The sequence below is a fragment of the Paenisporosarcina sp. P4_B8 genome (genome assembly GCF_056402175.1).
Genome location: NZ_JBFUHX010000001.1, coordinates 345,774 through 403,444, shown reverse-complemented (window position 1 = coordinate 403,444; position 57,671 = coordinate 345,774). Strand labels below are relative to the sequence as shown.

Here is a 57,671-nt window from a genome sequence, read left to right as displayed (position 1 = left end):
ATCTAACTCCATCGTTGTTCATAAAAAAATCCAGCCTATTTAAAACTAAGCTGGATTCAAATCGTATTCTATTAATTTGACAACCGATACATAAACACTGCCAATTGACCACGGGTTATCGGATTAGAAACGCCATATTTCGAAGGAGAGATACCATTTGTAATATCGTTTGCCACCAAAGCGCCAACTGCATCGCTGTATTTGGGAGATACATCAGAAAAAGGGTATTTACTTCCGTCAGGAGAAAGCTTGTACGCACGTTGAAGGATAATGGCCACTTCCCCACGAGTCAATGTATCGTAAGCTCCGAATCTTGTGGTCGTTTTACCACCAACGATTCCTGCTTCTTTGAGTGCATTGACTGCACCAATCGCCCGGTCTGGTACGTCCGTAAATCCAGATGCTTTTGCAGTTTCCGTATTCAAGCCAAGTTCTTTGGCCAACCAGATGGCTGAATCCGCACGTTTGATATTTTTCGATACGCCAAATTCAGTCGTAGATATGCCACGTGTAATTTGGTTTTGGACCAAATACGTAACTGCTGGTGAATAGAAAGATGTGACATCCTGGAACTTCGGAGCCGCTTGTGGATTTGCTTTTTGGAAATCAACCGGATCCAGGAAAGAAGCTGCCTGGATAAAACCGTAACCAAAATACGGATCTCTCCCTGTCGCGCCTAAATCCTTAGTATGTTCAATCAGAACGAGTCGAAGCTGCTCATTTGTCAAATCAGGATATGCTTGCTTTAACAACGCAAGTTGACCTGTCACATATGGCGTCGCCATTGACGTTCCGCTCATATAAGCGTATTGATTGTCTAAGTATGTACTCAAGATTTCCACACCTGGAGCTGCCACTTCGACTTCTGGACCAGTGGAGGAAAAGGATGCCCGTTCAAAAAAACTGTTAACAGCACCGACACCGATTACCGAAGCATAACGCGCTGGAAAATCGACCGTGTCACCCAAACCATCCGAGGCTCCATCATTCCCAGCGGCAGCTACAATCAATAACCCACTGTCATAGGCCTTGTTAACGACATTAAGGAATGAACGAGTACTTGTTTGTGTTCCTGAACTCAAATTGATGATGTCCATGCCGTTTGCAATCGACCAATCGATTCCCTCGATTAAATCCGATAAGTAAGCCTCGCCGTTACGGTCAAATGCCTTTACTGCATAAATTTCCGTCTCATAGGCGACTCCTCTCACCCCAAAACTATTATTGCGTGCACCTATGATTCCAGCCACATGCGTTCCATGTCCTTGATCATCTTTGTAGGAAGAGGTGTAACCAACCGTCGAAATACCTCCAGCGATGTCAAGGTCACTATGCGGAGAAATTCCTGAATCTATGACTGCGACTTTGATGCCTTTACCTGTAAATCCAGAATCCCAAGCTGATGGAACTCTAGTAGACTCAATCCCCCAATCTTCCAATTGGTTATTGAGCTTGAGGACGATATCTTCCTCGACAAGGTGCACAGAAGGGTCTTCTCGAAGATCGGCAGCTTCTGCTGAAGTCAAATCGACAGACGCCATATCCACCTCTGTATAGGCTTCTGTCATTTCACCGCCAGCTTCCAACACCGTCTCTTTCATTTCCTGCTCATTAAGTTCTTCATCAAATACAACGAGCATTCGTTTCTCTTCGTACTCTTCGGCAGAAACAGTGGCATTTCCATAAGAGCATAATAGCCAAGTCACAGATAAACCCATAACGAAACTTTTCAATGTGACTTCCCCTTTCAAGTAAACTTGGCATTGTAAAAACAAATTCAAGAAAAACATTCTATATGTATGAATAGCGCTATTATTCTCGACATCTCTTATCATTTTAATTACCTATAACGCAGACGACAACAAAATCTTTTTAGTAACTTCCCACTACTATTTTTAGTATCGGTTAAAAGCTTTCACTATGAACAAAAAAACGATCGTTTATTAAAGCTCGGATCCCAATTGCTACTCTATTTATTTATATAATTTCCAATATTTATATTTTCATAGTGCTTTTATTACGCACATATGGTATTAATTGTATTGTTAAAATATTGCAACGAGAGGAATTGTTATCATTGAAAAAGTTAACTATTTTGATGTTATCTGCTTTTTTATTTTTTACAGTCTCAACTACGCCCGTTTCTGCAGCGTCGAAAAACATGTGGGGCAAGATTGAGATTCAAACTGGGATGGTCGGTAAAATCCAGATTTTGAAGGATACTGATTTATATTCGGTTAGTAATGGTAAGTTGAAATTTGTGAAGAAGTTGAAAAAAGGAAACGAACATGGCATTTTTGGAGAGTCAAAAAGCTTTGGTGGTGTCTATAAGCTAACTGGGAGTAATGTTGTTAAGAAGTCTTCTTCCGTTAAGTATGTACCAGTTCCAAAAGCAACCAAAAAAGTTTATACAACAAAAGAAATTGTAAGCTTAAACGATGCCAAGATTGTGCTTATTGATACTGATCAAGGACAAGGCAGTGGAATCGTCGTTGGAAATGGCTTGATTTTAACAAACCACCATGTCATGGATGGTGTGACGAATGCGACTGTCACTTTCACTAACGGTCAAAAGTTGGATGTAAAAGGCATTGTGGAATCCGATGCCAAAAAAGATATTGCCTTAATCAAAACAACGAAAACGTTCAAAACAGCAACTGTTGCAATTCGTCCTTCCAGCAAAGGGCTGGCTAAAGGTGAAAAAGTAGTTGCAATCGGAAGCCCCATCGGCTTGCAAAATACAGTTTCGGAAGGCATTATTAGTTCGTTCCGTACAATTAATGGCGTTTCATTGATTCAAACTAATGCAGATATTGACCACGGCAGTTCTGGTGGTGGATTATTTGATACGAGTGGGCAACTAATCGGGATGACAAGCAGTGGTTTTGATAGTTTGAGTGCTAACCTGAATTTCGCGATTTCCACAGAAGTGTTTATGCCTTTAGTGAAGAAATATAGCAGTAAAACCCATGCGAGCATTAACGCTTCGTTCCCAATACAAGTACAAACTCCCACCCTTGATAAGATTTCACTTGGGATGACGATGGAACAAGTCAAGAGCCTCTCAGGTGGTGTTTTCTACAGTCAAGAAAATGAGTATTTGACCTACACGGATGTAACGGTTTACGGATTAATGGCGGACGTGGATTACGAATTCGAAAACAACAAACTCGTCTCCATATCGGTTTATCACTATGTGGCAGATAATGCGCCTGACTTAGAAACAATTGAGAACTATTTCGACTACATGTACGATCAGCTTCGTTTAACATACGGGGAAGCTGATGAACTTGAATCGGATTGGGTAGAGGTGGATGATGGTTATCGTTTAGCTGCTTACTGGGCAAACAATAAACATGACGCTTTTCTATTGGTTCAAGTATTCTTGAATGACGAAACGTTTGGTGGCGTTCAGTTCACCATTTTAGAACAATAATGAAAAGCAGCCCCAGAAATCGATATAGATTTCCAAGGCTGCTTCTTTTATATGCTTTATTATTTCCTACTCTGCCTTCAACTCACTAGTCGCCAGTATCTCAATCCCATTCAATGCCTGCGTCGCCAATCGGTCCGCTTCGGCATTCGATTTACGTGGAACCAATTGGTATTCGGGCTGGAGACCAAGTTCATTTAGCTTTTCGTCAATCCGGTCTGCCCACCGGGAGAGATTGGATTCGAGCGCTGGCCATTCCCCATTCAACTGATTGATGACCACTTGGGAATCCCCAACGATTTTGACCGGGAGATGATGGACATTCAAGAGCTCGAGCTCCTGCAGGCATAAGTAAAGTGCCGCATATTCCGCCTCATTATTTGAAATCAGTTCAGCAGAAGGCGCGTTCCGTCGCAATCTGTATGACTTCCCGCTCTGTTCATAATAGATGACGCAGCCTAAGCCTGAGCTGTTGGTCGCGACATCAAACCCACCATCGAAATGAACTGTGATGTTATGTGGTTCAGTTTCAAGCCCTTTCAAGTATTGCTTCATTTCTTTCACCGTCCACGTGCTATCGTGCTCATCCGTGAAGGTTACCTTTTTTGTACGCTTCGTCCGCTCTAAATCCTCCGCAATCAGCAAAGCATGCGCAATCGGCAATGCTTCGGATTGGAAGAAGGTTTCGGTTCCTTTCGGTGTTCGGTAATTCCATTCGATTCTGATCTTCATGGCCAGCCCTCCCTTTTCAACAAGACTATGTATGTATATTATTCCCTTTTTTCCCCGTCTAAACAATATGAGTTTTCCCAAGGCTGTTTATGTATATGCAAGTTCTGTTGGCAAACGAAAGAATTGAAAGCTTATTTACAAAAAGGGAGCAACCGAAGATGCAATTTCGGCCGCTCCTATGCTTTTGATTATGAATGAAAATTAAACCAACGCTCCCTGTTCCGTATCATCACTATCTTTTATGGGGCATCACTGATCTGTATGAACAGGATTTTAAACGGCGTCAAGCTCCCTTTAATCGGCATCAAACCTGTTTTAATCGGTTTCACCCAATTTTCCCACAAAAAAAAAGCGACATTACTTGAGGTAAATCACTTCTTTCTATTGAAAATCAAATATGTCTACAATTTTGTCCGCTCTAACGCGGTTATGACAAAGCTTGAACAACTGAGTCAAAAAATCCTCGATTTCCACAGTTGATGTTGGAAGTGGAATATTCATCGTCGTCGATCCAAAGATTTGCTTATAATACGACTTTCGAATGTCATTTTTGCCATCCCTTTTTAAAGGGTTGTATTTCCACGATAGAAAGTTGACACCATTTTCTTCGATTATTTTGTTCAGCTCGGCAATTGTTGTGGATTTATCATGTGCATATATCACCAAGTAATAGTTGTCATTTCGATGCCAATCGATGAGTAAGAAATAATAGCTTTCTTCCCCGGGTTTAGCTACATCATAGGCAGCAATCACTGGCTTGCCATTCGCCCATTGATGGAATTGACTCAAGGTGTTATTAAGTGTAGGCAATTTACTCACTTCATAAGTAGGCTCATTGTATTGTTCCAGATATTCGCTTAAATGATGAGCTAGTTTTTTCTCCATATTCCAGATCCCTTTATGTTGAATTTGAATTTACGTACCCTCTCTTACTTGTTTCGTAAAACTGAGATAAACCCATCCAAGATTTCATGACTAAAAGTAAAGCCTTTACGTTTATAGAATTCTAATGCGGCGTCGTTGCCATTTGAGACAAAGATAAAATAATCCTCCACATCTTCAAATTGATTCAACCACTCCATCGACAACTTAAAAAGCGTCGATCCAACTCCGTATTGTCTATATTCTTCTTTAATATAAAATTGCGATAAACAACCTACATTCATTCTATTAACACTAGATAGGTCAAAAAAAGTGGCAAATTCATTTGAATATGTTTCTTTAGGAGAGATATTCGAATAGACATACCCAACAATCTGCTCACCATCTTTAACGATAACCGTGTAATTATGTAATGCTTTTTTAACAGAAGGCATCAACCGTGTGTCAAAATTCATGTTGTCAAAGAGTTCTGGAGTTATGTATGCTTTTGACTTTTGAAAGGTCATAAGTTCATTGCAAGTATCTCGAAGGCATTCAATCTTTTCGTCAGGTAAAATTTCATAAGTTAAGTTCATTTTCCCATTCCTTTCTCAATAATAATTACCATTATTAAACTTTTTTAATTCTATAACAGATTTCAATACAATGATATGTAAACATCACTTCTATATTTCACATGTTTCCAACCCTCAATTGTGATTAAAATCTCTTCCAAAATGGGCCATTTGAGTAAATGCTACTTTTTAGCTTGATGCTTTTATGTCATGCAAGTTTCTCTAACGCTCTCACTCCTTATATCGGAAAAATACATAAACGAACAACTTTCATATGGTAGTTAATAGGAATTAAGAGCAAGCTTTTTTATGTGAAAATGATTTTTGTTAAAACTTTTATGACTATTTTTAATCTCCTTATTACTGTTTCGACTTTTAAATACAAAGAAAAATAGGTTATCGACAGAAGATTACAAAACCTCTTATGTACTAATAACTTTTTATGACTTAAATTAAGGTTGTAGGAAAAACGAATCAATGAAAAATGAATCGTTTTATTTTTTGTAAATAGAATAGATATTTATATCTAATTTATTAGTAATAAATGTAAGAGTTTTCGTTTTGGGTGTAAAGTGAAACTTCACTTTTACTATAAATTATTCTGGTCTATTGGCCCCAAGGGAGAGGTAGAATGAATCAACTTTTCAATTCAGCTTATTCGTAACAACATTTGCATCATCTATTTGCTCCAATTGTTGCTGACCGTTTTGAAAGAATCGTACAAGCAATTGGAAGGGAGAGGAATTATTGAAAAAGATTTTTGGAATTATTATTGCATCCTCTGTGCTACTTGGTGCAGGAACCATGTATGCAAAGACCGATTCTGCAGCCAACCTTTCTAATTGGTATGAGCATTCATTTCAAAATGAAAGCATGAAATTAGGGGAGGAAACAGGTGCTGGACTCTGGAAAACGTTTTCGAACGTTAAAATCTTTGTAAGCGAAGCCAAGCAATCTTTTGATAGCACGCTTGCAAGCTTCACGGCAAAACGTGTTAGTGAAGCAACAACTGAAATTGAACAATACCAAATCGATACAGAAAATCGCTTGGAACAAACAGTTTCAGAATTAAAAGATGAAAAGCTCAAAGTGAATTCGAATGAGGATATTGAGGAAGACATCGAACAAAGCGTAGAAGAAATTTTAGAAGAAGTATTAAATGAATAGCATTCAAATGGATCTAGCAAAATGCTTGATTTCATTCAAAAAACCAACCACAAAGGGGACATTCAAATGTTAAAAACAATCAAAGGTAAAGTAATCGCAGGAACAGTAACATTGGCACTAGTAGCAGGAGCAGGCTCAGCATTTGCATCTTCGAATGCAGGAGCAAAATTGCAAAATTGGTACGCTGGTCAATTTGGTTTAGCTACTTCAAACATTGTAAATGATGTGGAAGATAATGTAAGAGGGAAGTTTAATGGTTGGGCTAGTGAATATGAAGGCTTAAAAACAGGTGCTCAAAACAGTATTGAAACTGATGGAACTAATGCAACTACTACAGCAAGTGGTAATATCGATACGAAAACTCAAGAACACATCGATGCAATTAACGCGAAACAAACTGAAATTGAAGGATATATGAATGGTCAGTTTGCAGCACTTGCAAGTGCAGCTAACGAATTAATCAATCAAGCTGGACGTGGAGCTTTAGCAGCTGCAAATTCAGATTTAACTTCTTACACTGGAACTGAAGGAGATCTCGCACGTTCTAGCTTGACTTCAGCATTAGAAAAAGATACTGATGATGCAGTTGCTGAATTAGAACAAGCAATCGCTGAAGCAAAAAGTGAACTTCAAACTCAATTAGATTCAAAAGAAACTAGAACTACACAAGCGATTATCGATAAAATTGATGCTAAGATTGCTGAACTTCGTATTGCAATCACACAAAAGAGAGACGCTTTAGTTGTTGCTCAAAAAGCACTTATTGACGCAAAAGCACTTGAAATGGAAAATGCTGCAAAAGATGCATTACAAGCTGTTGTTAACGGCATTTAATTAGTAATTTAATACTCAATAAGGACCTCGTAGTTTGGGGTCCTTATTGTTGTAACTGGAGGTAACGAAATGCTAAGCAGACTTGAGAAATATAAAAAGATTCAAAAGAGAAAAAAGATAATTTTGTTGGTAGCCGCAGTAGTGCTAACTCTCGGGATTGGCAGTGGAGTGAAAACTACGTTCGCAGATGCAGATGTAAGCACGCTATTGATTAATTGGTTTAAAAATAAAGAATCTGAATCCCTTAATGAGATTGATAAAGCGATTACGGATGAAAAAACAATACTTCTAGCTCAATTGAAAGTAGAATTGAAAAACGAAATGGAATCTGCTAAACAAGAACTGGATGCATTTACGGAAAAACAAAAGTCTGATCGTATTGCTTCACTCCGTCAGTATGCAAATGAGTTAATTGAGGATTTGAATGTTGATACAACTGAACAACAAGTTAAAATTACTGCACAAATCAATTCCATCATGAACGAAGCAATCGCTCAAATGGACCAAGCGGTTATTAATGTTCCTGAAACGATTCCTGAAATTCCTCCTGTCTCAGAAGGAGAAAATTCATTGGAACCAAATGAAAATGAACAGGAACCAGTAACCGAACCTATACAAGTTCCGGCACCTTCACCACCTGTTCCTGAACCCGCTCCTATTACTGACCCTTTGACAAACCCGGAATCAGATTCCACTTCTGCTAATGGTGTTGATAACGTTCTAGCTAATCGTAATCCAAGTACTGAAGACGAATTAGAAAACTCTGTTGAAAATGACTAACGCTTTATAACATGAGACTCTCTTTGGAGAGTCTTTTCTTTTCGATTCATAATGGAGTCAACGGAAAATTGCCGTACGAATTTTTAATATGATGTCTCAATCAGTAGCAGGCTTTAGAGCAACAGTTTTGCGTCTTCAATTTGGTGACCAACTTCCCTTCGTGAATGAAGGATTTAATAACGGTGATACTACCAACCACTTTCCAATCTCGGTGTCCTTCCTACTCTTTGAATTGGAAAAGTTAAAAAAAGGAACTAAGTCATCGACTGACTAGTTCCCTTTTGATTTACATATCTAGTTTAATATAGTGACACCATCTAATGCACATCTTCTTTAATCAAGAAGGTTGCTATCTCTGGGAATATCGACAGTAGGACCATTAATAGTAGCATGATAATAGCATAAGGAATAACGCCTTTTACGATTTCGTCGATGGTATTTGTTCGATCGATTCCTTTCAGTACGAACAAGTTCAGTCCGACTGGAGGTGAGATCAAAGCCAGCTCCATGTTGATTACCATGATGATTGCGAACCAGATTGGGTCAAAGCCTAATGCCACGATGATAGGATATAGAATTGGCAATGTTATAACCAAAATCGAAATCGTTTCCAGGAACATCCCTAAGATCAATAGCACAATATTAATCAAAATAAAGATGACCCATGGGTTGATGTCCTGTTCAGTTGCATAGGTAGTAATAGTTTGTGGGATCTGCAAGATTGTCATGATATAGCCAAGCAGCATCGCACCGACAATGATGAACAATATCATCGCATTTGTTTTAACGGTAGAAATAATGATTTTCTTGAAGTTTTCCAAGTTCAAATTACGGTAGAAGAATGCAGCAATCGCAAAGCTCAACACGACACCTACTGCAGCCGCTTCTGTTGGAGTAAAAATACCTGTGTAAATCCCTCCAATAACGATTACAGGCAGCATCAATCCCCAGATGGAAGTTTTGGTCGCTTCCATTCTCTCTTTCCAAGTCGCAGGTGCATCTTTAAGGTGGCGTGCTTGGTAGGCAGCAAATACCATGAAAGAAAGCGTCAGTATGAGTCCAGGTATAATTCCAGCGATGAACAGTTTTCCGATGGATTCACCGGTCACAGATCCATAGATAATCATTGGTACACTTGGTGGAATCAAAATCCCTAATGTACCACCCGCAGCAAGCAGACCTAATACATGTCTTTTGTTATATCCACGCTTGACCATCTCTGGCAAAGCAACTGAACCAATAGTTATCGCAGTAGCTACACTCGATCCAGATATTGCAGCAAATATGGCACAGCAGAAAAGTGTGGCAATCGCGAGACCGCCTGGGAAATGGCGGAACCAGCGGCTAGCCATTTCGTATAGATCACGGCCAACTCCACTGACCAATAAAACCTGGCTCATCAAAACATACATCGGTAATGCTGTTAGAGAAAAGTCATCAAGTGCCTTATAGGAAATGATTGGAACTTGCATAAAAGAAAAGGTTCCGCCATTAAAGAAGAACATCCCCGCGACTGCGAGAGTAGCAAGAGCAAACGCAACCGGCAGTCCGAGTAACAAGAGAGTTCCCAAACCACCTACAAAGAAAATATTCATATGTGCTCCCCTCCCTTATGTATCCCGCCGTCTACGATTTGTAAAATGAACGCCAGGCACAATAGTACGCCACCGATAGGAAGGAACATTTCAGGCAGATACATCGGAACACGCAACAAAGATGCAGAAGTAACTTCTAGTTCTATGGTATTCATCACATGATGAATACCATAATAAGTAAAGATGATGCTGAATGCTAATCCCATGGCATTTGATAAATAAGCAAGCAATGTCTTTATGCGATCGTTAACATTGTTGATTAGTAAATCCACTGTTATATGAGAATAGGTTCGTACCGCATATGCACTTCCTAAATAACAACTGGCGATGATCGCATAAATAGACAGTTCAGTTGCCCAGATTGTCGGTTTGTTGAAAAGCCATCTAGAAACGACTTCAAAGAAAATCATGAAAGTTGTCACCATAATGAAAAATCCGGATGCATAAGCACCAAACCTAATGAGCAAATCGGAAAAATTATACAGCGATTTCATTAGTTTATTCCTCCTTACTGCTCATCAACCATTTCAAGCAGTTCTTTCCCTAAATCGCCAGAGTTCTGAGTGAATGCCTCCCAAGCCGGTTTTGCTGCTTCTTTCCACTGCGGTAAGTCCTCTTCAGGCACTACATAAACTTCCATTCCTTTTTCTTCCAACTGCTTAGCAGTCTTTTCATCTTCTGATTGGGCTTGTGCACGAATCCACTCTTCTGATTCCTTAGCAGTTTCAGTCAATAGTGTCTGTGTTTTTGCAGGAAGTTTATCCCAGAAGTCCTGATTAATTGCCAATAAAAACTCGAGGTACGCATAATTATTGATAGTTAAATATTTTGCTACTTCATCATACTTTCTTTGAACCATTGCCGTTGTTCCTGATGTGGCTCCGTCAACTGTATTTAGTTTAAGTGCCATATATACCTCTCCACCACCCATGAATACAGGGGAAGCTCCATATGCTTTGATCATTTCAGAAGGAATGTCACCGATACTGCGGATCTTCAATCCTTCGAAATCGGAAGGTGATTCCAAAGGACGTTTGTTGTTTGCGAATTGTGCATACCCATAGTCAGCAAACATGAGAACCTTGGCACCCTTTTCTTCCATAGCAGTACGTAATTTATTCCCGAATTCACCGTTTAAAGCCTCACCAGCTTTTTTATAGTCTGAGAATACGTATGGAACATCAAAAATACCCATTGCAGGGACTGTACTTGCCCAAAGCGTCGAAGAATTGACACCCATTTCAACTCCACCAGTAAGAATGGACTGGTTCATATCCTTATCATTTAATAATTGGCCTGCTGGATATACTTGCATTTTTATAGCACCATCAGATTTTTCAGTGACATCTTTCACGAATTTTTCAAGCCCTTTAGCGATGTGGTGATCTGCCGGCAAGTTATAAGCTAATCTGATAGTCGTTTCTTCGTACCCGTCCCCACTTGCATTGACTGCTTTTGTTTCAGGTTCTTTTGAGTTACATGCTGACAATAAGAACATAGAAATCATTAAGAACGTAATTGCCTTCATCCATTTTTTCATGCTAATATCCCCTTTGTTTGTTTTCTTTCTACATGTCTGATGCGACCCAATGGATTTTTCGAAGAAAGACTCGCTGCATAGTCAGCAGCATCAAGTAATTTTTCAAAATCCAACCCTGTGTCGATGTTCATTCGGTGAAATAAATACACTAAATCCTCTGTTGCTAAATTTCCTGCTGCACCCGGTGCAAATGGACAACCACCTATGCCAGATACCGCCGTTTCAAAAATCCGTACGCCTGCTTGATAAGCAGCATACGCATTTGCAGATCCGAGCCCCCTTGTATCATGCAAATGTATAGTAACAGGTGTTTCGCCTGCGACTTCAATAACCTTTTTCATCAATCGTTCCACTTGATCTGGAGTGGCAATTCCAATTGTATCGGCAATACCTATTCGATCAGCACCAGCATCTTTCACTCGTTTTACGAGATTCAGAACTTGCTCTTCCGACACTTCACCTTCATATGGACAGCCGAAGCTCACTGCAATTGAAAAGCAAGTTTTGATCCCATCCTTTTTGACTTGTACCACAAGCGTTTCAAACTGACTAAGGTTTTCATCGATTGATAAACCAATATTTTTCTGGTTAAAACTTTCAGTAGCTGAACTGACCCAGTTAACTTCAGAAAGTGAATGTTCTTTTGCTCGTTCATATCCTTTTAAATTTGGAATAAGGGCTATGGCTTGCAAGCTTGTCCATTTAGTTACCACTTTCAATACTTCTGAAGCATCTGCCATCTGCGGTACTTTCGCTGGGTGAACAAATGAAGTTACTTCCACAGTATTTAAACCGGCCTCTAGCAAATGTTTTACTAGATTCACTTTTTCCACGGTTGAAATCAGCTTGGGATCATTTTGCAGCCCATCGCGGGGACTGACATCGATAATTTTCACATCCGCCATTTATATGACTCCTTGTTCTTTCAGTTTTTTGAACTCATCAAAAGAAAAATTCATAAACTCCGTGTAAATTTCCTCGTTGTGTTGACCAAGACTTGGACCGCTCCATTTGATTTCTCCTGGCGTTTCCGAAAGCTTTGGCACAACCCCAGGAACAAGAACTTTAGTTCCGTCAGGTAAGACTATTTCCTGCAGCATTTCCCTTGCCTTGTATTGCTCATCTTCAACAATTTCCTTGATGCCATATATAGGTCCTACCGGTACAGATACTTCATCTAATATTCGCTGAGCCTCTTTTAATGGATGCTGTTTCGTCCATTCTTCAATGGTTGAATCAATGAAAATTACATTGTCCGCTCGCCCTTGGTTGGTTGAATAAGTCGGGTCATTCGCCAGGTCATCTCGGCCAATTGCTGTCATTAGACGTTTGAATATCTGATCCCCATTCCCACCAATAACCAAATGCTTTCCATCAGCACATTCATATGTGTTTGAAGGGGCGATTCCTGGTAGAGTACTACCTGTCCGTTCTCTTACCATCCCCGTTAAATCGTATTCGGGTAAAATGCCTTCTAGTAAACTAAAAACAGATTCATAGAGTGCGACATCAACGAGCTGGCCCTGTTTTTCTGGATCTTCTTCTCTTGCACGCAATGCCATCAACGTTCCAATGACTGCATAAAGTCCAGCAACCAAATCTCCTAATGCAATGCCGACCCGCACTGGAGGTAAGTCAGGGTAACCGGTCAAATACCTTAAGCCACCGATTGCCTCGGCCACACTTCCAAATCCAGGTTTTTCTCGATATGGACCCGTTTGACCATAACCTGAAACCCTGGTCATGATGATGGATGGATTGACCTTACGTAAATCTTCCAATCCAAGACCCCATCTTTCCAAAGTTCCAGGTTTGAAATTTTCAAGAACTACATCCACTTTCTTTGCAAGTTGACGAATAATTTGCTGACCCTCAGGATCACGCATATTCACAGTTATCGATTTCTTATTTCGAGATTGCACATACCACCAAACCGATGTGTCATTGTGCATCACACGCCAATTTCTCAGTGGGTCCCCTTTCGCTGGTTCTTCAACTTTGATAACCTCAGCACCAAACTCGGAAAGGATTTTCCCTGCAAATGGAGCAGCGACCAAGTTTCCTAATTCCAAAATCTTTACACCTTCAAGTGGCAGCTTTTTTGACATTTCTTACCCTCCTAAATCTTTCGAGCAAAATTCCATAAACAAATTGTAATCGCTTTCAATATGAGCTTTCATTAAACGCTTGGCTGCTTCCGCATCCTGATCCACAATTGCCTGGAAAATCTGTTGGTGCTCATGAATGGCATGTTCCATATGGAGCGGATTTTCTTCGAGTATCGATTTGCGGTAAAAACTATTAACCCCTCGAAATGCCGTCAGCATGGTAACGAGAAACTTGTTTCCGGTTGCCATAACAACGGCTTCATGGAAATTCACATTCGTATCATGGACTTTTTTCAGGTTATTCGTTTCTGAAATTTTACCCATCTGCAATAAAGAAGTACGAATGGTCTCAAGTTGTTCATGGGTCCTGCGTTCAGCTGCATAAAAAGCGGCTAGCGGCTCCATCTCAACCCGGCACTCATACAGATGTTGATAATCTTCGATTGACGGCTCAACAACCGTCACCCCGCCAGAACTATTTACGAAAAGCAGCCCATCTTTTTCAAGCATACGGATCGATTCACGAATCGGGCTTCGGCTGACCTGCAATTCTTCTGCAATCTTTTCCTCTATCAATCTTTCACCAGGCTTCAAACGACCCATAAGGATTTGTTCTTTCAAGTAGTTATACACTTGAGTTTTTAAAGTAGCCCTTTTTTTCACGATTGCTTCTATGATCCTCATCTCATTTCTTTTTCGTCGACTGTCGACTGTATACAATTTAGCTTTATGTTAGAATAATCAAAATAATTAAAACCGTCAATAAACTTTTTTATGATATTTTCAGTACTTAACCTTAATACCTACTCCTAACAAGGTTTTTGCACTCGAAAAAATATTTTCACATTAATTTTATTTACTTCAAATAGTCCCTCTCCTAACATTCGCATTGAAAAATCGGATGAAGGTAGTATATGAGTACACTACTTTTTAGGGATATCTTTTGGTATTGTTATATTTTACCAACTCAAAAACACAAAAAAATCCAGAACCAATTGGTTTCTGGATTTCTATATTAAGTTATAAAATAGTTGTTTGCTGCGGAACAATCATCTTTTTGATTCCCGATACCCAGCAGCCCGCGCTGCGGATTTAGTACAGAAAGTATCTTCAGCTTCTGTTATATCGTAGAAGTCTCCTGAAGGTACATGAAAAATCTTTTCACCTGAGCTGGAAATATTCCCTTTGATATTCATGCAGGAACGTTCTGCTTTTTCCTTGGCAGCTTGTTCAGCCTTTTCCTTCTCTTCCCTCTCTCTTGCAGCCTGTGCCGCTTTTTCACTCTCGGCTTGTTCTGCTCTTACTTTGGCGGCCTGTTCAGCCTTTTCTTTTTCATCCTGTTGCTTTTTCTTTTTATCTGCGTCATCACTCACTTTTACGGGTGCAATTAAACTTTTATCAGACTCAGTGTCAGTGTCCGATTCACTTACAGGTTGTTCATCCCATTCTTTGTAGTGTTCAATAATGCAAGGAATCAAAAACCATAGCAATAAAAGCAAAGCTAGTATAATCACAAGTCTCCATTGCCAAATGGATTGACCATTTTTCTTTCTAACCTTGCACCATTTAGCAACTAGCAAAATCAATAAGACGAGAAGAATATTCCACCAAGTTGAAAAGATGCACACGATGATAAAGTATCCAAATAATAGAACGTATAACAGGCATATCCCTACTAAGCTAAGTATGTCTAGCAAAAATGTTCCCTCCAAATTTATGTATTGAACCATTAGTTTTTGGAGACTACGATTCCACTTAAATCATTGTTCATCCTTTAGTCCAATAAAACCATGATAATATTATCATAGAAATACATAATTATTGAGAGAAGTAAAAATTATCACTATTTAAAGATGCCTGTTGCTCATTTCTAAATGAAGCAACAGGCATCTTTTCATTTTCTTATTAATAAACCAACTGCCCAACTTCATGTAGCATAGTCCCATTTTGTTTAAGGTTGGTATGCCAGGAGAAAGCTTTTTCGAGAACGTGTGGGGTCTGACCGCCACGTGTTAAGGCTTCTGCGTAATATTCCAATAATTGTGCACGATATGTTGGATGTGCACAGTTTTCAATAATTACTAGTACTCTTTCTCGTGGAGCTAAGCCTCGTAAATCAGCGTAGCCTTGTTCGGTGACCACGATGTCCACGTCGTGTTCGGTATGGTCAACATGTGACACAAACGGGACGATGCTAGAAATATTGCCGCCTTTTGCGGTGGATTTCGTAACGAAAATTGCAAGACGTGCGTTTCGGGCAAAGTCGCCGGAGCCTCCGATGCCGTTCATCATTTTCGTACCTGATACATGAGTCGAGTTGACATTTCCGTATATGTCGAACTCCAGCGCCGTATTGATTGAAATGAGTCCGAGACGTCGAATGATTTCCGGGTGATTCGAGATTTCCTGAGGACGCATAATGAGTTTATCGCGGTACTTCTCAAAGTTTCCGAACACTTTATCCATTTTGTCCTCTGATAACGTAATTGAACAGCAAGAAGCTGATTTCACTTTTCCTGCATCAATTAACTCGAAAACCGAATCCTGTAACACTTCAGAATAGACATCAAGATCGGTGAATTCCGAATCGATCATCCCGTGTAACACAGCATTCGCCACAGAGCCGATTCCCGATTGAAGTGGTGCGAGTTTATCCGTCAGTCTTCCAACGCGAATTTCTGAACGTAAAAATTCGAGTAAATGGTCTGCCATTTGCTTAGTTTCAGCATCTGGAGCGACGATCGTAGAAGGTGAGTCCATCTGATTCGTGAAAACGATTCCTTTAATCTTCGCTGGGTCAATCTTAATACCATAGGTCCCAATTCTGTCATCTGGGTTCATTAACGGAATCGGTTTACGTTCACCTTGTTGTCCAGTGTCATAAATATCATGCAGCCCTTTAAGCATTTCTGGCTGCGCCATATTGATTTCCACAATGATGTGCTTCGCGTGTTCCGCGAAAATCGATGAGTTTCCAACCGATGTCGTTGGGATAATCAAGCCATCCCCTGAAATTGAAACCGCTTCCAAAATTGCAAAGTCAATCGGACCAATAACTCCTGCACGAATAAATTCTGCCGTATGCGACAGATGTTGATCGACAAACAGCATTTCCCCATCATTTATTTTGCCACGCATAGTCGGATCTGCTTGGAATGGCAATCGTTTTCCGACAATACCCGCTTCTGCAAAAGCCTTATCGATATCCGAGCCAAGAGAAGCACCAGTATATATATTCACTTTGAATGTTTCAGTTTCGGCACGCTTGATTAACGCAAATGGGACCGCTTTCGCATCTCCTGCACGTGTGAACCCACTTAGGCCTAGCGTCATCCCATCATTAATCCACGTTGCCGCTTCTTCAGGCGTAACTACGCGATTTTTTAAATCCGGGTGTTTGATTCGTTTTAATTTTTCTTCCATATTAAAAACCCTCTATTTCATGACTTTTTCAATAATTCTAACAAACAAAATACTGATTTTGAGGTTTAGGGAAAGAAACAGGGATTTACCCGCTGAAACAGGCAAATCCCTCGCTGAAACAGTAGATTAGAAATCAAGTAACTTCCGAAAATAGCTGGCATACGATTGACTCACCGGAATTTTCGTTCCGTCATTCATCAGCAACACGAGTGTAGAATGCGTATCCGGAAAGACTTCGCGAATCTGGTGGACATTGACGATAAACGAGCGATGGCAACGAACGAACAACTCACGTGGCAAAATAAATTCAAACGCCTGGAGAGATTTGCGATGAGTACCCGAAACTCCATTTGCTTCTATATGCGTTTTCTTCCCTCGCACTTCCAGAAACTTCACATCTGTAAATGGCACTGGAACCCACCCGTCCTGAGTCTTCAGCATGACGACAGACTTCCCTTCCGTGAAAGAAGGATAAATGGCTGTTACGCTTCCAACGACTTTTCCATCACGGTGGAAAGGTACGGCCATGCCATGGTATGGAACAGCAAATACATCACGATTGATGAAGTCCGAGACCTTTTGTCCAGACGATAACGCCTTATGAGCAAGCGACCCTGGTTTCACCATGTCCCCCGCCTTTATTTTCAAATCCACTCGGACGCTTGGACGGTAATACACATAGTGTTCCCCGTCGGATACAGCAATCGAGATTTCATCCGAAAACAACTCCCCAATCACATCCAGCATTTCATAATCTTGAAAATCCTTCATCTTGCAAAAGCACCTCTCTCGTAAACTAACATTCATTCCTTCTATAATAACTGGTATTGAGGGTGTATGGACAAAGACTGCTCATATAGTACAAAAAACGAAGGATGTGACCACGTCACTTCCTTCGTTTCTGTTTGTCCTTATTTTAAATAATTGATCGCTCGTTTCAGGTAAATATCTAAATCCGTTTCGTTAAAATACGAAAAATGATTCCATCCATTTGTAGTGTGAGGAATTTTGATTTCGTTAATGGTCACCATATTGTCCGTATGTACGATCCCGTCATTCAACAGACCCAGATTTTTCCCGGCTAATGCAAAGTACTTTTTATTGGCATCTATTAAATCACTTGAATTTAATTGGCTAATAAAATCTGAGTTATTGGCGAGATCATGGAAACCTTGTAAATTCCCTGGCCTTACCAAGTGCCAAAAGTCTTCACTTTTTATTGAGTTTTTGCCCATTATGTTACTAAGTATGCCATACAGGATTAAGCATTTTCGAGCTAACATTGGGACACTAATCAAGATCGAGCCATTATTCGGTGTTCCAGCCATGATGATTTTATCTATCGGTGCCTTTTGTTCGATATAAGCAGAACGGCTGACCAGTCCCCCCATGCTATGAGCTACGATTAATATTTCCTTCTGAGGATACTTCTTCTTTAAACTCTCTACTTCTTTAGCCAAGAAAATCCCATTGTCTCTTATTCTTTCATCTACTGTGAGGTATTCAAAACCAAAAACTTCATAGTCATGACTTAGTGTATTAAACAAATTGAAGAATGAAGCACCTATACTGGATACCAATCCGTGGACGATGATTGCTATAGGTTTGTTTGGATCTATAGGTTCATCAGCTAGTTTTTCCTTTCGGAATGAATCGTCTCCATCTTTTATTAATCTGAAAAGACCGAGTTCACTTGGTTCGCTTTGAAATTTATTTAATACAATGTAAAAACTTTTATCAGAGGATAAACCAATCGTCTTTGAACTTAAACTGTCTACATGACTTGAAATTCTTTCAAGGTCTTCTATCGAATTATTGGTCAAGTAGTTAATCTGTCGTTTAGTAATTTTAGCTTCCACAGCATTATTGCCTTCAGAGTGTCTGAGTACTTCAATTCTCGGAGAAATTTGAGAAAACAACTCAACATTATTCTCTATATTGTCCAGGTCCAGTAACTGAAGAAAATTATCTTGTATTGCTAGAAAGTATTCATCGTCTTTGCCTATTAACCGAAAGGATTTTTCTATGTTAAAGTTTTTAATATTAACTTTAAGTAACTGCTTAGTAGTTGAATGAGGCATGCTACTCAGGAGGTTGCTGCTTCTCTTTTCAACTTTTTCTATGGATAGTTCTTGATTATTAATCAAAAATGCATCGTCTGCATTTAAACTGTTAACTTGAGGCGAAAGTGTATTAATAATAATTTCACGATCATTTACATAGATAAATTCCTCATTCATCTTGTCCCCTCCTTGAAACCCTTTGGAACTTCATTCGACAATATGTAATGGAAAACCTTCATTCATTTCATTTTAAACATAGAACAAGCGACCGAAAAATCATTCGGCCGCTCATAATTTTTTTATTTAAATGCTACTGAATTGAAACGGATCAATCATCTTTAATTCGTATATAATTTTTTTAGCTGTTCCAATCTTTGTTTTATATTCATCGTGCGGATTCTTTTTAATGGGTTGTGGCGTTGCCCCTTTGAAACGAGATACACCCATGCAATTAAAGAAACGGTACCAATTAAATAACCAAGAAAAACCAATGTCGCTTTCAACGTTATCCAATAGCCCGTCTTCCAATTTACCTCGATTAAAGTTTTTCCTGTATATCCTTCAATCACCTGTGGACCGAATGTAAACATGGCTAAGAATGCACCGGCTACAACTAATATGAAGCTCCAAATCTTATACGGTTTATACCAGCCAATCCCTAGCATCAGCACAGAAATACCCAACGATAGTAATCCGTAACCACGAAATGACTCCAGAAAAGTATTTAGGACAAACGACAAGACCAGCACAAACATAATAAAGAGGACTGGAATTGACATGACTGCTGTATATCCGAAAACTTCGAAAATTGATCGAATGAAACTGTTACGTTCAATGTTATCAATTTCCTGTACTCGATCTCGCCTCTTCGAATTAAAGATTTTCTTTGTTTTCATTTTCCGGTAATATTCCACTGTTTGATTAAATCGCTCAGTTAAATTAAGGTTTTTCACTCCACTTTTAATTGACCGTATAAATTGCTGAGAATATTTTTTTGCAAAGTTCATGGGAAAACCTCCATCATTTTACAATTAATATCTACAGTCTACGATTCAAGGTGCTTGTTTTATACCTAGTATTATCATTAAAGTAAGCTCTTCTAGAAAACAATATTAATTTCTCAGCCGATATGACAACAAAAAAGCTCGTAGAAAATTAAAAAATAACTGTCCAACTCATATTTATTACATAATTCTTTTATTGATAAAAATTAACATAATTGAATTGTAGCAATTAATCAAAAATCTATTAGTAATAAATTCCTACCTCATATATAATAATAATTGTTTGAATTGGAGGAAATTTCCATGAAAATAGACCCTAGAATTATTGATTTATTAAAAAAAGAAGAAGCGCAAAAAGCCTTATGGAAGGTGGGGGTAGAAGTTTTTCCTGATGTGGTCAAAGGGATTCCCTCTTTTGCAAAAGGTAGTGCTACTAAGGTGAAAAATACCATTATTTTAGGAAAGGATAAAGTAAATGAAGGTTATGAAGCTTTAAATCATGAAAAATTATTTTATAAAAAAATTAAAGATAAAGTTATTCCCTTTCCTTCAAATTACACCAGAGTTGATTTAAAAGATTTTTTGAGTCAATCTTCTATCTATTTAAAGCAAAAAAATATTAAACCAGAGAAAAAAACCTTACAAAAGAAATTTGATGAGTATCATACACTACATAGTTTACTCGATGAAACAATTCAAAATAAAGATTATGAAGAGTATATTAAGATTTATATAGGTAAAATTGAGGGTAACTATTTTATTGAAAGTGAAACCTTAAAGAACGATTTTATTAGTGTAAAACATGATTATAGGAAAGTTATCAGTTTCCTTTATAATGTTATTGATGGAAAAAAGAGTGAAATGGATATTATGAAAGAATTATCAAAAGAAAAACCTGTAACTAACATTTAAATTATGCATATCTATATATGAAGTATCGATACCCAAAGCGGCTCTGTACATACATCTTCTTCCCTCTTGTGATGAACATTGGATATGATTCTATAAAAAACACATCCAATCAACAGACTGGATGTGTTTTTGGTCTTTGCTATTCTGTTCCCTCAGGTATCATTCGGGATTACTTATCCATCAACCCACTAATCTCCAAAAACTTAGCCAATATCTTCGCCATTTGATCTCGTTTGGTAAAGCCATTCGGATCGAAGGTACCGTTACCCTTACCTTCAATGATTCCAGCTTGGTAAACGTTTTCGATTCCTGCTTTAGACCAGTGTGTCATTTGGTTGGCATCTTTGAAGTCTGCTAGTTTTTTAGCATGATCTAATTTTGCAAAATCGAAGTTCAGGAATTTTAGCTCCATTGCTCTTGAAATCATGATGGCTGCTTGTGTGCGTGTCAGTTTTTCGGATGGAGCGAATGTTCCGTCGTGTTTTCCGTTAATGATTCCGTATTGAACGGCTGCCATTAGTTCTCCATTGGCGTTGAACCATTCTGTTCCTTTTACATCTGAGAAGCGGTTGTCATACGCTTTTGCTGGAAGACCTAGTGCACGAACCAATAATACGGTGAATTCGGCACGGGAAATATCTTCTGCTGGTGCGTAAGTTCCGTCTGCTTTCCCTTTGATGATGTATTTAGATGCTAGTTTTTCAATCGAGTCTTCTGCCCAGTTGATGTTGTTCACATCCAGGAAGGTTTGGTTGTTTTCAACAATCGCATATGTTGAGTTTGTCAGCGACTTCACTGTTGCGATTTTGCCATTAAAGACTGTTGGAAGTGAAGTGAATGTTCCATCTTGATTGAACTTCACTGCGACCATAGTTTTCGGATTGAACTCTTTATCGCCGACAATCTCTCTTTCAACAAATGAACCATATGCAGTAATCGTCACTTTCTTATCTCCTGCTACTGCTTCGACGTGGAATTCAATTGTATTGGATACAATCTTTGCTTTAGTCGTAGGAGCTTTCACGACATTTACTGATACAGTGATTTGAACATCACTTTCAGCAACCCCTAGCTTTTTAGCTAAGCCTGCGACATTAATTTCTGATGCGGGAAGCTTGTAGCTTGCTTCATCAGTTTGAATCTCGATCATTGCCTGTTTGTTTTTCTTTAACGCTTCTTTAAATAAACTGCCAGGTACCTGGGCTTTCACCGTTTCTCCAATAGCCGGTTTTTCTAACTTAAGCGCTACTACAAATTTCTCAGGTGTGATTGCATTAACAATCTCACTTACTTTTCCAGGAATAATTTTAGTCACGACTTCAATCATTCCAGAAGGATTTTTCTCTTTCACTACTTCTGCCGCTTGAGGTGGAAGCACGATTGTGTTCGGTTTTCCATTTGCAGGTGGTTGATACCCATCGTGCCCATTGTTCTTCGGTTCTTCTGTAGCCTTTCGATCCAGTTTGATTACAACTGTTGTTAATGGATCAATCGTCATGGTTTGGTTCGATAAGCTAAATCCTGATTTTTTCGATACGGGATGTGTTCCCGCTTCATCATTGTCTACTAGGACTACACCACCAGTGAAATCATAATCTCCTAATGTTAAGGTACGAGCTTTATTGTCAGCATTTACAAATACGTAGTAGTTGCCTGTTTTATCAGTTGAGATATTTTCGTATGCAATAACTAAATCGGAATCTTTCATCTCAGGGAAATCAAGTAGCGATACGTTTGTATCTACTAGCGCTTTTTCACCTAAACGGAAAGCATTGGTTGATTTTCTTAAATCAATTAAGCCTTTCGTGTAACCATTTGTTGTTGTATTGACTGCAAACTCTTTTTTGTTCGTTGCTTTTTGCCAGTCAAATTTATTGATGGCGTCTGAAGAGTCATAGGAATCATGGACGAAATAGCCAAAGGTGTTCCCATCCATATCTTTCAATTCATGATATTTCTGTTCAGGTACACCTTCACCTAACCATTGTTTCGTTCTGCCGTACTCCTGACCTGCATGAAGGAAAGCCGTACCTTGTGATGTTAAGATCAAGGTGTTTCCGATACGGATTCGTTTATGAATCTCCAAGTCGTTTTCAGGAATTGCCGGATCCTTTTTAATGGACTGGGCAATGACATCATATAAAGGTAAGTTGTCGTGTGCTTCGATGTACTGGACCATATCGCCTGGATCATCATCAGCCGTATTAGAAGGCTGTCCTTTAATGTTGTTGAAAATCATATCAATATTTCTTGCGCCTCCTGTAATGAATCTAGGCTCACCTTCTGAACCGAAACCAGATTTCAATTCATTGCGGATTTCGTCAGAGAATACACCAACATCGTCCGTTTTATCCATCCAATCTTGGTCTGCACCCATTCCTGCCAGTGCTGGATCAGCCAAATGACCAGCAAATGTTCTCCAGCCTTCTCCAATAAATAAAGCATCAGGATTAACAGAAGCTGCTGCGTCATACGCTTTTTGAATGGATGGATACGTTGCGTCACCCATCATATCAAAACGCATGCCGTCAATTTTGTATTCGTCAAACCAATATTTTACTGAATCAACCATTAGTTTTTCAGCCATTGTGTGACTTGTTGCCAAGTTGTTACCAAACCCACCAAGGAAGTTACCTTTCGCATCCTGGTACGCATAGTAATTTGGCACAATGTCATTTAACATGCTGGCTTTTGCCATATGCGTGTATACGACGTCAAATACAACACCCATATCCGCATCATGAATGGCATCAATTAATTCTTTCAGCTCTTTCACTCGCAGTTCAGCGTCTTTCGGATTCTCTGAATACGCACCATCTGGCGAGAAATAACTGTGAGGGTCGTACCCCCAGTTGTATTCATTGCCACCCGCTGAATAGTTAAGTTCGCGTTCGCCCATCTTCGTTTCATCACCATAATACCAAGCCATGACAGGAAGTAATTGAACGTGTGTAACACCTAGAGATTTAATGTAATCAAGCTTGTCGATAAATCCTTTATACGAGCCCCATCTTGATTTTAAATCCTTTTCAATCGAAGGATCTGACGTAAAGTCACGTACGTGAACTTCGTAAATCACGGCATCTTCACGTTTTTCATACCCATCAATTGAAGCATGACCGAAACCTTTAGGGTTCGTGCCGCTTAAGTCGACAATCGCTGCTTTCCCGACCGTATCGCCGTCTGGTCCAGCATCACCTTCTGTATTCAACGTAAAGGCTGCCATAGATTTGGCATAAGGGTCCAATACTGTTTTCATTACGCCATCATTCGTTACTTCGTATTGATAATAGTAGCCTTTAAGATCAGTTACACCCAGATCACTTGGGTTGATGTCATTCGACCAGACACCTTGTTCGCTGAGCGTTAACTCTACAGTGCCAATTGGATCTGCCGAATCTTCTTTATCGAAGAAGTTCGCCACTACTTTACTTGCTTTAGGCGCCCATAATTTTAATGTGGCACTTCCATTTTTGTACGTTGCACCTAGATCATTTCCATCATAAGCATACATCTTATCAAGCATTCTCCAGCCTGTAGATGCTGAAACGGTTCTGCCTGAATACGTAATCGACAATGGCAGTTTGTCTAAGTTCAGTGTTGCTGTTACTTCAACTGTTGTTGCTCCAGTGATTTCTACGCTTTCAACCGAAACATCTGCCCCATCGACATCTTTAATGGCCAAATCATCTTTCAGTTTTTCTGCTGTTAATCCGTCTGTCATCGTGAATCCTAATAGAATCGTTTCTTCAGAGATCACTTCACCAGATACAATGCCCGATGCCACTTCTCCATAAGGGGAAATGTAGACGTTATTATCACCTTGTTTAATCCATAAGTGATTATACTTATCCAATAAATTGAATGATTTATCTCCTGCATCTTTTTCTTGCGTCTGTTGATTAACGATGAGGAAGCCGATATCCTTCGCGCCTTCTTTCAGCTCGATATCCGCATATGCACCATAACGATCTGTCCCGTCTAAATCAACTGCTCCAGTTGGCCAACCGTCAGAAGGAGCTGCTGTATCGCCCCAGTTCCAAATGCCAAGGTTTTCGTAGTCAGCATTTTCACGCGTGTAGTGAATGCGGACCGTATTTGCAGGCAAATTAACCGGTTCGTACGTATACACTTTATCTGAACCTTGCTTAATCCATATTTCATTCATCTCAGGTTGAGAAATCGTAAAGCCTTTGTCTCCGCCATCTTTACCGGCGTCACCTTTTGTTATATCCATTACAAGGAAGCCAATATTTTTCGCACCGTTAGCCAGTGGTACGTCAATGTAAGCACCATAGCTATCCGTTTTTTCAAACATCGTTGCACCCACTGGCCAGTTAGCCGATGGTGAAGCGACATCATTCCACAGCCATGCACCATAGTTTTCGTACACATTGTCTTGTCGGTTGTAATGAATTCGTATCGTGTTATCAGGAATTGGTTCTACTTCAGGGTTACCGTCACCCGTAGCAACCTCACCTGTAATATTTCCACCTTCAACTGTTAATAAAACCGTACCGCCGTCAGCATTTGATGGAAGTGATAAGTTAATTTCTCCTGCTTCGTTTGCTTCATAGACCTCTCCTGAATAATAATCAGTCACTACTGCATCCGCCGAATCAACTGTTAACGTCACATCTTTCGCTTCTTCAGCGACGTTCAATCCCACGTATACTGATTGATTTTGATAGTCACGAGAGAATAATAGGAACTTATCTTTATCGGATCCGCCTACAAATGTTCTTTCGCCTTTCGCAAACACTTTTGAATGCTCACTTCTGAAGTTAAGAATTTTTGTGTAGTGTTCCAACACATCATTGTTATCGACTTGATCCCACGCAAAGTCATAGCGGTTATCATATTGCGGGTAGTTGTTGGCTCCACTTTGCCCAAGTTCTTCCCCGTAATAAATGACTGGCTGCCCTTTTGCTGTTGCCTGCAAAGATGCCGCAACTTTCAACTTGCCTTCATCGCCACCTAATGAATGAAGGAATCCGTCTTCATCGTGGCTACTTAAAAACTGGCCTAATGTTGCGGCATTGTCGATTTTTCCGTTGCGATCAACAAGCGCCTGATTCGCTGCTTTCAATTGACCATTTACAAAGTTTCGCGCTGTATTTTTAAACTCAAAATCAAGTAATGAATCCATTGTGCCTGTATTCAGGTAACCGAGGTCATTATTAACGTTTGCGCCCCAAGCTTCACCAATCATCTTGAACTCAGGCATTTTGTCCGTTAACGCATTTTTAAACTTCATCCAAGTAGCATCTTCCACATGCTTGACGGTATCTACACGGAAGTAGTCAATTGTGTTTCCATTTGCTGTAGTTGCTTGCTCAATCCAACTCGTTTGCCAATCAATGATTTGTTGACGAACTGCAGAGTCTTCCGTCTTAATGTCAGGAAGTCCAGCCAATTCACCAACAACCTCATCCGTTCCAACGTCAGCTCCTTGACGGACGATATCACTAAAATTCGCACGCTCTTCGTCTGTCGGGAAACCTGCAGGCTTGTTTGCCATAGCTCCATCAATTTCTTTCAAGCCATAGCCGGTATGATTCACTACGACATCCACCATGATTTTCATATCTCGGGCATGCGCTGCATCAATCAGTTCGTGGAAATCTTCCATCGTTCCAAAGTGCGGATTCAATTTTCCAAAGTCACTTGCCCAGTAGCCATGATAGCCGTAATATGGATCAACAGATGACCCGTTTGTTTCGACAGAACGGACATTATATTTAATATTTTCTACAATTGGACTGATCCAAATCGTATTCACACCGAGATCATCAAGATAATCCAGTTTAGTCGTAATCCCTTTTAAATCCCCACCTTGGTACGTTCCACGTTTAGATGTATCATAGTTCAAATCGTAAGGGTCGTTGTTCGATTCATCACCATCAAAGAATCGATCTGTTAACATAAAGTAAATCACAGACTCGTCCCAATCAAAATCAGACGTTCCTGTCGATTGTCTCGTTTTCACTTCTACTTCTGCAGTTCCTTCATACGTGTTTCCATAAGAATCAACGACTGTTAAAGGAATCGTTTTGATGCCAGCAGTTGTGTCGTCGTCTACTGCAATCGCAATCTCTTTTAAAGATGGATCAATCTCAAGCTTAGCTGAACCGCCTAAAGAAGAAGCATCTGCGAAGATTTTGCTGATTTCCACATCGTCTGTCAGACCTTGAATATCAACAGTTAAGACAGCATTTTGATTATAATCAATCGCTGCAGGTTCCACTGATCCTGAAACCTTCAAGTCAGCTTTCTTGAAGTCAATTGTTGAAACTCCGTCTGTTGTATTGTAAGGATCAGTTACTTCTGTTGTAATACCACCTTTTGTTACAAGGAATGAGTATGAGGTTTTACCATTTGGAATGTTGTCGTATGAGAATACAAATCTCTCATTTTCAGGTTCATATGTCATTTCATTCGTTTGGCCATTAAACTTTAACTCTACTTTTCCAATCGTGTCCATGTCGTCACTAGCGAAAAGGGCTTTGTCCCGGTAATAGAAAGTTGCGTCCCCTTTATCAATGACTGGAGCCGAACCATCCGGAACGATGCGAATTTGCTCGACACCGCTAGTAATATAAGCCTTTGTCAGTGAGTCGTTCTTATTCACTTGAATAAAACGATCCCCAAACTCTTTTTGAGCAGTATCCCAGTTATCAGTACTACGAAGAACAAATCCAAATTGCTTCGTTTCAGGAGCAACCGCAATATTAACTGATGCGACTCCTCCTTCATACGATTCAAAATTAATCTGATCATTCTTAACTCCAGTATTCCAAGCCCAGATATTCCAGGTACCATAGTTTTGATCTTCGCGAATATAAGTGAATCGTACATGACGATTCGAAGAGTCCGTTAATTCATTTACACCTGTCTCTGTTGAACTCGTGGCATGTGCCTGTTGAGCTGGTATAAATGGTAGCCATAAGCTCAAAACCAGTACTGAAACGATAAACAGATTTAGTTTGCGTTTAACATCTATTGCAATTCTCACTCAGCATGTCCTCCTTATTCTTTCGGTGTAATAGATTGATAGATTAATGCCAGTCCGCCTCCCTTTCTTGGTTAGATTTGAACCCACTACTTGTTGTGAAATCGTTTGCACAAATAAATCAAAAGCGCTAACATATTACATTTGGAAGAAGGAGATTCTAGCTGAATTTATGCATTGAATAATATATGCAAGCGTTTGCAATACATGTAAAATTTTACTTTAAATCTAGGTAAACGGCAACTTAAAGTTTGAAGATTCAGAATAATTATTTGAGATTAGTGAGCTAAATAAAGTGGCTGGCAATGGCTATTTGAACAGATACCCCATTTAAGAAAAAGATGTCCTTCTCCTCCTTGACTTCAGTCACTGAGAAAAAGGACACCTTTTCATCGTTTATTCATTAAATTTAAATCGTTCCGAAATAGTAGTTTCAATTATCGAATCATCAATCTATAATTTGGTAAATGCAAACAGTTCTTCAGTTTCCTCGAAATACGTTCAGGAACTCACTGTTTAACCCTACTACTAGCCATCAATCCAATAGCTTTCTCGCTTTATTTAACTTATTACTGTGCATTTCAATCTTATTGATAATCTCGTTCCTAAGGTTAGGACAGACAGCCCCATTTAACAACGCTTTCTGATAAAACAAACAACACCTGCGCCAAAACATTACCACGCGCATCATCCCCTAATTCCGTATACATTGTAAATATCATAGAATAAATTCAGGAAATATTATGTGGTTAAATAGAATCGTTTTATCAATATAAAGTTATGTCCTTTGGATTAGGAGATATGACTAAATAACCTACATGGACAATTTAAAGTTCTTCTCCCCACGGTTCGTCAAGTAGAATGTACTAGAGAGATGTTCAATCCTTATTGTTTGTCGAAGCTGCCTCCACAAGGAAATCGCCTATTTGGTCTCTGTATTTTGCGACCGTTGCGGATGAAACATCAAAATAAGTAGCGAGATCTTTCATCGTTGAATAAACAGGACCCACCAGCCCGAAGTCATATGCCACTTGAATAGCACCAGCAGCCACAGCTTCCGGTTTCTTTGCTTTGACGCCATGTTCCAACAAAAAGGCACTCAGCAGTTTTTCGACCATTTCTTTGTCGTGACTGTGCTGATCCATATATTGTGCAGCCATATGCATGATTCTACTTTGGAAAGGCGTGAAGGAAAACAGAGATTCGACGTGACCGAATGACGCGTATAAATCTAGATAGTCTACGTCTTTCGCTTTCATTTTCCCTACTAGTTGATCAACTAAAGAAGATCGGCTTTTCGGAATGAACACAATACCACTGGTTCCGATTAGACCTCGCTCACCTTCTCGTGGATCCAGCAAGACAATGCCAAATAACCACTCACCAATGACGGAATTCAATCCTCCTCCTGGCAATGTATAGTCCTCTTTACTTAACGAGTCCCGCACAACCAATCGGTCTCCTTGTACACCCGTCACTTCGCCGAGGAGCAAGAAAGGATGTTTCCAATCCGTCAACACATCGATTACTTGTTGTCTGCGCTGCTTCGTGATTTGCTTCTCCACAAAGCTCGTCCATAATTCCGAATGCTCCAGATAATAGTAACTATCCATAGCGATGGCTTCGATTAATTCCGGTTCAAAAATCGAACGAAGCTCAGACATCCATTTCCGTACACGCACGTCCATCTCACCATAAGTACGCGGACCGAGCCCCTCGTTCGCAAAACCTTCCATAATGCGTTCGAGTTCACCATCTACCACATCTGATAGATTGACGACATTCGTCTTGCCACAACATTTCTTATATTTTAGCCCGCTTCCACAAGGACAGGCATCATTTCTTCCTACCATATTAGGTCACCCTTTTCTTACTCATTCTACTAGTAAGGGTAACATATGTGTTTGTTTAGATACAATTGAGGTAGAAGCATGGATAATACAGAATTTTATTGTTGTCTCGTTAATTAAAACCTCCTCATCTTATTTCGTTTAACAATACTATTGACTGAGTTTAATTCTTCGAGAGGCGTAACATCTTCTCTTTTCGTATTTTGTCACGTAAAGCCGAAATCTTTCAATTTACTGGATCAAAAAAATAATTCGTGATTATCGACCAATGTGTTTCTTCCTGCACTTCTGTTACATCATTTAATATTTTCACTCTAGCGTAAAGAGTAAATTTGTATGAGACAAACGTTCAAAACACTGATTGGAACGGATTTTATGGATGCCCTACAATGAGGCTACCTAGGAATAACCCCGATGTGCACATTGGCAAGGCAGCTCAAAAATGGACAATTTTAATGAAGTGTTAAATCAGTTTGAACCAATGATTCATGCGTGTTTACGCAAGCTACGTATCTATAAAAATCATGATTCGTTCCTTCAATCCGGTCGTATTGGACTTTGGCAGGCGTGGAAACGCTATGACGAGACAAAAGGTGACTTTGCGCCTTTTGCCTATCGAAGTATTTATGGATGTTTACTAGATGAATTGAAAAAAGCGACGAACGAAGAATTGCTTATGCCAGCAGAAGATCATACGCTGGAGCTTTTATTGAACCAACCCGTTTTGGTATCGGAAAGTTGGGAGCCATTGAGTGAAGCCATGTCTCGGTTGCAGCCACATGAACAACAGCTTATTCATTTGTTATACATGATCGGGAGTTCACAGGACGAAGTGGCCAAACATTTGGGGATTACGAAGGCTGGAGTCAAAAAAAGAAGAGAGCGTACTTTGGCTAAACTAAAACAACTGATGACAACATAAACCTGCTTTCAACATTCAACGAGGTTCTATTATAAACCTGTTATCCAACAATGTGGATGCAAGAGTTTTGAGTAGATCCTCAATCTTTAAATGGACATGCAAATGGTTTTAGCACAAGCTTGCTTCATCATAAAAGGAATAGGAGACAACTTTTATTTTTCAGCAAATTGGCAATCGGTAAACCACGCTATGCATGTTGGATGTATTTATGAGTAAATTATGTGATTATTCGTCGGTGGGTGGTGAATCTCTTCGTATGTAAGGTTTCTTTTGTCGGTGGATAAAGCGATAAGTATCTAAGGTGAAGTGGAGTCTTTGCTGTTGTTTCAAAAGGATGTGTTTGGAAACATGGACGGTAATGGACATCCCATTTGGAAACGTCACCAGACATTTCCCCTTTTCAAACTCTTCTACGACGAAGGGGTGATTGAACAGCCAGACACAATCTTGACGTTGATAGGACATCGTCGGAAATGCGCCGATTTCCGTCGGTTCGATGAGGATTGGCGTTTTATTGGGATATTTCATAAAAATCCTCGTCGCCTGCATCCGGCCTTCCATTGTAGAAGCATATCGAATGCATGCATTATTCAGTAATTCATGAACAGTCATTTTAGAATAATATGTCCCGTGGGTTGTCACGATTTTTGATTTATACTTCCCTGTAAATACAGGCTCAAGCAATAAGGCTTGATTGTCGATTAAATTAGAATCACAGTTTCTCAGAATAAATTCTCCTTTGCGTCTCCTATAGTTAAATTCTACTAAATTATCAGATAATTGTATAGTGTAAATTGACTGAATTATTAATTTCCATCGGATTATTTTATATTCTGTGAGGTTCCCTTTTCTTAGATAGGTCCTTTGCATTTCCCGCTGAAAAGTACTACCCATGCGAAAATTAATTCTATTTCATTTTATTTCACATAAAATAACGAAAAAGCAAACTGTGAAAGCGGTGATAAATTGAGTAAGAACAACGGTTTCCAACCTTTTTCAAATGAGTCTTCTAATTGCTTCAAACCATTTATCAGTGCCAGTCCCATCACTTCATTTCATCCGGTTCCACGTTACCCACATATTGATGAAACAGCATTTATTAGCCCATTTTCCAGTGTGATCGGTGATGTTGTCATTCAAGATAACGTCTATATTGCTCCAAATGTTAGTATCCGTGCGGACGATGGAACACCTTTTCATATTGGGTCTAATGTCAATATTCAGGACGGCGTCATTTTACATGGTTTATTAAATAAACATTATTTGGTGGGAAATCACAGCTATTCGATTTTCATTGGAAATGAAGTGACAATTGCACATGGATCACTTGTCCACGGGCCTTGTTTCATTGGAAATAACGTATTTGTTGGATTCAGGGCCATGGTTTATAATGCCATCGTCGAAGAAGGAGCATTCCTTTCTTACGATGCGATTGTAACCAACGGTGTAAGAATTCCACCAAATCGATTCGTACCACCCGGAGCGCATATTGATACGCAAGAAAAAGCAAATATGCTTTCACAAGTACCAAAGGACAGCGAAGAATTTGCAATGGAAGTGCAGCGTGTGAACCAAGAATTTCCATCTTCCTATCACCTACTGTTTGGCACAAATCGTTGTTCATGTGGGCTTGCCTATACCCATTGAGTGACATGTATTTTAGTATTGGTATTAGAAAAAGGTGCCCTATTTCCCATGACTTCAGTCAGAGGGAAAGGGCACCTTTTATCGATTATTCTCCAAGTTTAAACCGTTCTAATAAAATAGATTCTGTTTTAGAGTTTTCGAGCTTAAATTTAGTGAATGCATATAGTTCTTCTGTTTCCTCTACATAAACTAGACGATCAACCTTGCCATAGGCGCGCAATGAAGAAGTGGGGTCGAATGTACCGTATTTATAAACGGAGATCACTGCCGAGCGATCCGCAAGATACATGTCCTTTCCTTCCTGCCATCACAAAAGCCTTTTATTAATGGAAATTTCCTTTTCCTACCTTTAAATTTCATGTTTTTCCTATAAAATGATTTAGATTAGCCTATTTGGAGGAGATTGAATGACGAAGATATCTGCTCTGTAGCATTTACTGTTACCATTCGAGAAAATCTGGAATTGGTTGTACGAAAGAATCTGCTTTGGTTGAATTCAATAACAAAAACAGGAAGCACTAGGTGATTATACCCGCGCTTCCTGCTTTTTAATTAATCCACCTGATAAATACATAGGAAACTGCACAGTCACAGTAGTACCTTGATTCACTGCACTCTGGAATCGAATTGTTCCTTTGTATTTTTCAACAATGTTAAAGCAAATCATAAGACCGAGTCCGGTCCCTTTACTTTTTAATGAGTAAAATGGAGTACCCAAGGCTTGTACCTGCTCTTCTGACATGCCAAAACCTTCATCAATTACTTTTATAATAATTTCTTTGTTTTTTTGCTCTGCCCTAATGACAACAAAATCTTCTTTAGTAGATACTTCAACTGCATTTTTCACTAAGTTCATGAATAATTGTTTAAATTCAATGGTATTGGCCGTTATGTATAGGTCTTCATCCACTTGCAAGTCAATCTTATTTTGATGATACAGCCCATAGGACATGAGCAAACCTGTCACACTTTTCAAGGCATCCCGGACATTTACGGTTTCCATGTGTTGATGTTCATCCGGTTTTGCGATGGCCAAAAATTGGGATAAAACATGTTCCGCCGTCTTCAGCTCATCAATCATCAAAGATAAGTGCGATTTCCCTTCCTTGCTGAAAGAGTTGTTCGTTTCATAAAACTGTAATAATCCCTTTACTACCGTTAGCGGATTTCTTATTTCATGTGCGACTGCAGCTGCTAATTGGCCGGTTGTTTTCAGCTTCTCTGATTGCTGTAATCTTTCATAAAACATTTGCTGTTTTTTGATTCTTTGAGAAGTTAAATGAAAAATGAAATAGAGAATGACTTGTGTCCCCATGAAATTGTTAATATTCCCGAATACGTCTAGCTTGATATGCGCAAACTCATTTCCTTGGTCGAAGAAAATAATATAAATGAACGTCAACGTAATCAACAGAAAATTGAATACAAAAGAGAAATAAAACAGCTTCGAATCGAAAAACAAGATAGAAAAAGCCGGGATAAAACATAGCAAGGTAAAAGACGACCAAGTATCAGGATATAATAAGAAAAGCATATACAAATAAAGAGAGGCGATTGTAATAATGATCTTTCTAAAAAAATGGCTTTCATACTTCGGATAAATAAACAAACTCGCTGACAATAATACGACTAATGCACAATGAAAAATGTATCCAGGGTCTGTTCCTCCAAATCTCGGATTGAAGAACAAAACTCCAATCACCATCAGAATGGTGGCAACAAATGCGGTGAGGTAATATAGTTTTTGGTTTCTATCTTGCTTAATATGCTTCACGGATACACACCTTTTGTTTTCATTAATACTTCAATTAGTCTATTATACTCGTTTTGAAACTTTCTGACTATACAGTAAATTGCAGTATAAGAGCATGCCCCTATTTCATATTCTCCGCAACATGACTAAAAGAACGACAAAAACTTGCCCGCCTCATAAAGCAAATACTATTGTAGTTCAGAATGACTAATTTGTTTTCTTAAAACCTATGTACTCTTTCCAAGTGATTAATATCATTTTAAAAAAGGGTTGAAGCAAGGGGCGTCATTCTTTAATACTCTAGGTTCAAACGTTCAAACTAATATGACATATGATGAAATGATGGATGTACAGAAAAATGACAGTAACGATAGGGACACTTGATCAACTTTTATTTAAAAAGGGTCTGGTTAGTAAAACAAATGGAGTCTAGTATTACCTAATAGCTGAAGACGAACTTGTAAGTGTAAAAAAAGATTCTCCCAAGCAACCACTTTGGGAGAATCTTTCTGAGATTATTTAAACTGCTTAAATTTCCACTTCTTCGATTTGCTGTCGTAGTAAGCTACTTCAATCTCTAGCTTCTCACCTTTAGTTGTCGTAATAAAGAAGTAGTCTTTAAATCCGTTCATGATTTGACTGCCATCTGTATCAGTGAAAGACAGATCTTTTAACTTCAGGTTTTCTTCGTGATTACCATAATGTTTATCATGGCCTTTCCCTTTGCCTTGGTGATTGTCATGACCTTTAGGCAAATGGTATTCCAGGGTCAATGAAAACGCGCCAGATTTTGCCAACACGTCAAAGTTCTTTGTTGTGATGGTGAATGACATGTTACCCAGTTTCAAGATGACTGGTTTGTTTACTGCATCGATTTTTGCCACAGCTTCCTCAGTGAATCGAATCTCGACTTTTCCATTGATATGTGGTGCAGTTACTTCTATGAAGATGACTGGTTTCGTTGTATCGACATCGTCTGCCGTTACGATTTCAACACCGTCTTCAGTTGCTAGCACTGTAACTTTGATTGACAATGTGTTTCCTCCAACAGTTGCTGTGATTGTCGTCGAGCCAGCAGCTTTTGCTGTAATCAATCCTTTTTCAACTGAGATTACTTCTGTATCGTAGCCACTATAAGTTGCTGTAGCCGTTACATCCTCATCAGTAGAAGTTTCATCCGCTTTAGTAGTTGTTTCTGTTACTTTCAGGTGTTCTGTTGCACCAACTTCAAGTTCAACCGTAGATTTATTTACCTTCAATATTTTCACGTCTGGTACTTCGTCTTTTAAATCTACTTGAATCAATAGTGGGTCATGGTCAGATGCGCGACCGTGAATATCCATGTAGTTTGCATTGATGTGAATCATATCAACTAAAGCTGTATCTGCTAAGTTGTTAGTTACCAACACGTGGTCAAGCACTTGATTGTTTCCTTGGTAGTAATAAGAGAAACGATCGCCAGCTGGTACTTTTTCAACCATGTTTGTCAAAATGCCACCTTTTAGTGCTGCAAGTGTTGGTGTGAATTCGAAGTCATTCATGTCACCAGCCACAATTACTTTCAGGTTCGGATCTTGTGCTTGTCCTTTTTTGATAAATTCATTGATCATAGTTGCAAGTTCGATACGTTCTGCTTCAGAACCTAAGAATGGAGGTTGATTTTTCCCGAATAACGGTTGGTCTCCACCTTTTGAGTTTAAGTGAGCACCAATTACGACTACTTTCTCCCCTTGGAACTCGAACTGAGCTGCCAATGGTTTACGTGTGTTTGCTTGTGGCAAGTCAAGGATACGACCAGGGTTTTTAGAAAGTTCTCCATCTACCCAAGTTACCGCTTCTGTTGAGCCGCCTTTCGTTCCTGCAGTGAGTGTTACACGTTCTGGGTTATATAAGTAACCAACTCGAATGTTCCCGCCTGGTTGTCCACCATCTTGATTGTATTCAGGTGCGATGTCAGTCCATTCATACGCTGGACCTCCTGCCGCTACTATCGCTGCAATCAGACGTTCATAACTTTCTGTCGCGTCTGCATTGTTTGAAGCTGTTGCCCCATCATTATCTTGAACTTCTACAAGAGTAATAATGTCAGGAGATTTCATGTTCTCAACGAACGATTTTGCGATTTTCTCCACTTTTTCATTCGGAGTTTGTTCAATATTATTAGAGAAGTTCTCAACGTTGTAAGAAGCAACGTTCAATTTGTCTTCCGCTGGTTTGATATCTGTGATTGTCACTGGTTTTTCAACGCGTGTGATTTGCGGAAGTGTGTTTTCTTTCGTCCACAGTTTGTAGTTACCGAAGCCGAAGCCCATAACGCCAACAATGTTGCCAGTATAGTAGTCGCCAGATTTTGCGTCGTATGATTCGTTATCGAAGTCTACGATGACGCGTTCTGGGTTGTAGTCAGTAGCAGAAATATTGATTCCGCCAAGTACGTTGAATTCAGTTTTTGTAGAGTTTCCTGCTACAACCACCACTTCACCGTATTTTTGCGGTCCTACTACTTTCGCATTTGGAACTGCTAAACGCATTAATTCAACAGATTCCCAGAAATCAATGCCGTCTTCAGCTGGATCGAATGAAGTCAATCTGTCGTTGTCGATGATTTCTGTTGCCGGGAAGATGTCTTCACCGATTACTAATGGTGCAGGAAGTTCATGTGTTCCGTTTGCTACTGCAGCAGTTGCTCTGATACGAGTAACTGGTAAATCATTTGTTTTCATATCTGAATAGCCTTCGTAATACCATTCTTCAACTGTCCCTGAAACAGTAACCAAGTCACCGACTTTAAGGCCATTTGAAGTTTTGTTTACGATGATTGCTTCAGATGTTGTGTTATCGTCATCCGGATTAACGTCCTGGATAACAAAGTTAGCCGAGTTGTAAAGGTGAGTAACAACACCTGTGATTTCTTTGACGGTAGCCCCTTGGTAATCCGAGTAATGACCTTCACCTTGAATGTCACGGATTTGAAGGTTGCCCACTTTCAATACGTTGTAAGTGAATGAGAAGACTTCAGAAGTTGTGTCACTTACAGCGATTGCTTTGATTGTTGTGTCTTTCGTTAATTCGATTGGAGCAGTGTATTCTGCACTTGCAGACGTCGGTGTTGAACCATCTATTGTATAGTAGATTTTTGCACCTTCGATTGGTGAAATTAAAGAGATTTTTGTCCCTGCAGACACTGTTCCTGGGAACACGTCTGTGTAAACAGCAGGTTTGTTCACTAGGTCAAAGCTTTCAAGACCTAATGTTTTTACTTGGTACGTTGTGTTGAATTTAGAAGCAATACCTGAAATGTTTACAAGATCGCCTGCTTTATACCGTTTGATGAATTCATCGTAAGCCAAACCGTTGCGGTTATCGTTACGGATGACGACTGATTCACCATTTTCATGTGTAGCTGTGAATTCGAATGTACCGAAGTCATTTGATTTAACTAGGTTCGTAATCTTTACGTTGTTTAATAGAATGCGTTCACTTTGTGTTTCTTCATTTACCCCTGCAGGTGTGATTTCCTGTGTTGCTGGCAATTCATTGCCTGAAGAGATCTTCATGATTTTCGGTTGTTCCATTTGAAGTTCGCCGCCATAGACGGTTACTTTTCCTTCTAGTTCAACTTTGTCACCAGGAGAGACATCCGCTGTAGAAGAGAAGATATATAGTCCAGCCGTGCTGTCCTGAACATAGAACGCTTTACCGCCCCAGTATCCAGTACCAGTCGTAACTGTTCCTTGTACTTTGATTAATTTATCCGATCCCACTTCTGTACGAGCAGCAGCAAGGTTCTCTTTCAGTTCCGCTTCAGACTGAGGTGGTTCTACTCCTCCATCCAGGAAGCTCATTGCATTAACAGCACTAATACCAGGTACCGAGAAGTAAGCACCTAAAGTACCTGTAATTTCAACTTTTTTCCCTTGATTAGCTGGGTTCGTCAACAATCCAAATTGTGCACGGAAGTTTGTAGCTAAACGGACGGGCATCATTTTCTTAATGTCAGTTTCATTTGGAGAGTCCGCAATCACAACATTTGTGTCTGCAGGAAATGGCGCTGTCAAATCCACACTTGTCGTGCTGTTCATATAGCCCACGATATATCCATGGACCGTTGCAGTACCTGTATTATTTGCGATTGCATCAGCAACCGTTATCGGTCCTGCCGCCTGGGCACTTGGTACTGTGATAAATGGTGCAACCATTGAGATTACTAGTAAGAATGCTAGTAGCATCTTACTAAAAGTATGTCTAAAAATGCCTTCTTTCGTCATCCATTTCACTCCTCAAAGAGAATTTATTGTAATTCCCCTAGATTATAGCAAAGGATTGTTATTATTTTCTTAATTGTTTGTAAGTGTTGTTAAGAAAACCCAAAAACAGTCAGTAAGTCTATTTAGTTGGAAGGTAAATGGTTTTTAACTAATACATAGCTCCCGTATAAATAGACCTATAATATGAGGGTGATTTTATGCTTCTTTTAATAGAAGAAGTTCCATTGCAAAAACAAAAAGAGCCAACCACAAGGGCTGACTCAATTGTTTTATTAAAATTCATTCATTTTGTCTAATGCTCGGTAAAGCATAACTGCAGCTTCCGCACGTGTTGCGTTCGCTTTTGGATCAAATTTGTTACCAGCACGGCCGTTTACAATACCAAGTCCTACAGCTTGTTTGATGGATACTTTCGCGAAGTCTCCAACTGCTTTTTCATCCGCAAATGTTTTCGATGTGTCTACATCTTTCAAAAGATTCGCATCTTTGTATTTCACTGCGCGTACAATCATCGTTGCGATTTCTTCACGTGTGATTAACGCATCTGGATCGAACGAGTCTGTCGTCTTGCCATTTACGATACCTGCACGGTGAGCCGCTTCAATTCCTGCATACGCCCATTCCTTGCTTGTTGTTACATCTTTAAATGTCCCTTTGTATTCTTCCATTGGAAGATTCAGAGAGCGAGCAATCAACACGGCGAATTCAGCACGTGTTACTTTGCCTTCAGGGTTAAATGTCGTATCTGTTTTCCCGCTTGTAATCGCTCGAGAAGCCAGCACTTCAATTTGATCCTGTGCCCAGTATTTTTGGATATCCGAGAATGTTTTGTTGTTTTCTACAACAACGAATTTCGAGAAGTGGTTTGTCTTGAAGACAAATTGACCATTTCCGTACGTTCCACCTACGTATTCTAACCCATTTGTTAATTCATTCACGTAGTAAGCAGCCACTTTGCGTGGGTCTTTAATTGCTGCAGCTACAGGAACTGTTACTTCAACTGGTGTTGAGAATGTAGTTACTTTAGTTGTGTTTCCATTTTTGACTGTTGTGATTGTAAATTCATACGTCGCAGATACCGCTCCGTTTACGTCAGTCGATTTAGCCATTTTCACAGAAACCGTCATACTTTCAGGATTGCCGGCTGCAATGTTTTTCAATACTTCATTTGGTACAACTACTTCTGTATTACCAGAAGCAATCACCAATGGTTTAGAAGATTGAGCAATTGTTTGCAACGAACCTGTTGGTACTTTTGCACTTACTTCAGGTTGAGCATCTGTTAGAGCTGGTACTGCTACTTTAATTTCTTTAGCTGCAGGATCATTCGCTTGATTTGATACTGCGTTTCCATCCACGATTATATGACCAGGGTTTGTTGGTGTTACTGGTGGTTGTGGTTGGCTTGTTACCGACACCAATACTTTCACCGTATTTTTGCCTACTGTTATTATAATTTCTGTTTGGCCAACACCTTTTGCAGTGATGACGCCCTTGTTTACGTTGATGATATTTGTGTTATAGCCACCGTAAGTAGCTGTTGCTGTTACGTCAGCTTGTGTAGATGTGTTATCTGCTTTAGTTGTCGTTTCAGTAACAACCAGTGTTTCTGATTGACCATACATGAATTGTACGCTTGCTTTGTTAACAGATAGTGTTTTCACGTCCGGTACTGGTATTGCAGTTACTGTTACTTTTACAGTTTTTGAGTTGTCGCCAACTGTTACTGTAATGTTTGTTGTGCCAACAGCTTTAGCCGTGATTAAGCCATTTACAACTGAAATCACGCTTGAGTCGTGACCACTGTATGTTGCAGTATTTGTTACATCTGCAACAGTAGAAGTTTCGTCAGCTTTTGTAGTTGTTTCTGTTACTTTTAATTGCTCAGTTTTGCCTACTTCTAGGGTAACAGAATCTTTGTCCACTGATAATGTTTTCACATCTGGAACTGGTACTGCTGTTACTGTTACATTTACCGTTTCAGTGATGTTACCAACAGTGATCGTGATTGTTGTGGTACCTGCTGCTTTAGCTGTGATTAAACCAGCTTCTACAGATATTACGTTGCTGTCAGATACTGTGTATGTTGCAGATGCTGTTACGTCTTTTTTAGTTGAAGAACCGTCGGCTTTAGTTGTTGTTTCTGTTACAACTAATTGCTCAGTTTCTCCTACTTCAAAAGAAACATCGTTTTTGTTTACATCTAAAGTTACTACGTCTGGAACTGGTACTGCTGTTACTGTTACATTTACCGTTTTAGTGTTGTTACCAACAGTGATCGTGATTGTTGTGGTACCTGCTGCTTTAGCTGTGATTAAACCAGCTTCTACAGAAATCACGCTGCTATCAGATACTGTGTATGTTGCAGATGCTGTTACGTCTTTATCAGTTGAAGTACCGTCAGCTTTAGTTGTTTTTTCTGTTACAACTAATTGCTCAGTGTCTCCTACTTCAACAGAAACATCGTTTTTGTTTACATCTAAAGTTACTACGTCTGGAACAACTACTGGATCTTTCAAATCCACTTGAACCAAAATTGGATCATGGTCAGATGCACGACCGTGTTCTTCCATGAAGTTTGCGTTGATGTGAATCATGTCAATTAAAGTAGTAGCTGCTAAGTTGTTTGTCACTAACATGTGGTCAAGTACTTGGTTGTTCCCTTGGTAGTAATATGAGAAACGTTCGCCAGCTGGTACTTTTTCTACCATGTTAGTTAAGATATTGCCTTTAAGTGCTATAAGAGTTGGTGTGAATTCGAAATCATTCATGTCACCCGCAACGATTACTTTAAGGTCTGGATTTTGTTCTTGTCCTTTTTTAATGAACGCGTTGATCATTGTAGCTAGCCCGATACGTTCTGCTTCAGACCCTAGGAATGGAGGTTGGTTTTTACCGAACAACGGTTGGTCTCCACCTTTAGAGTTTAAGTGCGCGCCGATTACGACTACTTGTTCACCTTGGAACTCAAATTGAGCTGCGATTGGTTTACGAGTGTTCGGTTGTGGAATGTCCAGGATGCGTCCAGGGTTTTTAGAAAGTTCACCATCTACCCATTTTACTGCTTCTGTAGATCCACCTTTTGTTCCTTCAGATAATGTTACACGCTGAGGGTTGTATAGGTAACCAACGCGGATGTTACCACCTGGTGCCCCACCGTCTTGATTGTATTCTGGAGCAATGTCAGTCCAATTGTATTTAGGACCTCCTGCAGCAACGATTGCTGCGATTAAACGTTCATAACTTTGTGAAGCGTCTGTATTGCCTGAAGCTGTTTCACCATCATTATCTTGAACTTCTACTAATGTGATAATGTCAGGAGACTTCATATTTTCAACAAATGACTTCGCAATTTTAACCACTTTTTCATTTGGTGTGTTTGCCGTATTGTTCGAGAAGTTCTCTACGTTATATGCAGCAACGTTTAGTTTATCTTCTGCGAATGCAATTTCCGTTACCTCTTTGATTATTGGAGCTTCTACTAATGTTGGTAATGCAGCCACAGTTGTCATGATGCGGAAGTTTCCGAATTCGTAACTTACTGGACCTGTGATTGTGCCGTTGAATACATCCCCTGATTTAGCTTTGAATGATACAGAGTTCATATCAACTGTGATACGTTCCGGGTTATAGTCGTTAGCAGAGATATTGATTCCGCCAAATTTATTGAACGTTGTTTTACCACCGTTGTCAGTAGCCACGATGACTTCACCGTATTTTTGTGGACCAACAACTTTTGCATCTTTAACTGAAACTAACATACCTTCGATAGATTCCCAGAAGTCGATTCCGTCTTCTGCTGGATCGAATGAAGTTAATTTGTCGTTATCGATAACTTCTGTCGGTGGTGAAAGTTCTTCCCATTTAAGTGCTGCTGGAACTGCTGCTGTACCTAACTTGTCAATTGTCGTGCTTGAAATTTCTGTTGTTGATAAATCAACAGATTTCATGTCAGAGTAACCAGCAATGAAGAATTCAGTCACTTTTCCATCAACCGATACTCGATCGCCCGGTACAAATGTGTGCGCTTTACTGTATACAAGAACCGCGTCAGAAGTAGCAGGATCGCTGTCTGGTGTTAGATCTTGCATGAAGAAGTTGTTGTTATCAAGTTTGTAAGTTACTACACCTTCGATATCAACTACTTGCTGATCAGTGTATGGTGATTTGTGCTGTTTGCCTTGGATGTCCGCAATTTGCACACCGGTAGATTTGATTACTTGGTATTCAAACGAGAATACTTCAGAAGTTTCGTTGCCTGATACTGCCAATGCTTTGATAGTTGTGTTTTCTGCCACATTAATTGGCGCTGAGTATACATCACTTGAAGTTGTTGGAGTCGAACCATCTATTGTGTAGTAGATTGTCGCATCTGCCCAACCACTTGCAAGAGTGATTTTTGTGTTTTCAGTTACGTGACCTGGGAATACATTAACGTATACTGCTGGTTTGTTTACTAGGTCAAAACTTTCTGCACCCAGTGCTTTAACTTGGTATACATCGTTAAATTTAGAAGCGATACCTGAAACATGAACAAGATCGCCTTCATTGTAATATTGAATGAAGTTATCATACGTCATGCCTGTACGATTATCGTTACGAACGATTACTGATTTTCCTTCTCCGTCGATAGCAGAGAATTCAAATGTCCCGTAATCATCTTTTTTCGCTAAGCCAGTAATTGTTACATTGTTTAATTGAATGCGTTCACCTTGAGTATCTTCATTCACTCCAGTAGGTGCAATAACTTGTGCTGCTGGAAGTGGGTTGTCAGAAGATTTCACTGTGATTTTAGTTGGTTGGATTTGAAGTTCGCCTGCGTACGGGCTTACTTTCCCTTCAAGCTCAACGATGTCGCCTGGTTTTACGTCAGCTGCAGAGACAAATGCATAAAGACCCGCGGTATCATCTTGAATATAGAAGCCTTTTTGACCCCAGAATCCAACGCCTGTTGTTACTGTACCGCTTACTTTGATCAATTTAGCTGGATCAGTTACTGCACGGGCAGCAGCGATATTGGCTACTGCTTCTGCTACAGGTGGTGGATCTACTTCTCCCCCAACGAATGTCATTGCCGCAACTGGTGCCTTTAGACCAGCATGGTTTCCAAAATATTTTTCAAGTGAAGCACTAACAGATACTTTTTTACCGATATTACCTGGGTTTGTTTTAAGTCCAAATGTTGATCTTAATGTAGTAGGTGTAGCAGGAACTTGTACATAAATCATTTTTGATAAATCGGTTTCATTTGCGGAGTCCGCAATTGCATAGTTGTTATCATCAGTAGCACCTGTCTTAACTACCGACGTTTCCCCTTTAACATAACCGACAATATAGCCATCCACTGTAACATTCTTTTTAGCAGCCACATCGTATTGTGCAAGTGCCTCAGCAACAGTCAATGATGTTGCGGCCGAAGCACTTGGTGCCGTGATAAATGGTGCCACCATTGAGATAATTAGTAAGAAAGCTAGTGCAATCTTACTTAAGATATGTTTCGAAATACCTTCTTTTGTCATCCATCCCACTCCTCAAAAAGTAATTTTCTAGTACTATCTGATTATATCAGACTATTTTAAGAGTTTTCTTAAGAATTTGTAAAATTCTTAATGATTACGTAAAAATAGGTAAGAAGTCCGACTCTTTTGTTAAGTTATTATAAAGGAAAGTAAATATAGCTTATATTAATAGAATTAATTCTACTAATAAGATATGGGACACCTATTCGAAATATCACAGTTAGAGTTATTTCCTTTTAAATCGATTTGTTCCGTTTTAACTGTGATTTATTCCCTTTCTCCCTATTGTTTCCAGTGAATGTACATACAAAAAGGAGCCAGCAATCGCTGGCTCCTCATGCTTTTTTATAGATCGCCTAGTTTGTTAAGGGCACGGTACAGCATAACTGCTGATTCAGCACGTGTTGCATTGTCTTGTGGAGAGAAGACGTTGCCGCCACGGCCAGATACGATTCCCAAAGCCACTGCTTGTTTAACGCTTAGTTTCGCAAATGTACTGATATTTTTATCATCAGCGAACACTTTTGAAGTATCAAGATTGTTCAATAATGCAGCATCTTCGTGTTTCACAGCACGGACAATGATTGCTGCGATTTCTTCACGTGTGATTTTCGCGTCTGGATTGAACGTTCCATCAGTTTTACCGTTGATGATGCCAGCGCGAGCTGCCGCTTCGATTCCAGCGTAAGCCCAAGCTTTGTTTGTTGTTACATCTTTGAATGTACCAGCATATTCTTTTGTTTCTAAACCAAGAGCACGCGAAACCAATACAGCGAACTCAGCACGAGTCAATTTATCTTCCGGTGCAAACAAATCAGCTGTTTTACCAAGAATGATTTTTTTCGTTGCTAATGTCTCGATTTCTTTCTTAGCCCAGTGGCTAGCGATATCACTGTATGTTACTGGTTTTGGATCAACAACTGGTGGTACTACCACTGGTGGTTGCGTCGGCGGCGTAACAACTCCATCTTGTTTCATAACCGTGATGTTCTGAGTAGCCTCGTGACCTACCATGTCAACTACTTTCAATTCGAAGTCATTTTTGCCATTTACTAATGGAAGAACAACATCAACTGTTTGGCTGTAACCTAACATTGCATAAGGTTCAGATAATGGATTTGCAAATACTTCGTTACCGTTTAGGTATAGACGAAGTTCATCGAAGTTATCGCCAACCTTAACTTTGATTGTTGGATCTGGAGAAGATGTTTTCACTCCAGATGGTACAGTTGCCGCAACAGCTTGAACTGTCGGTTTTGTTGTATCAACGAAGATTTTACGACCGATTTGCATTACGTTGCCATGCTCGTCAATTGCCTCCACTTTCACGTCTTTCACACCGTCAGTAAGCTTCAACTTATGAGTGAACTTAGAACCGTCGAATGAATCAGCAATTACACCATTTACTTTCAGTGAAACCACGTTCGAATCATCTTCAACCGTACCAGATACCACTACTTCTGAAGTTTTGTACTCCACAAAATAGTCCGATGGAGTTTCGAAGTAAATAACTGGCTCTTTTGTTTCTTTTTCATGTGGAATTTCAAAATCATTTTGAGTTCCCGTTACGTTACCAGCAATATCCCATACCTTAACAGATACTTTGTCACCAAAATTAAGAACTTCATCAAGAACGTATGGTTCTACTGATGCTACATCCTCAAATACCAATTCTCCGTTCGCATACACTTCAACTCTATCTAGCCCTACCCCACCCTCATTATCTGCAAGGTTTGCAAGAGATAATGTTCTTGTTTCAGGATCGAAAGAAATGTCTGCAGTAGGTGCTTTAGTATCAATGATGATTGGGAACTTGATTGATTGCCATTCAGCCCCCTCAAAATCGATTACACCGCGTAATTCAATCGTATATTGGCCATCCGGAGCAGGTTTTCCATTGATTTTCCCATCCCATCCATTATCCTGGTTGTACTTGTAACCTGGGTTCGTAGGAGTGTCTGCGTAGTTCTTCGTTAAATTAGCATCTGTACGGATTGTACGTACTTTGTTGCCGTTTGCATCCAATACGTTAACTTCCAATTTTTTCGCATTACGTAATAGAGAGAATACTGGCGTTGCTTTATCCACATTGCCGTCACCGTTTGGAGAGAATGCAAATTTCGTTGGGTCGAAACCTTCACCTAAAGATGGACCTTTGATATAGTCACCGTTTTGGTCAGCCAATCCTTGGTATTCCCAGTATGATAACTCGTCCCATGCATTATCATCAAAGATCGGTGCGTCATCCCATGAGCCATTGAATCCGAAGAATGGTACTGTCAATGGTACATTTCCAGATGTATCTTCATTCGCATCTGTTAATGAAACGAATCCATCAAGGAAGTATCCGTTTTTGAAGTATTCAGTCAGCCAAGATGACCCAGTTGCATCGACAGCTACATCAATTGTAGCCTCTCCATTTGCAGGAACTGTTACTGTTGCTGGAACTGTTATTGTAGCGTCTTCAGGCTCTAATACATATGAACCGTAGCGAGAATCGTTTGGAATCGTCACGAAGTTCGCTCCTGTATCAATTGGCATGTCTGTTTGTAATTGAATCTTCACATTGTATTGTTTTTCTTCTGCAGAGAAGTTTTTAGCTTTCAATGAGAATGAGAACTTGTTGTCTTTGATTTCTTTCAAAGCAACTTTCGCTTCACCAGTTGTTGCATTTGTTACCATTACGTCTGTTTCAAGTGCGTTTGCAAGTTGCATGATACCAGCACCTTGACGACGTGGCGATACATATTCACCAGGATTTAATTCAACCGGTTTAGACGTGTTCATCATCAAGTTTTTAGCAAACTGTACGCGAGCTACGCCAGTCAAGCCGAACTCTTTATTCACACGTTCCATTACCAATGCCGTACCTCCAGCTACGTGTGGCGCTGCCATTGATGTACCGCTCATCAAACCGTATTCATTGTTATTGAATGTCGAGAAGATGTTTCCACCTGGAGCTGTGATTTCAGGTTTGAAATCCAAGTTCGGTGTCGGACCCCAAGAAGTGAATCCAGACATTTTTCCTGCAGTCGGACTTGCCACTTCGATATATTGCCCATCGAAACCTACAGTAACTTTTTTTCCTGTATCAAGAGCTGCTTTAAGTGCTACACCATCCACTTGAAGTGCAGACATGTAAGGAATTTTGATATCTGAGCTTGATGCCATGCTGATTGTACCAGCCGCATTGTTATAAACAATAACGCCAGCAGCTCCAGCAGCTTGTGCATTCAAACCTTTTTCAACAAATGAAATACTTCCGCGAGATACTAATGCAAATTTACCTTTTAAGTCTTTTCCTGCGAAATCAGCCACTGTTCCAAACCCTGCGAACTCGATCGGGTACTCTTCTTCAGGAAGATCATTTGGTTCTGCGTCATTTGCCAGCAAGAACATTGCACGTCCTGTTTGTACTCCATCAAATTCATATGTGAAACTTGAAGCCGTAACGTGGCTATTTTCGAATGAAGCAACACCGAATGAATCTTCAGAAACAGATGGTGAACCAGTCAAACCGTAATCTTGGTTATCTGCATATGGATAATAAGATCCTGAACCGAACATATCGGAGTTACCAGCAGAAATTGCTACTAATAAACCGTTATTTTGTGCACGTGTCACCGCCATTTGTTCAGGGTTTGAATTATCTACGTACCCAGCAGTAGAACCTAATGACATGTTGATTACATCTGCACCAAGCTTAATAGCATCGTCCATTGCTTTTACATAAATGTCACCAAAGGTTGATGGGAACAATGGATCGTTACCAAATACTTTAAGTGCCAAAAGTTGAGCTTCAGGAGCTACTCCTTGGATTCCACCATTTTCTTCGTCACCATTTGCTCCAACAGTACCTGAAACGTGCATACCATGCATTGACGCTCCCGGACCGATGTCTCGGATTTCCAGGTTGCCGTCCATGTAGTTATAACCATAAGGAACTTTTGCAGTGAAGTACTTACCTTCTTCGATTGAACCTTCGCCAATCAAAGCATTTACATCTTCAGAAGTGAGGTCGCCAGTCGCATTATCTGTAAGAATCATGTCTCTGTGAGACGAGTCAATCCCGGTATCAATGACACCAACTACCATTCCTTCACCTTTGAAGTTATATTTTTCCCACGCTAGTTGGGCTTGTACTAATTCTTTTGAGTGTGTCATTTCTGGTGTTGCTACGGGACGGGCATATTCAGTAGATTCGTGTACAGACTTAACACCAGGAGTAAGTGCGATACGTGCTACATCTTTTGCATCGACTACAGCAGAGAAACCATTGAATACAGTTGTGAAGTTTTCCTTGAAATCAATGTTCTTAGCAAACTTCGATATGTTTGCTTGAACCCTCACTTGATCTTGTTCAATTGAATCTTCTAAACTATTACGTTGGGATTGTGGAAGTTCTTTGTAAAGAACGCCCTTTTGAGTAGCCGTTTCAATCGCTGGAGCTTTTTCAAGTTCAACGATGATACGCACTTTTTCAGTTGGATTTTCAGGTGCAACAAATCGATCCGGAATCTTTTTAGCCGGTTTTTGCACATTGATAACAGGAACCTGTTTTTCTAATTTCGCAGCTGCTGCTGGAGCTGGTGCGCCGATTGCTGCTGTACTAAGTGCTAGTGAAGCTGCCATTGCAACCATTATGCTTTTTCTAGAATTACTCAATCTGCTTTCCTCCCTTTTTGAGTTTCATAACTTAGATTAATTTCCATTCAATAGATTTAACTAAATTATGTGACAATTAGAAATTTACCATATATTTTGATTGTTGCAAATATAAAAACGGAATAACTTATATTACATTTTGATTACAATACTTGGAAATTGAATTTTTCTAGATAAAAAGTATTCCCTTGGTAAATAGATAATAGTTTTAATTAACTATTATTTTTTTATAACATTAATAGGTCTAAAGTTTAACATCTATAAATTATGGATTTATATGGATAATAAGGAAACTATTCTGATATAGCACAAGACTTTTATAATGGATTATCCAGTTAGTATAGATTGCAAAGTACCTATTCAAATATTGACTGGATTTATATTTGAGCTGGATTTTACGATATCATATTGCTAAATATGTAAGTTGTCCTGCACATTCTGAAAAATTATATTACTTAAAAAATATAGAAAAGAGCCAGCACGAGGCTGACTCTTTTCTTTGGCATTAAAATTCATTCATTTTATCCAATGCGCGGTATAACATAACTGCCGCTTCCGCACGAGTTGCATTTGCTTTCGGATCGAACTTGTTTCCTGAACGACCTGTGATGATACCTAAACCTACTGCTTGTTTTACGGATACCTTGGCGAAATCGCCGATTGCTTTATCATCCGCAAATGATTTAGAAGAATCTACATCTTTTAGTAGTGTCGCATCTTGATATTTCACTGCACGAACGACGATTGCTGCAATTTCTTCACGTGTGATAAGCGCATCTGGATTGAACGAGTCTTTCGTTTTCCCTTTAACGATACCAGCACGGTATGCAGCTTCAATACCAGCATAAGCCCATGCTTTGCTTGTTGGTACATCTTTGAATGTTCCTTGGTACTCATCCATCGGAAGATTCAACGCACGTGCAATCAATACAGCAAATTCAGCGCGTGTTATTTTACCTTCCGGGTTAAATGTAGCATCTGTTTTCCCGCTTGTGATTGAACGTGAAGCCAGTACTTCAATTTCATCTTGTGCCCAGTACTTTTGGATATCGCTAAATGTTTTCGCTTGTTCGATTACTACGAATTTCGAGAAGTGATTTGTTTTGAAAACGAGTTTGCCATTATCGTACGTTCCACCCACATAGTCCAGTGATTTCGAAGTCTCGTTCACATAGTAGGCAGCCACTTTACGTGGATCTTTTACTGTTTCAGTAACTGGAAGTGTTACTTGAACTGGTTTTGAGAAAGTAGAAACAGTTGTTGTAATTCCAGCTTTTACAGTTGTGATTGTAAATTCATAAGTAGCTGATGCTGCTCCGTTTACATCTGTTGATTTAGACATTTTCACAGAAACTGTCGCACTTTCAGGCGAACCAGCTGCGATTGCTTTCAATACTTCATTTGGTACAGCCACTTCTGTGTTACCAGATTTGATAACAAGTGGTTTTGAAGATTGAGCAATTGTATTCAATGATCCTGTTGGTAATTTTGCACTTACTTCAGGTTGTGCTTCAGTTAAAGCTGGTACATCTACTTTAACTTCTTTTATTGCAGGGTCATTCACTTGAGCTGAAGCTGTATTTCCATCCACAGTCACCTGACCAGGGTTCGATGGTGCTGGTGGCGCAGGTGGAATAACAACCTGTTTATTCTGTACGTTTACATCCAATGTCACTGATTGACCTTTGTATTCAACTGTTACTTTAGTTGTTCCAGCAGCTTTAGCTGTGATTAAACCTTTGTCTACTGATACAACTGCTTCTTTTTCAACTACATACGTAGCATCTGCCGTTACATTAGTTGTGACATCGTCTTTACCAGCTTCTTTTACCGTCTGGTTAACTGTAATTTGTTCTTTGCCATCTACAGTTAGATCTACTTTAGTTTTATTCAACGATAGAGATACAACTGGCAAGACCGGTGCATCGGCTACTGTTATGTTTACTACAGCCGTTTTGCCGCCGTAAGTTACTGTTACTTTTGAAGTTCCTGCTGCTTTAGCTGTGACTAAGCCTTTGTCTACTGATACAACAGTTACATTTTCAACGTCATAGGTAGCGTCTGCTGTCACGTCTTTAGTTGTAGGTTCTTCACCATTCTTAGTAGTTGTTTCCGTAACTACTAATTTTTCTGTTGCTCCTACTTCAAGTGCTACAGTAGATTTATTTACTCCGATTGTTTTAACGTCTGGAACTGGTACTGCTGTGACTGTCACACTTACAGTTTTTGTATTGTCGCCTACTGTAATGGTAATGTCAGTTGTTCCTACTGCTTTCGCTGTAATTAAACCAGCCTCTACAGAAATTACGTCGCTATCAAAGCCATCGTAAGTTGCTGTAGCTGTTACGTCTTCTTCAGTAGAAGTTTCATCTGCTTTAGTAGTTGTTTCTGTAACTACTAATTTTTCTGTTGCTCCTACTTCAAGTGCTACAGTAGATTTGTTGACTTTAAGAGTTTTTACGTCTGGAACTGGTTTTTCTGTTACGGTAACGTTCACAGTCACAGATTTTTCACCATGTGTGATTGTGATTGCTGTTTCGCCTGCTGCTTTAGCAGTAATTACTCCCGCTACGACAGAAACGATTGCATCGTCTTCAACAGCGTATGCTGCGTCAGCAGTTACATCAACGTCTACTGATTCATCTCCAACTGTTGTTGTTTCTGTAACTTTTACAGAAGCAGTATTACCTTCTTCAATTGAAAGATCAGTTTGATTAACTGAAAGTGTAACGACAGCTACTGGTGCAGGAACAGTTTCAACAGTGAATGCTTCAACTGTATCGTTTCCAGCGATGTCCTGTACGATTACAGAAACTTTGTATTTTTGACCTTTTTGAAGATCAACCAATTGAATTGAGTAAGTTCCATCAGCATTAATGCTAAATGTACCTTGATCAACTGTCTTGAATTTTTTGTCCTGAACTACATAAGAAGCTTTAAGGTAATTATTCACGTCAAATGCTTCTACACCAAAGTGTTCTTTTAGTACAGCTTCGTACCCGAAGAATTTATCTTCAACTTTTCCTACAAGTGTAAATTCTGTTGCATCCACATCTGTTGCGTTTTCACTTGTGATTGTAGGTGCTGTTGATTTTACAAATATAGGCTTGACTGTTGCTGTTATTGCTTCATTCGTGGTACTCGTTGTGTTAACTTTCATTCCATAAATTCCATCATTTAGCTTTCCTTTTTCATAGGTATAGCCGTTTGTATATGAGCCATCAAATACTCCTGATTTTGTTTTCGCTTTTGTCACGTCAAACAGAATGTCTCCAATATGTCCTGCCGGTTTTGGAGTGCCAGTGTATTTATTCGGATCGAGTACATCGATAGTTGTTGCGTATTTTGGTGCTTCTTTTAGTACATATGAAAAATTCGCTTTATCCAATTTCCCATCACCATTTGGAGAGATCGCGATGCTATCAAATCCAAATGAACTCACGTATTTGTTTGATGGGTCAATCGGATTGGACGGTACCGGTACGATTGGTGGTGCTTCGATTGGTACTTCCGGAATTGGTACTTCTCCAAAGATGACTACTTCATTATGGTTACCAGCTTCATCTACTACATTTACAGTAACTGTATCTGTTTCTGCGTTAAGAGTTGAAACTGGGAATGAGAATGTCCCATTTTGTTCAAGCACAAATGGCACAGATTGTCCCGCAACACCGTTTAAAGTGATCACATATGATGCATGTAATTTTTCATTAAGGTCAAAATCAAGTCCATAATTCTCTAACTCTGTGTTGTATTCGATATATTTGTCAGTTACTTGTCCAGTTGCTACGCCAGTCACTACAGAACCAGTAATTTCAGGTTTTGTTGTTTTCACAACAACCGGTCCAACATAGTCACCAACAACTGCAGGGTTTCCTGAAACTGTTTTTCCTGAGAAGTCAAATGTATATAGACCATCAGGGATTTTCCCAGCAGGAACACCAGATGTCCAAGGTTTGTACTGACCCTTTACTGCCAAAGTGTACTTTCCTGCTGCAAGAGAATTGCCGGCATGCACATATCCGATATAGCCGTCTCCATATTCTCCGCCTTCAGGGTTCATGATGTCGAAAAGTTCGATGTAGTTATTTGTTACATTCCCAGTTAATGTAAAGGAAAGTAATGCTTCATCTTGTACTCCATCGCCGTTAAACGATAGGTCTGTCTCAGTAATGTTAAAGTCTTTAAATTCCGTCGCTGCCGCTCCACCGAAGTCTGCTGCGAATGGTAATGAAATTTCATTGTCTGCTCCATTAATGTGAATGTAGCCCAGAATTTCATCTCCTGCTTTTGGCGCTGCATTTTTTGATGCAGTCAGTGTAACGTTTAACATTTGCTCGCCATTCAATGTGAATGTCGGTTTATCGATTGTAAGTTTTGCATCGCCGAAAGATTTTGTAACGTCAACTGTCACATTGTAATCTCCGCCCTTACCTTTTAAATCTTTTACAAGAATTTGTTTCGTAACTGAAAGATTTTCTTTAAGTGATTGTGGACCGAATGTAACTGTCCCTTTTAAGTTATCTACTATTTGTCCGCTACCGTTAAGAGTAGCTTTGTCTAGTGCATAAGCGAGTGCACCTGGATGTGCAGCTGCATACGCGTCTACACGTCCAGCCCCTTGAGAGAAGACATCGTATTTAGCTGTATCAAGAATTTTTGCCGTGTTCGAAAGTGCCACTTTCACGTCAAACGCATTCCAGTTTGGATTTGCTTGTTTAACAAGTGCCGCGATTCCTGCGATGTGTGGTGTAGCCATTGATGTTCCCGTATAACGATCATAAGCTTCGTCATATGTTGCTTCTGGGAAATCTGCTTTGTACATGGCAATAGATGACATGATGTTTGTACCAGGTGCTGTTACATCTGGTTTGATATCGAAGTTCGGAGTGGATGGTCCACGTGAACTTGAATCATTTACATCATCACCAAGAGTTTTTGCTGAAGCAAAGTTACCGAAAGTAACTTTTCCAGTTCCACCTTTTAATACCGCACGGATTGCATCTCCGTCTGTTTGCGACATATCAAATGCTGGGATGAATGCAAATGAGTCACCAAGGAAAGTTCCTGATGCATTCGGTGCATTCGTACCTCCTGCTATGTTGTGGATGATCACTCCTACTGCACCGTTTTCTTTTGCAAATGCAATTTTGTCAACAAATGCAATTGAACCACGTGAGACAAGTGCGATTTTCCCTTTAACGTTAAGACCATTGTAGTCAGTAGCAGTACCATTTCCAGGAACTGCTACTAAGTCGAACTCACCTTGAAGTTGTGTTGCAACGTCTTTACCGAAAGTAGTTCCCATCAACTGTAATTGTTTAGAAAGATTGTAGCCACCGACTGTGACATTTACTTTCCCGTTGTGTAGTGTTTCAGGGTTTGTTGTATTACCAACTGCGATTCCTAAACGTGCAGTAGATGGAGTTCCCATCGTCCCACGTTTCGGGCCTGAGTTACCTGTTGCAATTACTGAAATTGTACCTGCCATCATCGCGTTGTTAATCGCAAATGATCCGCTGTCCGTTTCAGAGTTAGGTCCGCCACCAAGTGACAAGTTGATAACATCCATTTTTTCGATTACTGCTGTATCGATTGCTTTGATGATACCTGAAGTAGCCCCGCTACCGTATGCACCAAGTACACGGTAAGCGTAAAGGTCTACTTTTGGTGCAATCCCTTTAATCCCGTATTCATTGTTTCCAACAGCTGCAATTGTCCCTGCTACGTGTGTACCGTGAGACGTATAGAATGCACTGCCGTTAGCGTTGAATTCCGGTTTGTTAGCTGGACGTTCAAGTGGTGATGTCTCAGACGCATCATCATCAGCACGCGTACGAGTATATTCTGTTCCAGCTACTTGAGGGACAAAGTTTTTCCCGCCTTTATATACACCTTCAAATTCAGGGTGATGTTTATCGATCCCTGTATCAAGGACAGCCACTTTAATGCCTTCCCCTTTATATCCTTCGTCCCATAACTTTTTAATTCCTAAGAATGAAAGGCTCGTATTCATTGCCGCTTCCATCTTGCCATCCTTATCAAGATTAGATGTTGACTTCGTTGCAGTTGCTTGCTTGTCTCCCAATGCATAAACCGTTACATCCGGTTCTACTAAAGTAACGCCTGGAATTGAAAGCAATTTTTTAAGGTCATTCGCTTTTACAGTTGCCGCAAAACCGTTCAACACTGTATTGAATGTATAGCCTTGCTTGACTGAAATGCCTTTCAAATTCATTTGTTTCTTAACGAGGGACTGTTGCGCATCTACATCCGCTTTCACTTTAGCCGCTTGAGCGTTCGTAAACTTTTTCCCAGCCAATTCGTTAATTCCCTGTTTCAGGGCTACAGGTTCCTCAGACAAATGAACAATAACCGCTACTTCTTTATCGCCTGAAACACCTAATAAATTTTTGTGAAGTCTTGGTCCGCCCTCTAAGACGTCCATTTGCTCTGCAATAGCTGCTTTTAATTCCAACTGCGTTTCAGTTTGAACATTCTGCTTAAATGATTTCAGCTGTTTCGTGTTTGCCGATGCCGACATTGGCGTCAACAATGAAAGAACCATAAACATTGCAAGAATGCTACTGAAGAACTTATTCAACTTGTTTTTCTTCAATTCTCAATTCCCCCTAAATGATTTTAATGTCTCAATAGTTGCTAAAGTTCCCCTCCTTTTTCATGTCTGAAGATTCAAACATCATCGTCCCAAAAAAGGTGACAGGGTAAATTTTACCATATTGATAGATTAATAGTTACTCGTTTAGAGGTATTTTATATTACTTTTGTATTTCAAAAATGTAAATTAATGTCGATTTATGAAGGCGAGATTGTCGGAGTTTGGAAGTTAGTTATTGAATTTAGTGCCATTTCGACAAACTCGGGGTTGCTTATAACAAAATCGTGATTAATAACTTCTCAAACAAAATAAAAATGACCTCTCCCCATTGATGGGAAGAGGTCATTAGCTGTGAGTATTATTCTAGCACTGAGTATTAACCCTTATAACTCGTTCAGTATATCCAGTGCGCGGTATAGCATGACTGCTGCTTCAGCACGCGTTGAATTTGCTTTCGAATCGAATTTACTACCTGCTGTGTGACAGGTTTTAAATCGACCATTTTCAAATCCCCTTTGTTTAGGTGAATCTACTATTTTTGGCCGTATGACTTGAATTTCTCCGCCATATGAGCCATTTCGTTATCGTCTAGAATGACTGGTTCCCCCACGGCTTTTGCTTTCAAATACACTTCGCAGCAAAATTCGATTTCTTCTGCGATGGCGAATGCGGTAGCAATATTGTTCCCTCCTGCCAATAGCCCGTGATTAGCCAGCAAGACAGCTTGTCGATCCTTCATCCCTTCGAAGGCATTGGTCGCTAGTTCTGATGTACCGAAACTCGCATACTCCGCACAGCGTACATCTTTTCCTGCATAAGCAACCAAATAGGATACTGCTGGCAAATTCCATCTTAGTGATGCAAGCACGGTGGCGTGCATGGAATGCGTATGGACGATTGCATATATGTCTGTACGTTGTTGATAGAAAATCGCATGCATCGGGAATTCGCTTGATGGCTTTTTATCGCCAGAGATGACTTTCCCTTGCAGATTACATACCACTACATCTTCAGCTGTCATAATGTCGTAATCGATGCCGCTCGGACTAATAATCATATGGCCGGATTCACGGTCGAAGATGGAAATATTGCCTCCCGTCCCTTTGGTTAGGCCTCGTGTTCTCAACAACTTACAATATTCGACAATTTCATTGCGTTCTTTCATAAACATAGGTTGTTCCTCCATTCATGGTGTATATCTACTATGTTTAGTTAAATAGTTTTTTCAGGTTTTCTTCGTAAGGTGCACGAACAATTCCTTTTTCAGTGACGATGGCCGTGATGTGTTCGTGTGGTGTGACGTCAAATGCGGGGTTGTACACATTAACATCTGCCGGTGCCGTCAGTCTTCCAAACCCTTCGATGACTTCGGATTTATGTCTTTCCTCAATCGGAATTTGCGTGCCCGTTGGTGTATTTAGGTCAATGGTTGGTGTTGGTGCAGCCACGTAAAACGGAATGTTGTAGTGTTTTGCTAAAATGGACACTCCAAGCGTACCGATTTTATTGGCCGTATCACCGTTTGCAGCTACTCGGTCGCAACCGACGATAACAGCTTGTACTTTGCCTTGTGACATAACCATAGCGGCCATATTATCTGTAATGACCGTTACATCGATTCCTGCTCTGCTCAGTTCCAGTGCCGTCAATGTAGATCCTTGTAGACGCGGACGTGTTTCATCTGCATACACTTTGAAATCCCAGCCTTTTTCTTTTGCAAGATACATGGGTGCCGTAGCTGTTCCGTATTTCGATGTCGCAAGAGCGCCTGCGTTACAATGAGTCAGGATTCCCATTCCGTCAGCTAGTAACGTTAATAGGTTTTCGCCGATGGTGCGGTTGATTTCTTCGTCTTCTTTATGAATGGCTTTTGCTTCCGCTAATAAAGCTTCTTTGTAAGTAGCGTCCGGCGCTTTGACTGCTGTCATGCGGTCAAGTGCCCAGAACAAGTTGACTGCAGTCGGTCTGGACGTAGCCAAATACTCTGCGCTTTTCTGCACTACTTCCACCAAATCGGTTTCGGAATTGCGAACAGCCAAGTAAACGCCGTATGCTGCGGCAACGCCAATCGCTGGGGCACCGCGGACTTTCATCGTGACGATGGCATCCCAGACGCTTTCTACAGTCGTGAATTCTTCATAGACAATGTCATTCGGAAGCTTGGTTTGGTCAAGCAAGACGAGTGCATCGTTTTTCCATTCTATCGGGTTCAGTGCTTCAGTCATTTGTTTTCCTCCTGTAGTGCGTTTTGTAGCGCTGTTAAGTATTGGCCGCCTGTTTGGAATTCTGACTGGTTAAGGATTAGTTCCACTGCGACACGCAAGCAGAGTCTTTCTGCTTTCAGACGGTTTTCGATCGGTTCGATGGTGGTGATATCTTTCACTTTCGC

At 39.9% G+C, this 57,671-nt stretch carries 35 protein-coding genes (1 of these 35 only partly in view); 8 read left to right on the top strand and 27 right to left on the bottom strand.

The features are described from left to right. Positions 1–71 precede the first annotated feature (71 nt). Positions 72–1,733 carry a S8 family peptidase gene (locus AC1DSK_RS01860; RefSeq protein ID WP_477546345.1) on the bottom strand — a complete coding sequence of 554 codons (1,662 nt, stop codon included), beginning with the start codon at positions 1,731–1,733 and terminating at the stop codon, positions 72–74. Between the two features lie 344 nt (positions 1,734–2,077). On the opposite strand from AC1DSK_RS01860, the gene AC1DSK_RS01855 reads away from it, so the two are divergent. Continuing rightward, a complete protein-coding gene (locus tag AC1DSK_RS01855) occupies positions 2,078–3,436 on the top strand; it encodes a S1C family serine protease (protein ID WP_477546344.1) in 1,359 nt (452 codons plus the stop codon). A gap of 66 nt (positions 3,437–3,502) precedes the next feature. Here the strand turns inward: AC1DSK_RS01855 and AC1DSK_RS01850 are convergent, their stop codons facing one another. From AC1DSK_RS01850 to AC1DSK_RS01840, 3 genes are all read right to left on the bottom strand, one after another. Next, the gene (locus AC1DSK_RS01850; protein ID WP_477546343.1) at positions 3,503–4,165 is read right to left on the bottom strand and encodes a ribonuclease H family protein; all 663 of its coding nucleotides are present in this window, start codon (positions 4,163–4,165) and stop codon (positions 3,503–3,505) included. A 381-nt stretch (positions 4,166–4,546) separates the two neighbouring features. Beyond that, positions 4,547–5,050 (bottom strand): hypothetical protein, encoded by a 504-nt coding sequence (locus AC1DSK_RS01845; protein ID WP_477546342.1) that lies wholly within the window; start codon positions 5,048–5,050, stop codon positions 4,547–4,549. Positions 5,051–5,094: 44 nt separating this feature from the next. Next, positions 5,095–5,622: a GNAT family N-acetyltransferase gene (locus tag AC1DSK_RS01840; RefSeq protein WP_477598017.1), complete on the bottom strand. Its 528-nt coding sequence runs from the start codon at positions 5,620–5,622 to the stop codon at positions 5,095–5,097. Between the two features lie 726 nt (positions 5,623–6,348). Between AC1DSK_RS01840 and AC1DSK_RS01835 the strand changes: the two genes are divergently transcribed. From AC1DSK_RS01835 to AC1DSK_RS01825, 3 genes are all read left to right on the top strand, one after another. After that, a complete protein-coding gene (locus tag AC1DSK_RS01835) occupies positions 6,349–6,768 on the top strand; it encodes a hypothetical protein (RefSeq protein WP_477546340.1) in 420 nt (139 codons plus the stop codon). A 66-nt stretch (positions 6,769–6,834) separates the two neighbouring features. Further along, positions 6,835–7,602, top strand: a complete 768-nt coding sequence (locus AC1DSK_RS01830; RefSeq protein WP_477546339.1) for a hypothetical protein — start codon at positions 6,835–6,837, stop codon at positions 7,600–7,602. A gap of 69 nt (positions 7,603–7,671) precedes the next feature. Beyond that, positions 7,672–8,382, top strand: coding sequence for a hypothetical protein (locus tag AC1DSK_RS01825; protein ID WP_477546338.1), 711 nt, complete (start codon positions 7,672–7,674; stop codon positions 8,380–8,382). A gap of 317 nt (positions 8,383–8,699) precedes the next feature. Here AC1DSK_RS01825 and AC1DSK_RS01820 read toward each other — a convergent pair whose 3' ends face one another. The 11 genes from AC1DSK_RS01820 to AC1DSK_RS01770 all read right to left on the bottom strand — a co-directional run bounded on the left by AC1DSK_RS01820 (position 8,700) and on the right by AC1DSK_RS01770 (position 20,118). Then, the gene (locus AC1DSK_RS01820; protein WP_477532275.1) at positions 8,700–9,977 is read right to left on the bottom strand and encodes a TRAP transporter large permease; all 1,278 of its coding nucleotides are present in this window, start codon (positions 9,975–9,977) and stop codon (positions 8,700–8,702) included. Continuing rightward, positions 9,974–10,471: a TRAP transporter small permease gene (locus tag AC1DSK_RS01815; RefSeq protein ID WP_342542112.1), complete on the bottom strand. Its 498-nt coding sequence runs from the start codon at positions 10,469–10,471 to the stop codon at positions 9,974–9,976. Before AC1DSK_RS01815 ends, AC1DSK_RS01820 begins: the two co-directional genes overlap by 4 nt. Before the next feature lie 14 nt (positions 10,472–10,485). Beyond that, positions 10,486–11,517, bottom strand: coding sequence for a TRAP transporter substrate-binding protein (locus AC1DSK_RS01810; protein WP_477546337.1), 1,032 nt, complete (start codon positions 11,515–11,517; stop codon positions 10,486–10,488). Next, positions 11,514–12,422, bottom strand: a complete 909-nt coding sequence (locus AC1DSK_RS01805) for a hydroxymethylglutaryl-CoA lyase (RefSeq protein ID WP_477546336.1) — start codon at positions 12,420–12,422, stop codon at positions 11,514–11,516. The genes AC1DSK_RS01810 and AC1DSK_RS01805 overlap by 4 nt, the downstream gene beginning before the upstream one ends. Further along, entirely contained in the window at positions 12,423–13,625 is a 1,203-nt protein-coding gene (locus AC1DSK_RS01800) for a CaiB/BaiF CoA transferase family protein (RefSeq protein ID WP_477546335.1), read from the bottom strand. 3 nt (positions 13,626–13,628) lie between these two features. Beyond that, the gene (locus AC1DSK_RS01795) at positions 13,629–14,309 is read right to left on the bottom strand and encodes a GntR family transcriptional regulator (protein ID WP_477546334.1); all 681 of its coding nucleotides are present in this window, start codon (positions 14,307–14,309) and stop codon (positions 13,629–13,631) included. A 365-nt stretch (positions 14,310–14,674) separates the two neighbouring features. Then, positions 14,675–15,322 (bottom strand): sunset domain-containing protein, encoded by a 648-nt coding sequence (locus AC1DSK_RS01790; RefSeq protein WP_477598014.1) that lies wholly within the window; start codon positions 15,320–15,322, stop codon positions 14,675–14,677. Between the two features lie 208 nt (positions 15,323–15,530). After that, the gene (locus AC1DSK_RS01785; protein WP_477546332.1) at positions 15,531–17,048 is read right to left on the bottom strand and encodes an acetyl-CoA hydrolase/transferase family protein; all 1,518 of its coding nucleotides are present in this window, start codon (positions 17,046–17,048) and stop codon (positions 15,531–15,533) included. A gap of 126 nt (positions 17,049–17,174) precedes the next feature. Next, the gene (locus AC1DSK_RS01780) at positions 17,175–17,819 is read right to left on the bottom strand and encodes a LytTR family transcriptional regulator DNA-binding domain-containing protein (RefSeq protein WP_016428197.1); all 645 of its coding nucleotides are present in this window, start codon (positions 17,817–17,819) and stop codon (positions 17,175–17,177) included. A 140-nt stretch (positions 17,820–17,959) separates the two neighbouring features. Continuing rightward, on the bottom strand, positions 17,960–19,288 hold the full coding sequence (locus AC1DSK_RS01775; RefSeq protein WP_477546331.1) for an esterase/lipase family protein: 1,329 nt from the start codon (positions 19,286–19,288) through the stop codon (positions 17,960–17,962). Between the two features lie 161 nt (positions 19,289–19,449). Next, positions 19,450–20,118, bottom strand: a complete 669-nt coding sequence (locus AC1DSK_RS01770) for a hypothetical protein (protein ID WP_477546330.1) — start codon at positions 20,116–20,118, stop codon at positions 19,450–19,452. Positions 20,119–20,418: 300 nt separating this feature from the next. Here AC1DSK_RS01770 and AC1DSK_RS01765 point away from each other — a divergent pair, with 300 nt between their 5' ends. Continuing rightward, complete coding sequence (locus tag AC1DSK_RS01765) at positions 20,419–21,027, top strand: hypothetical protein (protein WP_477546329.1); 609 nt, start codon at positions 20,419–20,421, stop codon at positions 21,025–21,027. Between the two features lie 169 nt (positions 21,028–21,196). Here the strand turns inward: AC1DSK_RS01765 and AC1DSK_RS01760 are convergent, their stop codons facing one another. Further along, positions 21,197–28,042: a pullulanase gene (locus AC1DSK_RS01760; RefSeq protein ID WP_477598012.1), complete on the bottom strand. Its 6,846-nt coding sequence runs from the start codon at positions 28,040–28,042 to the stop codon at positions 21,197–21,199. Between the two features lie 875 nt (positions 28,043–28,917). Then, positions 28,918–29,892, bottom strand: coding sequence for a YecA family protein (locus tag AC1DSK_RS01755; protein ID WP_477546327.1), 975 nt, complete (start codon positions 29,890–29,892; stop codon positions 28,918–28,920). Positions 29,893–30,331: 439 nt separating this feature from the next. Here AC1DSK_RS01755 and AC1DSK_RS01750 point away from each other — a divergent pair, with 439 nt between their 5' ends. Further along, positions 30,332–30,811: a sigma-70 family RNA polymerase sigma factor gene (locus AC1DSK_RS01750; RefSeq protein WP_477546326.1), complete on the top strand. Its 480-nt coding sequence runs from the start codon at positions 30,332–30,334 to the stop codon at positions 30,809–30,811. A 225-nt stretch (positions 30,812–31,036) separates the two neighbouring features. On the opposite strand, the gene AC1DSK_RS01745 is transcribed toward AC1DSK_RS01750, so the two are convergent. Further along, positions 31,037–31,681: a competence protein ComK gene (locus tag AC1DSK_RS01745; protein ID WP_477546465.1), complete on the bottom strand. Its 645-nt coding sequence runs from the start codon at positions 31,679–31,681 to the stop codon at positions 31,037–31,039. Positions 31,682–31,777: 96 nt separating this feature from the next. Here AC1DSK_RS01745 and AC1DSK_RS01740 point away from each other — a divergent pair, with 96 nt between their 5' ends. Next, entirely contained in the window at positions 31,778–32,458 is a 681-nt protein-coding gene (locus AC1DSK_RS01740; protein ID WP_477546325.1) for an LbetaH domain-containing protein, read from the top strand. An 85-nt stretch (positions 32,459–32,543) separates the two neighbouring features. Here the strand turns inward: AC1DSK_RS01740 and AC1DSK_RS01735 are convergent, their stop codons facing one another. The 6 genes from AC1DSK_RS01735 to AC1DSK_RS01710 form a co-directional block, all read right to left on the bottom strand. Continuing rightward, positions 32,544–32,747, bottom strand: a complete 204-nt coding sequence (locus tag AC1DSK_RS01735; RefSeq protein ID WP_477546324.1) for a hypothetical protein — start codon at positions 32,745–32,747, stop codon at positions 32,544–32,546. 237 nt (positions 32,748–32,984) lie between these two features. Further along, entirely contained in the window at positions 32,985–34,232 is a 1,248-nt protein-coding gene (locus AC1DSK_RS01730; protein ID WP_477546323.1) for an ATP-binding protein, read from the bottom strand. Between the two features lie 494 nt (positions 34,233–34,726). Continuing rightward, complete coding sequence (locus AC1DSK_RS01725) at positions 34,727–38,479, bottom strand: DUF6359 domain-containing protein (protein WP_477546322.1); 3,753 nt, start codon at positions 38,477–38,479, stop codon at positions 34,727–34,729. Between the two features lie 272 nt (positions 38,480–38,751). Then, on the bottom strand, positions 38,752–43,998 hold the full coding sequence (locus AC1DSK_RS01720) for an S-layer homology domain-containing protein (RefSeq protein WP_477546321.1): 5,247 nt from the start codon (positions 43,996–43,998) through the stop codon (positions 38,752–38,754). A 345-nt stretch (positions 43,999–44,343) separates the two neighbouring features. Then, positions 44,344–48,663, bottom strand: a complete 4,320-nt coding sequence (locus AC1DSK_RS01715; protein WP_477546320.1) for a S8 family serine peptidase — start codon at positions 48,661–48,663, stop codon at positions 44,344–44,346. A 505-nt stretch (positions 48,664–49,168) separates the two neighbouring features. Beyond that, positions 49,169–55,282 (bottom strand): S8 family serine peptidase, encoded by a 6,114-nt coding sequence (locus AC1DSK_RS01710; RefSeq protein ID WP_477546319.1) that lies wholly within the window; start codon positions 55,280–55,282, stop codon positions 49,169–49,171. 351 nt (positions 55,283–55,633) lie between these two features. On the opposite strand from AC1DSK_RS01710, the gene AC1DSK_RS01705 reads away from it, so the two are divergent. After that, positions 55,634–55,765, top strand: coding sequence for a hypothetical protein (locus AC1DSK_RS01705; protein WP_477546318.1), 132 nt, complete (start codon positions 55,634–55,636; stop codon positions 55,763–55,765). 49 nt (positions 55,766–55,814) lie between these two features. Here AC1DSK_RS01705 and AC1DSK_RS01700 read toward each other — a convergent pair whose 3' ends face one another. The 3 genes in view from AC1DSK_RS01700 to mtnK are tightly spaced (at most 37 nt apart) and all read right to left on the bottom strand, a layout consistent with a single transcriptional unit that may run on beyond the window. Continuing rightward, complete coding sequence (locus AC1DSK_RS01700; RefSeq protein WP_477546317.1) at positions 55,815–56,453, bottom strand: L-fuculose-phosphate aldolase; 639 nt, start codon at positions 56,451–56,453, stop codon at positions 55,815–55,817. Between the two features lie 37 nt (positions 56,454–56,490). Continuing rightward, positions 56,491–57,507, bottom strand: coding sequence for an S-methyl-5-thioribose-1-phosphate isomerase (gene mtnA, locus AC1DSK_RS01695; RefSeq protein ID WP_477546316.1), 1,017 nt, complete (start codon positions 57,505–57,507; stop codon positions 56,491–56,493). Continuing rightward, on the bottom strand, positions 57,504–57,671 hold the 3' end of the coding sequence (gene mtnK, locus AC1DSK_RS01690) for an S-methyl-5-thioribose kinase (protein WP_477546464.1). It continues 1,047 nt past the right edge of the window; the window shows 168 of its 1,215 coding nt (coding positions 1,048–1,215); its start codon lies beyond the right edge, outside the window; it ends in the stop codon at positions 57,504–57,506. Before mtnK ends, mtnA begins: the two co-directional genes overlap by 4 nt.

What these genes read in the sequence shown, in the direction of transcription:
- AC1DSK_RS01850 (WP_477546343.1), bottom strand. Translation starts at nt 4,165, where the DNA reads ATGAAGATCAGAATCGAATGGAATTACCGAACACCGAAAGGAACCGAA.
- AC1DSK_RS01845 (WP_477546342.1), bottom strand. Translation starts at nt 5,050, where the DNA reads ATGGAGAAAAAACTAGCTCATCATTTAAGCGAATATCTGGAACAATAC.
- AC1DSK_RS01840 (WP_477598017.1), bottom strand. Translation starts at nt 5,622, where the DNA reads ATGAACTTAACTTATGAAATTTTACCTGACGAAAAGATTGAATGCCTT.
- AC1DSK_RS01830 (WP_477546339.1), top strand. Translation starts at nt 6,835, where the DNA reads ATGTTAAAAACAATCAAAGGTAAAGTAATCGCAGGAACAGTAACATTG.
- AC1DSK_RS01825 (WP_477546338.1), top strand. Translation starts at nt 7,672, where the DNA reads ATGCTAAGCAGACTTGAGAAATATAAAAAGATTCAAAAGAGAAAAAAG.
- AC1DSK_RS01820 (WP_477532275.1), bottom strand. Translation starts at nt 9,977, where the DNA reads ATGAATATTTTCTTTGTAGGTGGTTTGGGAACTCTCTTGTTACTCGGA.
- AC1DSK_RS01815 (WP_342542112.1), bottom strand. Translation starts at nt 10,471, where the DNA reads ATGAAATCGCTGTATAATTTTTCCGATTTGCTCATTAGGTTTGGTGCT.
- AC1DSK_RS01810 (WP_477546337.1), bottom strand. Translation starts at nt 11,517, where the DNA reads ATGAAAAAATGGATGAAGGCAATTACGTTCTTAATGATTTCTATGTTC.
- AC1DSK_RS01805 (WP_477546336.1), bottom strand. Translation starts at nt 12,422, where the DNA reads ATGGCGGATGTGAAAATTATCGATGTCAGTCCCCGCGATGGGCTGCAA.
- AC1DSK_RS01800 (WP_477546335.1), bottom strand. Translation starts at nt 13,625, where the DNA reads ATGTCAAAAAAGCTGCCACTTGAAGGTGTAAAGATTTTGGAATTAGGA.
- AC1DSK_RS01795 (WP_477546334.1), bottom strand. Translation starts at nt 14,309, where the DNA reads ATGAGGATCATAGAAGCAATCGTGAAAAAAAGGGCTACTTTAAAAACT.
- AC1DSK_RS01785 (WP_477546332.1), bottom strand. Translation starts at nt 17,048, where the DNA reads ATGGAAGAAAAATTAAAACGAATCAAACACCCGGATTTAAAAAATCGC.
- AC1DSK_RS01780 (WP_016428197.1), bottom strand. Translation starts at nt 17,819, where the DNA reads ATGAAGGATTTTCAAGATTATGAAATGCTGGATGTGATTGGGGAGTTG.
- AC1DSK_RS01775 (WP_477546331.1), bottom strand. Translation starts at nt 19,288, where the DNA reads ATGAATGAGGAATTTATCTATGTAAATGATCGTGAAATTATTATTAAT.
- AC1DSK_RS01770 (WP_477546330.1), bottom strand. Translation starts at nt 20,118, where the DNA reads ATGAACTTTGCAAAAAAATATTCTCAGCAATTTATACGGTCAATTAAA.
- AC1DSK_RS01765 (WP_477546329.1), top strand. Translation starts at nt 20,419, where the DNA reads ATGAAAATAGACCCTAGAATTATTGATTTATTAAAAAAAGAAGAAGCG.
- AC1DSK_RS01755 (WP_477546327.1), bottom strand. Translation starts at nt 29,892, where the DNA reads ATGGTAGGAAGAAATGATGCCTGTCCTTGTGGAAGCGGGCTAAAATAT.
- AC1DSK_RS01750 (WP_477546326.1), top strand. Translation starts at nt 30,332, where the DNA reads ATGGACAATTTTAATGAAGTGTTAAATCAGTTTGAACCAATGATTCAT.
- AC1DSK_RS01745 (WP_477546465.1), bottom strand. Translation starts at nt 31,681, where the DNA reads ATGCAAAGGACCTATCTAAGAAAAGGGAACCTCACAGAATATAAAATA.
- AC1DSK_RS01735 (WP_477546324.1), bottom strand. Translation starts at nt 32,747, where the DNA reads ATGTATCTTGCGGATCGCTCGGCAGTGATCTCCGTTTATAAATACGGT.
- AC1DSK_RS01725 (WP_477546322.1), bottom strand. Translation starts at nt 38,479, where the DNA reads ATGACGAAAGAAGGCATTTTTAGACATACTTTTAGTAAGATGCTACTA.
- AC1DSK_RS01720 (WP_477546321.1), bottom strand. Translation starts at nt 43,998, where the DNA reads ATGACAAAAGAAGGTATTTCGAAACATATCTTAAGTAAGATTGCACTA.
- AC1DSK_RS01700 (WP_477546317.1), bottom strand. Translation starts at nt 56,453, where the DNA reads ATGTTTATGAAAGAACGCAATGAAATTGTCGAATATTGTAAGTTGTTG.
- mtnA (WP_477546316.1), bottom strand. Translation starts at nt 57,507, where the DNA reads ATGACTGAAGCACTGAACCCGATAGAATGGAAAAACGATGCACTCGTC.